This window comes from Pseudomonas fluorescens, assembly GCF_902497855.1.
In the GTDB taxonomy this organism is placed as follows: Bacteria; Pseudomonadota; Gammaproteobacteria; order Pseudomonadales; family Pseudomonadaceae; genus Aquipseudomonas; species Aquipseudomonas fluorescens_BI.
Genome location: NZ_CABVHU010000012.1, coordinates 113,739 through 169,558, shown reverse-complemented (window position 1 = coordinate 169,558; position 55,820 = coordinate 113,739). Strand labels below are relative to the sequence as shown.

The 55,820-nt window shown below is 60.8% G+C and carries 56 protein-coding genes and 1 pseudogene (1 of these 57 only partly in view); 44 read left to right on the top strand and 13 right to left on the bottom strand.

The window, feature by feature from the left end; translation table 11 throughout:
* Positions 1-302: 302 nt before the first annotated feature.
* Positions 303-881 carry a Maf family protein gene (locus tag F8N96_RS23220; RefSeq protein ID WP_150799799.1) on the bottom strand — a complete coding sequence of 193 codons (579 nt, stop codon included), beginning with the start codon at positions 879-881 and terminating at the stop codon, positions 303-305.
* A 105-nt stretch (positions 882-986) separates the two neighbouring features.
* On the opposite strand from F8N96_RS23220, the gene F8N96_RS23215 reads away from it, so the two are divergent.
* From F8N96_RS23215 to F8N96_RS23115, 21 genes are all read left to right on the top strand, one after another.
* Positions 987-1,514, top strand: a complete 528-nt coding sequence (locus F8N96_RS23215; RefSeq protein ID WP_004371317.1) for a YceD family protein — start codon at positions 987-989, stop codon at positions 1,512-1,514.
* 13 nt (positions 1,515-1,527) lie between these two features.
* A complete protein-coding gene (gene rpmF, locus F8N96_RS23210; RefSeq protein ID WP_004371305.1) occupies positions 1,528-1,710 on the top strand; it encodes a 50S ribosomal protein L32 in 183 nt (60 codons plus the stop codon).
* A 3-nt stretch (positions 1,711-1,713) separates the two neighbouring features.
* Positions 1,714-2,724 carry a phosphate acyltransferase PlsX gene (gene plsX, locus F8N96_RS23205; RefSeq protein WP_150799798.1) on the top strand — a complete coding sequence of 337 codons (1,011 nt, stop codon included), beginning with the start codon at positions 1,714-1,716 and terminating at the stop codon, positions 2,722-2,724.
* Between the two features lie 125 nt (positions 2,725-2,849).
* Entirely contained in the window at positions 2,850-3,788 is a 939-nt protein-coding gene (gene fabD / locus F8N96_RS23200) for an ACP S-malonyltransferase (protein ID WP_150799797.1), read from the top strand.
* 16 nt (positions 3,789-3,804) lie between these two features.
* Complete coding sequence (gene fabG / locus F8N96_RS23195) at positions 3,805-4,548, top strand: 3-oxoacyl-ACP reductase FabG (protein ID WP_150799796.1); 744 nt, start codon at positions 3,805-3,807, stop codon at positions 4,546-4,548.
* A 191-nt stretch (positions 4,549-4,739) separates the two neighbouring features.
* Positions 4,740-4,976 (top strand): acyl carrier protein, encoded by a 237-nt coding sequence (gene acpP, locus F8N96_RS23190; RefSeq protein WP_003175607.1) that lies wholly within the window; start codon positions 4,740-4,742, stop codon positions 4,974-4,976.
* Positions 4,977-5,084: 108 nt separating this feature from the next.
* Positions 5,085-6,329, top strand: coding sequence for a beta-ketoacyl-ACP synthase II (fabF, locus tag F8N96_RS23185; protein WP_150799795.1), 1,245 nt, complete (start codon positions 5,085-5,087; stop codon positions 6,327-6,329).
* Positions 6,329-7,144 carry an aminodeoxychorismate lyase gene (gene pabC / locus F8N96_RS23180; protein WP_150799794.1) on the top strand — a complete coding sequence of 272 codons (816 nt, stop codon included), beginning with the start codon at positions 6,329-6,331 and terminating at the stop codon, positions 7,142-7,144. The genes fabF and pabC overlap by 1 nt, the downstream gene beginning before the upstream one ends.
* Positions 7,145-7,147: 3 nt before the next feature.
* The gene (mltG, locus tag F8N96_RS23175) at positions 7,148-8,425 is read left to right on the top strand and encodes an endolytic transglycosylase MltG (RefSeq protein ID WP_150799793.1); all 1,278 of its coding nucleotides are present in this window, start codon (positions 7,148-7,150) and stop codon (positions 8,423-8,425) included.
* 19 nt (positions 8,426-8,444) lie between these two features.
* Positions 8,445-9,077, top strand: coding sequence for a dTMP kinase (gene tmk, locus F8N96_RS23170; protein WP_150799792.1), 633 nt, complete (start codon positions 8,445-8,447; stop codon positions 9,075-9,077).
* Positions 9,070-10,056 (top strand): DNA polymerase III subunit delta', encoded by a 987-nt coding sequence (locus F8N96_RS23165; protein WP_150799791.1) that lies wholly within the window; start codon positions 9,070-9,072, stop codon positions 10,054-10,056. The genes tmk and F8N96_RS23165 overlap by 8 nt, the downstream gene beginning before the upstream one ends.
* A gap of 42 nt (positions 10,057-10,098) precedes the next feature.
* Positions 10,099-10,455: a PilZ domain-containing protein gene (locus F8N96_RS23160; RefSeq protein ID WP_150799790.1), complete on the top strand. Its 357-nt coding sequence runs from the start codon at positions 10,099-10,101 to the stop codon at positions 10,453-10,455.
* A gap of 14 nt (positions 10,456-10,469) precedes the next feature.
* Positions 10,470-11,258 carry a TatD family hydrolase gene (locus F8N96_RS23155; protein ID WP_150799789.1) on the top strand — a complete coding sequence of 263 codons (789 nt, stop codon included), beginning with the start codon at positions 10,470-10,472 and terminating at the stop codon, positions 11,256-11,258.
* Positions 11,259-11,644: 386 nt separating this feature from the next.
* Positions 11,645-12,283, top strand: a complete 639-nt coding sequence (locus tag F8N96_RS23150) for a TetR/AcrR family transcriptional regulator (RefSeq protein ID WP_008152317.1) — start codon at positions 11,645-11,647, stop codon at positions 12,281-12,283.
* A 140-nt stretch (positions 12,284-12,423) separates the two neighbouring features.
* Positions 12,424-13,392: a GTP 3',8-cyclase MoaA gene (locus F8N96_RS23145; protein ID WP_150799788.1), complete on the top strand. Its 969-nt coding sequence runs from the start codon at positions 12,424-12,426 to the stop codon at positions 13,390-13,392.
* 113 nt (positions 13,393-13,505) lie between these two features.
* Positions 13,506-14,111: a DUF4823 domain-containing protein gene (locus F8N96_RS23140; RefSeq protein WP_150799787.1), complete on the top strand. Its 606-nt coding sequence runs from the start codon at positions 13,506-13,508 to the stop codon at positions 14,109-14,111.
* A gap of 17 nt (positions 14,112-14,128) precedes the next feature.
* Complete coding sequence (locus tag F8N96_RS23135; RefSeq protein ID WP_150799786.1) at positions 14,129-14,689, top strand: DUF1285 domain-containing protein; 561 nt, start codon at positions 14,129-14,131, stop codon at positions 14,687-14,689.
* Positions 14,690-14,965: 276 nt separating this feature from the next.
* Positions 14,966-15,679 (top strand): GntR family transcriptional regulator, encoded by a 714-nt coding sequence (locus F8N96_RS23130; RefSeq protein ID WP_150799785.1) that lies wholly within the window; start codon positions 14,966-14,968, stop codon positions 15,677-15,679.
* The gene (locus tag F8N96_RS23125; RefSeq protein WP_150799784.1) at positions 15,676-16,674 is read left to right on the top strand and encodes an ADP-ribosylglycohydrolase family protein; all 999 of its coding nucleotides are present in this window, start codon (positions 15,676-15,678) and stop codon (positions 16,672-16,674) included. The genes F8N96_RS23130 and F8N96_RS23125 overlap by 4 nt, the downstream gene beginning before the upstream one ends.
* A 236-nt stretch (positions 16,675-16,910) precedes the next feature.
* Positions 16,911-18,377 carry a purine-cytosine permease family protein gene (locus tag F8N96_RS23120; RefSeq protein ID WP_150799783.1) on the top strand — a complete coding sequence of 489 codons (1,467 nt, stop codon included), beginning with the start codon at positions 16,911-16,913 and terminating at the stop codon, positions 18,375-18,377.
* Positions 18,370-19,299, top strand: a complete 930-nt coding sequence (locus F8N96_RS23115) for a PfkB family carbohydrate kinase (RefSeq protein WP_150799782.1) — start codon at positions 18,370-18,372, stop codon at positions 19,297-19,299. The genes F8N96_RS23120 and F8N96_RS23115 overlap by 8 nt, the downstream gene beginning before the upstream one ends.
* A 132-nt stretch (positions 19,300-19,431) precedes the next feature.
* Here F8N96_RS23115 and F8N96_RS23110 read toward each other — a convergent pair whose 3' ends face one another.
* From F8N96_RS23110 to F8N96_RS23100, 3 genes are all read right to left on the bottom strand, one after another.
* Positions 19,432-19,812 (bottom strand): Rho termination factor N-terminal domain-containing protein, encoded by a 381-nt coding sequence (locus F8N96_RS23110; RefSeq protein WP_150799781.1) that lies wholly within the window; start codon positions 19,810-19,812, stop codon positions 19,432-19,434.
* A 73-nt stretch (positions 19,813-19,885) separates the two neighbouring features.
* Positions 19,886-20,140: a hypothetical protein gene (locus F8N96_RS23105; protein ID WP_150799780.1), complete on the bottom strand. Its 255-nt coding sequence runs from the start codon at positions 20,138-20,140 to the stop codon at positions 19,886-19,888.
* 44 nt (positions 20,141-20,184) lie between these two features.
* Positions 20,185-20,523 (bottom strand): hypothetical protein, encoded by a 339-nt coding sequence (locus tag F8N96_RS23100; protein WP_150799779.1) that lies wholly within the window; start codon positions 20,521-20,523, stop codon positions 20,185-20,187.
* A gap of 198 nt (positions 20,524-20,721) precedes the next feature.
* On the opposite strand from F8N96_RS23100, the gene F8N96_RS23095 reads away from it, so the two are divergent.
* The 6 genes from F8N96_RS23095 (at position 20,722) to F8N96_RS23065 (ending at position 26,596) form a co-directional block, all read left to right on the top strand.
* Complete coding sequence (locus F8N96_RS23095; RefSeq protein ID WP_150799778.1) at positions 20,722-21,204, top strand: GNAT family N-acetyltransferase; 483 nt, start codon at positions 20,722-20,724, stop codon at positions 21,202-21,204.
* A gap of 225 nt (positions 21,205-21,429) precedes the next feature.
* On the top strand, positions 21,430-22,422 hold the full coding sequence (locus tag F8N96_RS23090; RefSeq protein WP_150799777.1) for a 2-dehydro-3-deoxygalactonokinase: 993 nt from the start codon (positions 21,430-21,432) through the stop codon (positions 22,420-22,422).
* Between the two features lie 19 nt (positions 22,423-22,441).
* On the top strand, positions 22,442-23,062 hold the full coding sequence (locus F8N96_RS23085; protein ID WP_150765672.1) for a 2-dehydro-3-deoxy-6-phosphogalactonate aldolase: 621 nt from the start codon (positions 22,442-22,444) through the stop codon (positions 23,060-23,062).
* A gap of 44 nt (positions 23,063-23,106) precedes the next feature.
* Positions 23,107-24,255: a galactonate dehydratase gene (gene dgoD / locus F8N96_RS23080; RefSeq protein WP_150765671.1), complete on the top strand. Its 1,149-nt coding sequence runs from the start codon at positions 23,107-23,109 to the stop codon at positions 24,253-24,255.
* Positions 24,256-24,421: 166 nt separating this feature from the next.
* Positions 24,422-25,732: an MFS transporter gene (locus tag F8N96_RS23070; protein WP_150799775.1), complete on the top strand. Its 1,311-nt coding sequence runs from the start codon at positions 24,422-24,424 to the stop codon at positions 25,730-25,732.
* A gap of 60 nt (positions 25,733-25,792) precedes the next feature.
* Entirely contained in the window at positions 25,793-26,596 is an 804-nt protein-coding gene (locus F8N96_RS23065) for an IclR family transcriptional regulator (protein WP_150799774.1), read from the top strand.
* On the opposite strand, the gene F8N96_RS23060 is transcribed toward F8N96_RS23065, so the two are convergent.
* Positions 26,593-27,645 (bottom strand): NAD(P)-dependent alcohol dehydrogenase, encoded by a 1,053-nt coding sequence (locus tag F8N96_RS23060; RefSeq protein WP_150799773.1) that lies wholly within the window; start codon positions 27,643-27,645, stop codon positions 26,593-26,595. The two genes, F8N96_RS23065 and F8N96_RS23060, sit on opposite strands and share 4 nt — an antisense overlap.
* A gap of 192 nt (positions 27,646-27,837) precedes the next feature.
* Between F8N96_RS23060 and F8N96_RS23055 the strand changes: the two genes are divergently transcribed.
* Positions 27,838-28,728: an AraC family transcriptional regulator gene (locus F8N96_RS23055; RefSeq protein WP_150799772.1), complete on the top strand. Its 891-nt coding sequence runs from the start codon at positions 27,838-27,840 to the stop codon at positions 28,726-28,728.
* Positions 28,729-29,006: 278 nt separating this feature from the next.
* On the opposite strand, the gene F8N96_RS23050 is transcribed toward F8N96_RS23055, so the two are convergent.
* Positions 29,007-30,671: an electron transfer flavoprotein-ubiquinone oxidoreductase gene (locus F8N96_RS23050; protein WP_150799771.1), complete on the bottom strand. Its 1,665-nt coding sequence runs from the start codon at positions 30,669-30,671 to the stop codon at positions 29,007-29,009.
* Positions 30,672-31,219: 548 nt separating this feature from the next.
* On the opposite strand from F8N96_RS23050, the gene F8N96_RS23045 reads away from it, so the two are divergent.
* Together F8N96_RS23045 and F8N96_RS23040 are read left to right on the top strand one after the other, a co-directional pair.
* Positions 31,220-31,969: an electron transfer flavoprotein subunit beta/FixA family protein gene (locus tag F8N96_RS23045; RefSeq protein ID WP_150799770.1), complete on the top strand. Its 750-nt coding sequence runs from the start codon at positions 31,220-31,222 to the stop codon at positions 31,967-31,969.
* Positions 31,970-31,971: 2 nt separating this feature from the next.
* Entirely contained in the window at positions 31,972-32,901 is a 930-nt protein-coding gene (locus tag F8N96_RS23040) for an electron transfer flavoprotein subunit alpha/FixB family protein (RefSeq protein WP_150799769.1), read from the top strand.
* A gap of 10 nt (positions 32,902-32,911) precedes the next feature.
* Here F8N96_RS23040 and F8N96_RS23035 read toward each other — a convergent pair whose 3' ends face one another.
* Positions 32,912-33,163, bottom strand: a complete 252-nt coding sequence (locus F8N96_RS23035; RefSeq protein ID WP_224794122.1) for a hypothetical protein — start codon at positions 33,161-33,163, stop codon at positions 32,912-32,914.
* A 51-nt stretch (positions 33,164-33,214) separates the two neighbouring features.
* Here F8N96_RS23035 and F8N96_RS23030 point away from each other — a divergent pair, with 51 nt between their 5' ends.
* The 8 genes from F8N96_RS23030 to F8N96_RS22995 all read left to right on the top strand — a co-directional run bounded on the left by F8N96_RS23030 (position 33,215) and on the right by F8N96_RS22995 (position 41,128).
* Positions 33,215-34,030, top strand: a complete 816-nt coding sequence (locus F8N96_RS23030; protein WP_150799768.1) for a substrate-binding periplasmic protein — start codon at positions 33,215-33,217, stop codon at positions 34,028-34,030.
* Positions 34,031-34,039: 9 nt separating this feature from the next.
* Entirely contained in the window at positions 34,040-34,396 is a 357-nt protein-coding gene (locus F8N96_RS23025; RefSeq protein WP_150799767.1) for a DUF4398 domain-containing protein, read from the top strand.
* On the top strand, positions 34,393-35,205 hold the full coding sequence (locus F8N96_RS23020) for an OmpA family protein (protein ID WP_150799766.1): 813 nt from the start codon (positions 34,393-34,395) through the stop codon (positions 35,203-35,205). Before F8N96_RS23025 ends, F8N96_RS23020 begins: the two co-directional genes overlap by 4 nt.
* Before the next feature lie 325 nt (positions 35,206-35,530).
* Entirely contained in the window at positions 35,531-36,970 is a 1,440-nt protein-coding gene (locus F8N96_RS23015) for a PLP-dependent aminotransferase family protein (RefSeq protein ID WP_064676444.1), read from the top strand.
* Positions 36,971-37,047: 77 nt separating this feature from the next.
* Positions 37,048-37,521 (top strand): translation initiation factor 2, encoded by a 474-nt coding sequence (locus F8N96_RS23010; protein ID WP_150799765.1) that lies wholly within the window; start codon positions 37,048-37,050, stop codon positions 37,519-37,521.
* A gap of 162 nt (positions 37,522-37,683) precedes the next feature.
* The gene (locus F8N96_RS23005; protein WP_150799764.1) at positions 37,684-37,938 is read left to right on the top strand and encodes a YkgJ family cysteine cluster protein; all 255 of its coding nucleotides are present in this window, start codon (positions 37,684-37,686) and stop codon (positions 37,936-37,938) included.
* Between the two features lie 41 nt (positions 37,939-37,979).
* A complete protein-coding gene (locus F8N96_RS23000) occupies positions 37,980-38,585 on the top strand; it encodes an START domain-containing protein (protein WP_150799763.1) in 606 nt (201 codons plus the stop codon).
* 431 nt (positions 38,586-39,016) lie between these two features.
* A complete protein-coding gene (locus F8N96_RS22995) occupies positions 39,017-41,128 on the top strand; it encodes an LTA synthase family protein (RefSeq protein ID WP_150799762.1) in 2,112 nt (703 codons plus the stop codon).
* A gap of 45 nt (positions 41,129-41,173) precedes the next feature.
* Here the strand turns inward: F8N96_RS22995 and F8N96_RS22990 are convergent, their stop codons facing one another.
* On the bottom strand, positions 41,174-41,332 hold the full coding sequence (locus tag F8N96_RS22990; RefSeq protein WP_178084746.1) for a DUF3309 family protein: 159 nt from the start codon (positions 41,330-41,332) through the stop codon (positions 41,174-41,176).
* A gap of 279 nt (positions 41,333-41,611) precedes the next feature.
* Here F8N96_RS22990 and F8N96_RS22985 point away from each other — a divergent pair, with 279 nt between their 5' ends.
* The 3 genes from F8N96_RS22985 (at position 41,612) to csrA (ending at position 43,170) form a co-directional block, all read left to right on the top strand.
* Positions 41,612-42,427 carry an SDR family oxidoreductase gene (locus F8N96_RS22985; protein WP_150799761.1) on the top strand — a complete coding sequence of 272 codons (816 nt, stop codon included), beginning with the start codon at positions 41,612-41,614 and terminating at the stop codon, positions 42,425-42,427.
* 64 nt (positions 42,428-42,491) lie between these two features.
* A complete protein-coding gene (locus tag F8N96_RS22980) occupies positions 42,492-42,824 on the top strand; it encodes a YnfA family protein (RefSeq protein WP_150799760.1) in 333 nt (110 codons plus the stop codon).
* A gap of 154 nt (positions 42,825-42,978) precedes the next feature.
* The gene (gene csrA, locus F8N96_RS22975) at positions 42,979-43,170 is read left to right on the top strand and encodes a carbon storage regulator CsrA (RefSeq protein WP_150799759.1); all 192 of its coding nucleotides are present in this window, start codon (positions 42,979-42,981) and stop codon (positions 43,168-43,170) included.
* A 5-nt stretch (positions 43,171-43,175) separates the two neighbouring features.
* Here the strand turns inward: csrA and F8N96_RS22970 are convergent, their stop codons facing one another.
* From F8N96_RS22970 to F8N96_RS22955, 4 genes are all read right to left on the bottom strand, one after another.
* Positions 43,176-43,403 (bottom strand): YheU family protein, encoded by a 228-nt coding sequence (locus F8N96_RS22970; RefSeq protein WP_003199186.1) that lies wholly within the window; start codon positions 43,401-43,403, stop codon positions 43,176-43,178.
* Between the two features lie 128 nt (positions 43,404-43,531).
* A complete protein-coding gene (locus tag F8N96_RS22965) occupies positions 43,532-44,722 on the bottom strand; it encodes an osmoprotectant NAGGN system M42 family peptidase (RefSeq protein WP_150799758.1) in 1,191 nt (396 codons plus the stop codon).
* 145 nt (positions 44,723-44,867) lie between these two features.
* Positions 44,868-46,613 (bottom strand): N-acetylglutaminylglutamine synthetase, encoded by a 1,746-nt coding sequence (ngg, locus tag F8N96_RS22960; RefSeq protein ID WP_150799757.1) that lies wholly within the window; start codon positions 46,611-46,613, stop codon positions 44,868-44,870.
* A 3-nt stretch (positions 46,614-46,616) separates the two neighbouring features.
* The gene (locus F8N96_RS22955) at positions 46,617-48,389 is read right to left on the bottom strand and encodes an N-acetylglutaminylglutamine amidotransferase (protein WP_150799756.1); all 1,773 of its coding nucleotides are present in this window, start codon (positions 48,387-48,389) and stop codon (positions 46,617-46,619) included.
* Between the two features lie 294 nt (positions 48,390-48,683).
* On the opposite strand from F8N96_RS22955, the pseudogene F8N96_RS35895 reads away from it, so the two are divergent.
* Together F8N96_RS35895 and F8N96_RS22950 are read left to right on the top strand one after the other, a co-directional pair.
* A pseudogene (locus tag F8N96_RS35895) lies at positions 48,684-49,634 on the top strand (dermonecrotic toxin domain-containing protein); the annotation flags it as partial.
* 282 nt (positions 49,635-49,916) lie between these two features.
* Positions 49,917-53,483 carry an NEL-type E3 ubiquitin ligase domain-containing protein gene (locus F8N96_RS22950; RefSeq protein ID WP_224794119.1) on the top strand — a complete coding sequence of 1,189 codons (3,567 nt, stop codon included), beginning with the start codon at positions 49,917-49,919 and terminating at the stop codon, positions 53,481-53,483.
* Here F8N96_RS22950 and mnmC read toward each other — a convergent pair.
* Complete coding sequence (mnmC, locus tag F8N96_RS22945; protein WP_150799754.1) at positions 53,470-55,470, bottom strand: bifunctional tRNA (5-methylaminomethyl-2-thiouridine)(34)-methyltransferase MnmD/FAD-dependent 5-carboxymethylaminomethyl-2-thiouridine(34) oxidoreductase MnmC; 2,001 nt, start codon at positions 55,468-55,470, stop codon at positions 53,470-53,472. The genes F8N96_RS22950 and mnmC overlap by 14 nt on opposite strands.
* A gap of 184 nt (positions 55,471-55,654) precedes the next feature.
* On the opposite strand from mnmC, the gene pap reads away from it, so the two are divergent.
* Positions 55,655-55,820 carry the 5' portion of a polyphosphate:AMP phosphotransferase gene (gene pap, locus F8N96_RS22940; protein ID WP_150799753.1) on the top strand. The gene runs 1,349 nt beyond the window's last position, so the window shows 166 of its 1,515 coding nt (coding positions 1-166); it begins with the start codon at positions 55,655-55,657; the stop codon falls past the right edge of the window.

Here is a 55,820-nt window from a genome sequence, read left to right as displayed (position 1 = left end):
TTTTTTGGTGCTCGGTCTGGGGGTAACCCCGCCATTTGGATCCTGCACCGATTAACTGTAGGAGCTGGCTTGTCGGATCGCCGCACAGCAGCGAAGGCGGTGGGTCAGTCGACACATTTATCGCCTGGACGGACGCCTTCGCTGGCAAGCCAGCTCCTACAGGGGTTAGGCGTGTACCGATTGATTGTGGGAAACGCCGAACCGTCTGTAGGAGCCGGCTTGCTGGCGAAGGCGGTTTCATTGGCGCTGCATGGCTTGAGGTCGCTTTCGCTGGCAAGCCAGCTCCTACAGGGGGTGGTGTCTCAGGGGATTTGCACGCCTTCGGCCAGCAGCATGTCGATCAGCCGAATCAACGGCAGGCCGATCAGGCTGGTGGCGTCAGGGCCTTCGGTGCTTTGAAACAGGCTCACCCCCAGCCCTTCGGCCTTGAAGCTGCCAGCGCAGTCGTAGGGCTGCTCGGCGCGCAGGTAGCGTTCGATGCGCGCGATGTCGAGTGTGCGCATATGGACGGTAAACGGCACGCAATCGACCTGGCAGTCGCCCGTCTGGCTGTTGAACAGGGCCAGGCCGGTCAGGAAGGTGACACTGGCGCCGCTTGCGGCCAGAAGCTGCTCCCGGGCCTTGTCGAACGTATGGGGCTTGCCGATGATCCGGTCGCCCAGTACCGCGACCTGGTCCGAACCGATAATCAAATGGGCAGGATGGCTGTCGGCCAGTGCGCGGGCCTTGGCCTCGGCCAGGCGCTTGACCAGCTCGATGGCGGACTCCGGCGGGCGATGGCTTTCGTCGATGTCCGGCGAGCTGCAGGTAAACGGCAGCTGCAGGCGGGCCAGCAACTCTCGGCGATAAACCGAGCTTGAAGCGAGTAATAAAGGCAGCATGCGCATCTCCAAAGGGGAGGTGCGAATTCTAGCGAGGTGACCAAGTGACGGACAGGGCTGAATTTCCTTTGACATGCCCGGGGGCATCCCTATAATGCTGCGCCTATGTTGAATGACCCGATTCCACCTCACGTTGACCCGCGCAAATTGGCTGACCGTGGCACCACCCTTCAAGGTGAACTGCTGCTGGCCGATTTGGAGAGACTCTGCGACCCGCTTTCCGACACTGTCGGTACGGTGCAGGCTAAATTCGTTTTTGAACGAGATGAACGTAAGTCTGTGGTCATCCACAGCTTTATCGACACCGAAGTCAAAATGGTTTGCCAGCGTTGTCTTGAGCTGGTCACCCTGCCGATCCATAGCGAATGCAGTTACGCTGTGGTGAAGGAGGGTGCGAATACCCAGTCGTTACCGAAAGGTTATGACGTGCTGGAACTGGGCGAAGATCCATTGGATCTGCAGTCACTGATCGAGGAGGAGCTTCTGCTCGCCTTGCCCATTGTGCCTGCTCATCATCCGGAAGAATGCCAGCAGCCGGCGGGTCTCGATGAGCCCGAACCGAGCGAGGACGAGGTAACGCGGTCCAACCCGTTCAGTGTATTGGCGCAGTTAAAGCGTGACCCAAACGTTTAGGAGTTAATCAATTATGGCTGTTCAGCAGAACAAAAAATCCCGCTCTGCCCGTGACATGCGTCGTTCGCACGACGCCCTGACGGCAAGCACTCTGTCTGTAGAAAAAACCACCGGTGAAGTTCACCTGCGTCACCACGTATCGCCAGAAGGCGTATACCGTGGCCGTAAAGTGATCGACAAGGGCGCTGACGAGTAATCCTTGTCCGCTCAAGTCATCGCGATTGACGCAATGGGCGGGGACTTCGGTCCCCGCAGCATTGTTCAGGCCAGTCTTGCTTGTCTGAATGCCACGCCCTCGTTGCACCTGACCCTTGTCGGTCAACCCTCACTCCTTGAAGAATTGATCGCCAGCCAATCGGCTGTGGATCGCGCGCGCCTGTCGATTGCACCGGCGAGCGAAGTCATCACCATGGACGAAAAGCCGGCGCAGGCCTTGCGCGGCAAGCCTGATTCGTCGATGCGCGTGGCGCTGGAGCTGTTGCGCGACGGCAAGGTCCAGGCCTGCGTCAGTGCCGGCAACACCGGTGCGCTGATGGCCTTGTCGCGATTTGTGCTCAAGACCCTGCCGGGCATCGATCGGCCGGCCATGGTCGCGGCGATCCCTACGCAGAAGGGGTACTGCCAGTTACTCGACCTGGGCGCCAACGTCGATTGCAGCGCCGAACACCTGTTGCAGTTTGCGGTGATGGGATCGGTCGCGGCAGAAACCCTGGGTATCGTTCGTCCTCGGGTTGCGTTGCTGAACATCGGCACCGAAGACATCAAGGGCAATCAGCAGGTCAAGCTGGCAGCGACCTTGTTGCAGAGCGCCCGGGGTATCAACTACATCGGTTTCGTCGAAGGTGACGGTCTGTACCGCGGCGAGGCTGATGTGGTGGTGTGTGACGGGTTTGTCGGCAACATCCTGCTAAAATCCAGCGAAGGCCTGGCGACCATGATTGCCGGGCGCATCGAAGCCCTGTTCAGAAAAAACTTTGCATCAAAAGTAGTCGGCGCAATGGCGCTGCCGCTGATGAAACGGCTGCAAGCCGACCTGGCGCCTGCGCGGCATAATGGCGCCAGCTTCCTCGGGTTGCAGGGGATCGTCGTAAAAAGCCACGGCTCGGCCGGGGTCCAGGGCTTTCAGAGTGCCATTGCCCGGGCGTTGATCGAGATCCAGGAAAACCTGCCGGAACGGATTCACGGTCGTCTGGAGGATTTGTTGCTTTAGGCGTTTTCGGCGGACAATGCTTAAATGTGACCGCTCAGTTCAATTGGCCATCCAATTGTCAGTTTTCTTGCGTCCCAGGGCGGGACGTCAATTCTTCGGCGACAAGATCATTAGGGGCTTGTTACATGTCTGCTTCCCTCGCATTCGTCTTTCCGGGACAGGGTTCGCAGTCCCTCGGCATGCTGGCCGAGTTGGGCGCGCAACATCCGCTTGTCCTCGACACTTTCAAAGAAGCTTCCGATGCCCTGGGTTACGACCTGTGGGCACTGACCCAGCAGGGGCCGGAAGAACAACTCAATCAAACCGATAAAACCCAGCCGGCCATTTTGACCGCCTCGATCGCCTTGTGGCGCCTGTGGCTGGCTGAAGGCGGTGCGCGGCCGGCTTATGTCGCCGGCCACAGCCTGGGCGAGTACAGTGCCCTGGTGGCCGCAGGCAGCCTGAGCCTGGGCGACGCGGTGAAGCTGGTTGAGCGCCGCGGTCAACTGATGCAGGAAGCCGTTCCGGCCGGGCAGGGCGGCATGGCCGCGATCCTCGGCCTGGAAGACGCCGACGTGCTGGCGGCCTGTGCCGAAGCGGCGCAAGGCGAGGTGGTCAGCGCCGTCAATTTCAATTCCCCGGGCCAGGTGGTCATCGCCGGTGCCAAGGCGGCGGTCGAGCGCGCCATCGAAGGCTGCAAGGCCCGTGGCGCCAAGCGCGCCATGCCATTGCCGGTCAGCGTGCCGTCGCACTGCGAGCTGATGCGTCCGGCAGCCGAGCGTTTCGCCGACTCGATCGCTGCGATCGACTGGCAGGCACCACAGATTCCAGTGGTACAAAACGTCAGCGCCAACGTGCCGGCGGATCTGGAAACCCTCAAGCGCGATCTGCTTGAGCAGCTCTACAAGCCTGTACGCTGGGTCGAGTCGGTCCAGGCGCTGGCCGCCAGGGGCGCGACCCAACTGGTCGAATGCGGCCCCGGCAAAGTGCTGGCCGGCCTGAACAAGCGCTGCGCCGAAGGCGTGTCGACATCCAACCTCAATACCCCAGATGCTTTCGCTGCCGCCCGTGCAGCGTTGGCCTGAATCAGGAGAAGCTTGCATGAGTCTGCAAGGTAAAGTTGCACTGGTCACCGGTGCGAGCCGCGGTATCGGCCAGGCTATCGCCCTGGAACTGGGTCGTCAGGGCGCCATCGTTATCGGCACCGCGACCTCCGCTGCGGGGGCCGAGCGCATCGCCGCTACCCTGAAGGAAAACGGTATTCAAGGCACTGGCCTGGAACTCAATGTCACCAGCGATGAATCCGTCGCCGCTGTGCTGGCGAGCATCCAGGAGCAGTTCGGTGCACCGGCGATCCTGGTCAACAATGCCGGTATCACCCGCGATAATCTGATGATGCGGATGAAAGATGACGAATGGCATGACGTCGTCGATACCAATCTGAACAGTCTGTTCCGCCTGTCCAAGGGCGTTTTGCGCGGCATGACCAAGGCCCGTTGGGGACGAATTATCAGTATTGGTTCGGTTGTGGGTGCCATGGGCAACGCAGGCCAAGTAAACTACGCAGCCGCCAAGGCAGGTCTGGAAGGTTTCAGCCGTGCACTGGCGCGTGAAGTCGGTTCGCGTTCGATTACGGTAAACTCGGTGGCCCCAGGGTTCATCGACACCGATATGACCCGCGAATTGCCCGAAGCACAGCGTGAAGCCTTGCAGACGCAGATTCCGCTGGGTCGTCTGGGACAAGCTCAAGAGATCGCGTCTGTGGTCGCTTTTCTTGCATCCGACGGTGCGGCTTACGTGACTGGGGCTACAATCCCGGTGAACGGCGGGATGTACATGAGTTAAATGTGACGGATAGCTTCAAAAAAATGTCATACGAGCTGTCTAAAATCCGTTATAAAGCTGCAATCTATTTATAGGCAGAGGGCCACCGGGTCTGAGGAGTGAAGCTTTCAGTTGAAAAACTGAAAAGTCTTTCTATACACTTACCCACTGGCCAGCTGCCTGAATTTGTCCATTAGGAGTGAAAACAAGGTATGAGCACCATCGAAGAGCGCGTCAAGAAAATCGTTGCCGAGCAACTGGGCGTTAAAGAAGAAGAAGTGGTCAACACTGCTTCCTTCGTTGAAGACCTGGGTGCTGACTCCCTTGACACCGTTGAGCTGGTGATGGCTCTGGAAGAGGAATTCGAGACCGAAATCCCTGACGAAGAAGCCGAGAAGATCACTACTGTACAAGCTGCAATCGACTACGTTACCAGCCACCAGGCGTAACAGTTTGTAATCGTTGCTTGCTGTCATGGAAAAACCGCACTGCCATCACGGCGTGCGGTTTTTTCTTTAGGCCTGATGCAAAGTCGTCATTTGAAAAAGGAGAGTGCTGTGTCGCGTAGACGCGTCGTAGTCACCGGTATGGGTATGTTGTCGCCACTGGGCACGGATGTGCCGAGCAGTTGGCAGGGCATTCTGGCTGGCCGCAGTGGCATTGGTCTGATCGAACACACCGACCTTTCTGCCTATTCCACCCGTTTTGGCGGCTCGGTAAAGGGCTTCAATGTCGAGGAATACCTGTCGGTCAAGGAAGCACGCAAGCTTGACCTGTTCATTCAGTACGGTCTGGCCGCAGGTTTTCAGGCTGTTCGCAACGCTGGTCTGGAAGTCACCGACGCCAACCGCGAGCGTATCGGCGTGGCCATGGGCTCGGGTATTGGCGGTCTGACCAATATCGAAGAAACCAGCCGCACCCTGCACGAATCCGGCCCGCGACGGATTTCTCCGTTTTTCGTGCCTGGCTCGATCATCAATATGATTTCCGGGTTCCTGTCGATCCACCTGGGTGCACAGGGGCCCAACTACGCCATCGCCACGGCGTGTACCACCGGTACGCACTGCATCGGCATGGCGGCACGCAACATCATGTACGACGAAGCCGACGTGATGATTGCCGGCGGCGCCGAGATGGCGGCCTGCGGCCTGGGCATGGGCGGCTTTGGTGCCTCCCGTGCACTGTCGACCCGCAACGACGAGCCGACCCGCGCCAGCCGGCCATGGGACAAGGGCCGCGATGGCTTCGTGTTGTCCGATGGCGCCGGTGCGCTGGTGCTCGAAGAGCTGGAGCACGCCAAGGCGCGTGGCGCGACCATCTACGCCGAGCTGATCGGTTTCGGCACCAGTGGCGACGCCTTCCACATGACGTCGCCGCCGGCCGACGGTGCTGGCGCCGCTCGCTGCATCACCAACGCCTTGCGCGACGCGAAGATCAACAGCGATCAGGTCCAGTACATCAACGCCCATGGCACCTCGACCTCGGCCGGCGATCTTGCCGAAGCCTGTGCGATCAAGTCGGTGTTCGGTGATCACGCCTACAAGCTGGCGGTCAGTTCGACCAAGTCCATGACCGGTCACCTGCTGGGTGCGGCGGGCGCGGTCGAAGCGATCTTCAGTGTGCTGGCGATCAACAGCCAGGTGGCGCCGCCGACCATCAACCTCGATGAGCCGGACGAAGGCTGCGATCTGGATTTCGTGCCACACACCGCGCGCAATATGGAGATCGATGTGGTGCTGTCCAACTCCTTCGGGTTTGGCGGCACCAACGGCTCGCTGGTGTTCCGTCGGTTTGCCGACTGATGGACAGCTGGGTCGACGGTCAGCCGGCTGACGCTCTGTCGCTGAAGGATCGCGGCCTGGCTTACGGCGATGGTCTGTTCGAGACCATTGCCGTGCACAACGGCGCTCCGGTGCTGCTGGACCGGCATCTGGTGCGCTTGGTCAAGGGTTGCCAGCGCTTGGCGATCAACCTCGACCACAGTGCGCTGTGCACTGAGTTGGCGAGCTATGCCCAAGCGCTGGGGGAAGGCGTGCTCAAGCTGATCGTCACCCGTGGCGACGGCCTGCGCGGTTACGCACCGGATCCTTCGGCGCAGGCACGGCGCATTATGCAAGGCACCCCCCCCGCAGCGTACCCCGTGGCGAATGCGGAGCAGGGCGTGCGTCTGTTCGCCTGCTCGACGCGCCTGTCCAGGCAGCCCCTGCTCGCCGGGCTCAAACATCTGAATCGTCTTGAACAGGTCATCGCCCGTTCCGAGTGGCAAGACACCGAGCACGCGGAAGGTCTGATGCTTGACCAGGCCGGTCGTGTGATCGAAGGTGTGTTCAGCAACCTGTTCCTGGTGCGCGACGGGGTACTGATCACCGCCGATCTCAAGCGCTGTGGCGTGGCCGGCGTGATGCGTGCGGAATTATTGTTTCAAGCCGAGTCGTCGGGCATCCCCACGCAAATCACCGACATCAGCCTCGACCAGCTGCAATGGGCCGATGAAGTCTTTGTCTGCAACAGTGTGTATGGCGTTTGGCCGGTGCGCGCCTATGCAGCACTGAGCTGGCCGGTTGGGCCACTCACCCGTAAACTCCAAACCATTGCCCGCCTGCTACTGGATGCTTGATTCGTGAGACGTAAATTCTTGCTGCTGCTGGAAACCGGATTGGTTCTGGCGGGGCTGTGTCTGGGCGCTTCCGCCTGGAAAATCCATTCGGCGCTGCAACAGCCGCTGAATATCACCCGGGAAGAACTGCTGGAGGTGCCCAAGGGCACCACGCCGACCCGTACCCTTTATCGACTCGAAGCCGACGGCGTGATCAAGGACGCTTTCTGGCTGCGCGTTTACTGGCGTTTCAATCTCGCCCGGCAACCCTTGCACAAGGGCGAATACCGCATGCAGCCCGGCATGACCGTCGAAGGGCTGATCGAGTTGTGGAAGCGCGGGGACATCGTCCAGTACAGCCTGACCCTGGTCGAAGGGTGGAATTTCCACCAGGTCCGCGCAGCCTTGGCCAAAGCGGAAAAACTCGAACAGACCCTCGACGGTTTGAGCGATAACCAGGTCATGGAGAAACTCGGTCACAACGGGATTTTTCCCGAAGGCCGGTTCTTCCCCGACACCTATCGCTACGTGCGTGGCATGACCGACGTCGAGCTGCTGAAGAAAGCCTACGACCGCCTCGACGAAGTCCTCGCCAAGGAATGGGGGCAGCGCTCGGCCGACCTGCCGTACAAAGAACCCTATCAGGCGCTGATCATGGCGTCGCTGGTGGAAAAGGAAACCGGTGTGCCCCAGGAGCGCGGGCAGATCGCCGGCGTGTTTGTGCGGCGCATGGAAATGGGCATGCTGTTGCAGACCGATCCGACCGTGATCTACGGCCTCGGTGACCGTTACAACGGCAAATTGACCCGTGCCCATCTCCGGGAAGCGACCCCTTACAACACCTATATGATTTCCGGCCTGCCGCCGACGCCGATTGCGATGGTCGGGCGCGAAGCGATCCATGCCGCGCTCAATCCGGTGGCGGGCAACAGCCTCTATTTCGTTGCCCGGGGTGATGGCAGTCACGTGTTCTCCGATGATCTGGACGCCCACAACAACGCGGTGCGCGAGTTCCAGCTCAAGCGCCGCGCCGACTACCGCTCCAGCCCGGGACCTGCGACCGCGCCGGATGCGCTGGACGAGCAGATGCCGATTCCGGCCGCTTCGCCCAACATCGCCCCTGAGGCTTTGGAGCCAGTGCCGCCGCCAGCGCCTGCTCAAATGGCGTCACCCGACTCACCAGCGCCTGTCGATGAGCCGCCACAGGCGCCGTCACCCGCGCCGGCGCAACCACCCGCGGAAGAACCCGCTGCCGCACCCGTGCCCGAACCGGATGCGACCGCCCCGCAAAGCCCGCAATGACTCTGATTAAGGACTGCCTGTGACTGGCTTGTTTATTACCCTGGAAGGGCCGGAAGGCGCCGGCAAGAGCACCAACCGCGACTACCTGGCCGAGCGCCTGCGCGCCGCCGGTGTCGAGGTGGTGCTGACCCGCGAGCCGGGTGGCACGCCGTTGGCCGAGCGGATCCGCGAGGTGCTGCTGGCACCCGTCGACGAAGTCATGAACCCCGACACCGAATTGCTGTTGGTGTTCGCCGCGCGAGCCCAGCATCTGGCCGAGGTGATTCGCCCGGCGCTGGCCCGCGGCGCCGTGGTCCTGTGTGACCGCTTTACCGATTCGACCTACGCCTATCAGGGCGGCGGCCGTGGATTGTCGCTGGAACGCATCGCCGCCCTGGAAACCTTTGTCCAGGGCGACCTGCGCCCGGACCTGACGCTGATTTTCGATCTGCCGGTTGAAGTGGGCCTTGCCCGCGCCAGTGCTCGCGGTCGCCTGGACCGCTTCGAACTCGAAGGTCGGGCATTTTTCGATGCCGTGCGCAGTGCCTTTCTCAAGCGTGCCGAAGCGGACCCGGCACGCTATGTGCGGGTCGATGCCGCCCAGCCGCTGGCACAGGTCCAGCTGTCGCTGGATACCTTGCTCCCGCGCCTGCTGGAGTTGACCCGTGGCTGAAGCCTATCCGTGGCAGGACAGCCTCTGGCAGCAGTTGGCCGGGCGCAAGCAGCATGCCCACGCCTATCTGCTGCATGGCCCGGCCGGGATCGGCAAGCGCGCGCTGGCCGAGCGCTTGATGGCCAGTTTGCTGTGCCAGCGTCCGACCGCGCAGGACGCTTGCGGCGAATGCAAATCCTGCCTGTTGCTCAAGGCCGGCAGCCACCCCGACAACTACATCCTGGAACCGGAAGAAGCCGACAAGGCGATCAAGGTCGATCAGGTTCGCGAACTGGTCGGTTTCGTGGTCCAGACCGCGCAGATGGGTGGACGCAAGGTGGTGTTGATCGAGCCGGCCGAGTCGATGAACGTCAACGCCGCCAATGCCTTGCTCAAAAGTCTTGAAGAGCCGTCCGGTGATACCGTGTTGCTGCTGGTCAGCCACCAGACCAGTCGTTTGTTGCCGACCATCAAGAGCCGCTGCCAGCAGCAGGCGTGTCCGCTGCCCAGCGAGGCGATGAGCCTGGCGTGGCTGGCGAAGACCCTGCCGGACTGTTCGCCCGAAGAGCGCGTCGAGTTGCTGACGCTTGCCGCCGGGTCGCCATTGGCCGCGGTCAAGTTGCAGGCCCGGGGTGTGCGTGAACAGCGGGCGCTGGTGGTCGATGGCGTGAAGAAATTGCTCAAGCAGCAACAGTCGCCGACCCAGCTGGCCGAAGAATGGAAAACCATACCGCAGCTGCAGTTGTTCGACTGGTTCTGCGACTGGTCGAGCCTGATCCTGCGCTATCAGTTGACCCAGGATGAAGAAGGTCTGGGCCTGACGGACATGCGCAAGGTCATTCAATACCTGGCGCAGAAATCCGCGCAGCACAAAGTGCTTGCCATTCAGGACTGGATTCTCGCCCAGCGTCAGAAAGTGATGAACAAAGCCAACCTGAATCCGGCGCTGTTGCTGGAGGCGCTGTTGGTGCAATGGGCGTCCTTGCCTGGCCAGAAGTGACCGTTCGCGCCTAGACTCTGAACATCAGCCGTGGAGATCCGCATGAATGAAGCCGTCAATCCGGGGCCGCGCAACGGCATTTTGTCCCTGACGATCAAGGACAAGTCCGTGCTGTATGCGGCTTACATGCCGTTCATCAAGAACGGCGGCCTGTTTATCCCGACCAACAAAAGCTACAAGTTGGGCGATGAGGTCTTCATGCTGCTGAACCTTATGGATGAGCCGGAAAAAATCCCGGTCGCCGGCAAAGTCACCTGGATCACCCCCAAAGGCGCCCAGGGCAACCGGGCCGCGGGGGTCGGCGTCCAATTCAATGACGGCGACGATACCGCGCGCAGTCGAATCGAAACCTATCTGGCCGGAGCTCTCAAGTCCGACCGTCCTACCCATACGATGTAAGTTGCAGCCCTTTTATGCTCGTAGATTCCCATTGTCACCTTGATCGCCTCGACCTCGCCGCCCACGACGGTTCTCTGGATGCTGCGCTCGATGCCGCCCGTCAGCGCGGGGTCGGTCACTTTCTGTGTATCGGCGTCAGCGTCGACAACGCCGCCGACGTCAAAGCCCTGGCCGAGCGCTATGACGACGTCGACTGCTCGGTGGGTGTGCATCCGCTGGATGTGCAACCCGGTGCGGCGCCGGCGCTGGACTGGTTGCTGCAGGAACTGAATCACCCGCGCGTGGTGGCGATCGGAGAAACCGGCCTGGATTATCACTACGAACCGGAAGCGGCCAAGTTGCAGCAGGAATCGTTTCGTCTGCACCTGCAAGCGGCGCAGCAGACGGGCAAACCGGTGATCATTCACACCCGTGGCGCCCGTGCCGACACCTTGAGTCTGTTGCGTGAAGCGGCGCTGTCTCAGGCGGGCGTCCTGCATTGCTTCACTGAAGACTGGGACATGGCGAAGGCTGCGCTGGACATGGGTTATTACATTTCCCTTTCCGGGATTGTCACGTTCCGCAATGCGGATGCATTGCGCGACGTGGCGAGCAAGGTTCCGGCCGATCGCTTGCTGGTGGAGACGGACTCACCGTACCTGGCGCCGATCCCTTATCGCGGCAAGCCGAACCTGCCGCAGTATGTGCGGGAAGTGGCAGAGTTTCTGGCGATGTTGCGCGGTGAGCCCTATGAGCGGTTTGCCGAGCAGACTACGCAGAACTTCAAGCGGTTATTCCCGTTGGCGCATGTGAAATCGGTTTAGGTTTCAATGCCGCCTTCGCGAGCCGCCTCGCGCCCGCAAGGGTAAATCGCAGGCAAAAAAAACCCGGGTTCTGGGGGGTGAATCCGGGTTAAGACCATTAGGAGTAAAACAAAGGCACGCGGTCCGTTGGTACCTATATCGGCGCGACACTTGGGGGAGATGCCCCGCCGACAGTTGAAGTATTGATCAGTATTGCGCTGAGTCCAGTTTGGCAGGGCGGGTTTTTAAACAATTTTGGAATACGCCCGCTTCGGAAGGGTTCTCATCAACTCCAAAACTGCGTGAAATCATCATGAAACACAGATATGGTCGGATGATCCGTGCATTTTGGTGCAAGTTAGGCATAATACGCGGCTTCGAATTTTGACCCCTACAGACCTTTTCTTATGCATAAAGAACCTCGTAAGGTCCGTGAGTTTCGTCGCCGCGAGCAAGAAATTCTCGATACCGCGCTCAAGCTGTTCCTCGACCAGGGTGAAGACAGTGTCACCGTCGAGATGATCGCTGATGCCGTCGGTATCGGCAAAGGCACGATCTACAAGCACTTCAAGTCCAAGGCGGAGATCTATCTGCGCCTGATGCTCGATTACGAGCGCGATCTGAACGAGCTGTTGCATTCGGCCGATGTCGACAAGGACAAGGAGGCGCTGTCCCGGGCCTATTTCGAATTCCGCATGCGCGACCCGCAACGCTATCGGTTGTTCGACCGCCTGGAAGAAAAAGTGGTCAAGGGCAACCAGGTGCCGGAGATGGTCGAGGAACTGCACAAGATCCGTGCCTCGAACTTCGAACGCCTGACCCTGCTGATCAAGGGCCGGATCAGCGAAGGCAAACTCGAAGACGTGCCGCCTTACTTCCATTACTGCGCGTCCTGGGCGCTGGTGCACGGTGCCGTTGCGCTGTATCACTCGCCGTTCTGGAGCAATGTGCTGGAAGATCAGGAAGGCTTCTTCCAGTTCCTGATGGACATCGGCGTGCGCATGGGCAACAAACGCAAGCGCGATACCGACACTCCGAGCAGCTGAGCCATTCAGCAGCCTGATTGCGCCATGATTTAGCTACATGGCGCAGTACCTCAGGAATATACTCAGGCATAGGACTTGCTAAAACTTGATTTGTGAGTCAAGTTTTAGCAAGTCCGAACTTCCTTTTGCCGGAGTGATCCATGATCGTTGATCGTCAAGGCAGGCGTTTTCGCAACCTGCGTATCAGCCTGACTTCAGCCTGCAATTATGCTTGCACCTATTGCGTGCCCAATGGCAAGCGGCTGGTGGCTGCGCAGGATGAGCTGTCAGCCGAAGCGATGGCACGGGGCGTGGCCTATCTGATTGAAGCCGCAGGGATCGAGCGCTTGCGCATTACCGGCGGCGAGCCGCTGGTCAGCCCTAAACTCGAAGCCTTCATGACGGCTGTCGGGCAGATGGGCCTCGAAGACATCAGCCTGACCACCAATGGCCAGCTCCTGGCCAAGAAGCTGCCGCTGCTGGTGGACGCCGGCATTCGCCGCATCAACGTTTCCCTCGACACCCTGGATGCCAGTGCATTCCGCAGCATTGCCCGCGGCGGCGATCTGGCGACGGTACTCGACGGCATGGACCAGGCCAGCGCCGCCGGGATGAAAATCAAGGTCAACATGGTGCCGCTGCGCGGACAGAACCTCGATCAAGTGATGCCGCTGCTCGATTACTGCCTGGAGCGCGGCTACGAGTTGCGTTTCATCGAGCTGATGCGCATGGGCCACCTGGCCAGCGATTCCAATGCCTTCCTGCAGCAGTTCGTCAGCCTGCAGCAGTTGCTGAGCCTGATCGGCGAGCGCTACGAATACCTGCAGGCCGATGCGCCCGTCGACGCCACGGCAGTGCGTTACCAGATTCCGGGGCAGGGCCATTTCGGCGTGATCGCCAACGAAAGCGTGCCGTTCTGTCGGACCTGTTCGCGGTTGCGTCTGTCGTCGACCGGCTGGCTGCATGGCTGCCTGTCGTCGAGTAACCGGCACTATGTCGGTGATCTATTGGACAAGCCGCGTCATCAGGCATTGCCGGCGTTGCAGCGCTTGCTGGTGAAAGCCTTGGGCGACAAGCAGGAAGTGGCGTTCTCCGGTGGCGCGACCATCATGAAGATTATCGGCGGCTGATCCGCCTTCGCGGGCAAGTCGGATCGCCGCCCGCTCGCTCCTGCAGGACTGGCGCGGAAGCTGCATCCAACCCCCATTCGCCGGTTTTCCGTCACCGGCTTCTGGAGGGAAGGATGCGTAGCCTGGTTTTGCTGCTGGCCGTTTTGGTGCTCGGTGGCTGCATGAATGTCAGCGACCTGGCCGAAGGCACTCGCTACCACATGAGCGACGCGGGCCTGCTCGACCATAGCGACAGCCGCCGCGCCAATAATCTGCGCATTCAGCCCGACTCCTTCGTCTACATCGCCCAAGGCGCCTTCGCCCCCCCTGGCAGTGCCTATCCACGACCCAACGTGATCGCCGAAGTCGCCTTCGATGGCTTTATCGAATACTTTCCTATGGTACGCCGTGCCCGCGTTCCGGAAGGTCTCGACCAGGCCATGCGGGACGCCCGTGCCGCCGGTGCGCATTACCTGCTCTACACCCGCTTCGCCAAGGCTGACGACCGTATCGGCAACTCGGACGAATGGCTCGACCAGGAAGCCGTGGATCGACTCGGTATCGACAGTGGCGTCATTCAGATCATGTTGATCGAGACCAGCACCCAGTATTTGATTGATACTGCACGTATCAAGAGTCGTGGCGGTTTGCTGACGTTCCACGACACCAAGCCGGAAGACCTGATGGGCCCGCCGCTGGAGCAATATGCTCGCAGCTTGCTGGGACTCAGCGACCACTAATTCAAAAGGAGAACGCCATGAGTGGCCCGCAAAAAGCCAACGACCTGTTGGGGCAAATCCCCAAAACCAAAGGCTTGCCACCGGTCCACCTGTGGAATCCCGACTTCTGCGGCGACATCGACATGCGCATCGCCCGCGACGGCACCTGGTATTACCTGGGCACGCCGATCGGGCGCAAGCCGATGGTCAAGCTGTTCTCCACCATCATGCGCCGCGACGGCGATGACTACTTCCTCATCACCCCGGTCGAGAAAGTCGGCATCAAGGTCGACGATGCGCCTTTCGTGGCGATTGCCGTGGAGGTGGAAGGCGAGGGTGAAGCGCAGGTCTTGCGCTTTACCACCAATGTCGAGGAAACCGCCGAGGCCGGTGCCGAACACCCGATGCGCGTGGTGATCGACCCGGTGACGCAAGAGCCTGCGCCCTATGTACATGTGCGCACCAACCTCGAAGCCTTGATCCACCGCAATGTGTTCTACCAACTGGTGGAGCTGGCCGTGACCCGAGAGATCGACGGGCAGCGCTGGTTGGGTGTGTGGAGCGGTGGCAAATTCTTCCCCATCGGCCTCGAGCCTTAACACATAACCCTGTGGGAGCGGGCTTGCTCGCGAAAGCGGTCTGTCTGACATATACATGTTGGATGTGCCGGCGCTTTCGCGAGCAAGCCCGCTCCCACAGGTTATATGTCGTTCGCATAATCCAGGCACGGCACTTGACCTGTAGGAGTTGGCTTGCCAGCGAAGGCTGCGTCACTGACGTAACGCATAATCACTGATCTACGCTTGGACCCCCTCCCATCACCTTCCTGAAATATTCCTTGCCCGCCCCAACCCCTTTCGGTTATCACGTTGTACATGATTAGACAGGTACGATTTGACAAGAAACAACGGGTGGTCGACGAACTCATCCGGCGCATCGAAAGCGGCCTCATGGAGGACGGCTTTCATCTGCCGGGCGAGCATCAGTTGGCTCAGGAATTCAAAGTCAGCCGGGGCACGTTGCGCGAAGCCCTGGCCGAGTTGAAACGGCGCAACTACATCGCGACGCAAAGCGGGGTCGGCTCCATCGTCACGTTCGACGGGGTGATGCTCGATCAACGCAACGGCTGGGCCCAGGCCCTGGCCGACAGCGGGGCGCTGATCAATACCGAAGTGCTGCGGCTGGAGGCGGTGACCCGTCCTGACCTGCTGCCGCGTTTCGGCACCGACCAATTCATCACCCTCGACCGCCGACGTCGTTCCACCGACGGCAAGCTGGTCTCCCTCGAACGCTCACTGATGCCCGCCACCGGAGGCCTGGAAAGCCTGCCGCGGGTCGGCCTGATCGATAATTCCCTGACCATCACCCTGGCCGCCTATGGTTACATCGGTGATCGCGGCGATCAATGGATCGGTGCCGAACCCCTGAGCGCCGAAGACGCCGAATTGCTGGGCCGTGAGCCCGGTACGGTATTTCTCAAAGCCTTGCGCACTACCTATGACCGGCAAAACCGCTTCATGGAACAGGTCGAAAGCCTGCTCGATCCCGTGCACTTTCGACTGCACCTGCAATTTGGAAATACACAATGACTCTGCTTGACCGTGCCCTGGGCGCCTTTTATGGACTGGCCCTGGGCGATGCGTTGGGCATGCCCACGCAATCGCTGAGCCGCGCCGAGGTCAAGACGCGCTTCGGCGAAATCCGTGATTTGCAAGACGCCGGCCCGGATCAGCCGATCGCCGCGAACATGCCCAAGGGCTCGATCACCGACGACACCGAACAGGCGATTCTGGTCGGTCAGTTGTTGATCGATGGCGCGGGTCGGATCGAAGCGTCGCTGCTCGCGCAACGCCTGATCGAATGGGAAGCCGCGATGCAGGCCAAGGGCTCGCAGGATTTGCTCGGGCCGTCGACCAAGCGCGCGATCGAGATGATTCTCGCTGGCCATTCGGCGGAAGAGGCGGGGCGCTACGGCACCACCAATGGTGCGGCCATGCGCATCACGCCCGTCGGGATCGCGGCGGATGTCGCCGACCCTGAACCTTTCATCGATGCCGTGGTGCAGGCCTGTCAGGTCACCCACAACACCACGCTGGGCATTTCCAGTGCGGCGGCGGTGGCGGCGGTGGTCTCGGCCGGGATCAACGGCATGGACCTGGGCGAAGCCTTGAACCTTGGCCAGCAGATTGCCCTGCAAGCGGAAGGGCATGGCCACTGGGTCGCGGGCGGACGCATCGCTTCGCGCATCAGTTGGGCACGGACCCTCAGTGTCGACAGCGACAGGGCGATGCTCGCCGATTTGCTGTATGACGTGATCGGCACCTCGGTGGCCTCGCAGGAGTCGGTGGTGGTGTCGTTTGCCCTGGCCCAGCAAGTGGCCATTGGCGAAATGAACGCCTTCGAAGCGCTGTGCATGGCGGCGAGTCTGGGGGGTGACACTGATACCATCGCCGCGATCCTCGGGGCGATGCTCGGGGCCTGCCTGGGGTTGGAGATCTGGCCGGCGGCGATGATCGAGAAGGTCAAGGCCGTCAACCATCTGGAGCTGGAACCTCTGGTGCAAGGGCTGTTGGCCTTGCGCTGACAGGGCTGGCGCTTTCGCGAGCAGGCTCGCTCCCACAAGGGAGTGCAAACCTTAAGGTATACGCGGTCCTGTGGGAGCGAGCCTGTCGGATCGCCGCACCGTCGCGAAGGGCGCGCCGCGCGCTCAAATTTTTTCACCGCAATGGAACGCACGAATACGGCCAGGACCGCCGGGATGTTGTTTCGTCTTCCGACATTGCCCACAACCACAACAAAGGCAACAGGAGTATTTTTTTCATGCGTTCATCGACCGCCGGGCCAAGCGCCGGGCAACTGGAAACCCGGGGCATCGAACCGGTGCCGGAGGCGGAGTGCAACGGACATCCGCTGCAACTGTTCTGGGTCTGGTTCGCCGCCAACATTTCCATCCTCGGCCTGCCGCTGGGTGCGACTCTCGTGGCGTTTCGCGGCCTGGCGATCTGGCAGGCGGTCATCGTCGCGATCCTCGGCGCCGCCGGTTCGTTTGCGGTGGTCGGCATCATCTCCATCGCCGGCCGTCGGGGCCGGGCACCGAGCCTGACCCTGTCGCGAGCGATCTTCGGCGTACGCGGCAATATCGGCCCGACCCTGGTCTCGCTGATGTCGCGCCTGGGCTGGGAAACCGTCAACACCACCACAGCCGCCTTCGTGCTGCTGTCGTTGTGCTCGATCCTGTTCGGCTCGCCGGTGGAAGCCAAAAACGCACCGCTGCTGACGCTGGTGTTCATCGCGATTTTCGTGCTGCTGACGTTGTCGGTCTCCGGCCTCGGCCATGCCACGTTGCTGGTGATCCAGAAGTGGGCGACCTATGTATTCGGTGCGCTGAACATTCTGGTGGGCGGTTTCCTTTGCGCCACCATCGACTGGAGCGCCGTGTTCAACGCCACGCCGGCACCGCTGAGCGCCATGATCATCGGCATCGGCACCATGGCCGCCGGCACCGGCATCGGTTGGGCCAACGCCGGTGCCGATATGTCGCGCTACCAGCACCGCAGCGTCAAGGCCGTGCGCCTGGTGGCGTCGGCGGCGTTCGGTGCGGGGATCCCGCTGGTACTGCTGATCACCCTCGGCGGGCTGCTGTCGGTGGGCAACAACGACCTGGCCTCGGCCACCGACCCGATCGTCGCGATCCGCGACATGCTGCCGACCTGGATGGCCGTGCCGTACCTGATCACTGCGTTCGGCGGGCTGCTGCTGTCGAACAACCTGTCGGTGTACTCCGCCGGCTTGACCACCTTGACCCTCGGCCTGAAGGTCAAGCGCGTCTACGCCGTGGTGGTCGACATCGTCGCGATCTTCGCCGGTTCGATCTACTTCATGCTGATTGCGGACAGCTTCTACGGTCCGTTCATTACCTTCATTTCGTTGCTGGCAGTGCCAATCACGGCGTGGGTCGGGATCTTCGTGATCGACCTGATTCACCGTCACTACTACAGCCCCAAGGACCTGCTGGACGTCAGCCCGGGCAGCGCCTACTGGTACCACGGCGGCGTCGAGTGGCGTGCGTTCGGCGCGTGGGCATTGGCGATCGTGCTGGGTTTCAGCTTCACCACCATCGGCACGACGGCAGAAAACGTTTGGTTCAAGGGCGTCCTGTCCGATTCGTGGCTGGGACATAACGGCCTCGGCTGGATCGTGACCTTCGTGGTCGCCGGTGGCATTTACGCGGTACTCGGTGGGGCGAAGGATCGTCGCGCCGCGCGGGTCGAGAATGCTCATGCCTAGATTGCTGCACACCGGCCAGGTCATCATCGACCTGGTCATGGCCGTGGATAAACTGCCCCAGCCGGGCGGGGACGTGCTGGCGCAATCGGCCCGTTTCGAAGCCGGTGGCGGCTTCAATGTGATGGCTGCCGCCCAGCGTAACGGGTTGCCGGTGATTTACCTGGGGCGCCACGGCACCGGACGTTTCGGCGATCTGGCCCGTGAGGCCATGAACGCGGAAGGGATCCGCATCGGCATCGCTGGCCGCGCCGAGCGCGATACCGGACTGTGCGTTGCGGTGACGGACGCGTCGGCCGAGCGCAGTTTCATTTCCTATATCGGTGCCGAGGGCGAGTTGACCGCCGAGGACCTGGCGAGTGTGCTGGCCGAAGCGGGCGACTATGTCTACGTCAGTGGCTACAGCCTGTTGCATCGCGGCAAGGCGCAGGCGCTGGTGGATTGGGTGCTGGCGTTGCCGGGCGGGATCAAGGTGGTGTTCGATCCGGGCCCATTGGTGGATTCGCCGGATGCGCCGTTGATGCAGGCCTTGCTGCCGCGCATTGATCTGTGGACCAGCAACGGTGTCGAGGCGCTGGGATTTACCGGGGCACCGGACATCGGCGAGGCATTGAACCGGTTGGCTGAGCATTTGCCGGCCGAGGTGCTGACGGTGGTCCGCGATGGGCCGCAGGGATGCTGGGTCAGCCGGCGCGGCGAGCACCGGCATGTGCCGGGGTTCAAGGTCGAGGCGGTGGACAGCAATGGTGCCGGGGACGCGCATGCCGGGGTGTTTGTGGCCGGATTGGCGCAGGGGTTGTCGGCGGTTGAGGCGGCGCGGCGGGCGAATGCGGCTGCGGCATTGGCGGTGACCCGGTGGGGGCCGGCGACTTCGCCTGGAGCGGCAGAGGTGGATGCATTCATCAGCAAGTCCTCCGGCGCCTGATCTACCGCTTTCGCGAGCAGGCTCGCTCCCACAGGGTTCTGTGTCGACCATCCAAAACTGGTCAGACGCAGATCCACTGTGGGAGCGAGCCTGCTCGCGAAGGGGCCCTTGAATTCCACACAAACCAGGGCGTCAACCCGCCTTGCGCAACGCCTCGATCAACTCCTGCTTACGCATGCTCGACCTCCCCGGAATTTTCTTCTCCGAGGCTTCCTTCCTCAAACTATCCACAGTCTGGGTATCGCGCGAAGCCTTGCTGTTGCGCGAATGACCTTCACGAGTGGCCACTGCGCGTCGGGATGATTCCTTGCGATCTTCGGACTTGGCACTCGCCGGTTTCTTGCGTCCCGCCCCCCCTTTGCGCTCACCACCTCCCGACTGCTTGTTGACCGTCGCCCAGGCGCGAGCTTCTGCTTCATCTTTGGAGACACCTTTGTTCTCGTAGCTGTCTTCGATGTGCTCGGCTTTGCGCTTTTGTTCGGCGGTGTATTTGTCTTTACTTCCACGAGGCATGGGATTTCTCCTGCTGCTTGCAGAGTCTGTCAAACGGTTGCAGCCGCGCACGGCTGCAACCTGATTCGTCTTGTCAGGCGTCCAGCTTGCGCGCTGCTTCAACCCCGGCAGCACTGAGTTTTATCGGCAAGTTCAACGAATGCTCACCGTCCTCGTTGCAGACCACATGACCATGCTGAATCAATCCGCGGTCCTGCAGCGTGGCGAGGGCGCTGGCCACGACTTTCTCTCCCCGGTAATTGTCCAGGACCTCCTTGCCCAGCCCACTCGGGTGGGCGTGCAACAGGCGGGTCAGGACTTCTTTTTCAAGGTTTTTGTCGACGTTCATGCTTACCTCTTTATGCAGGTGGATAAGTCGCTCGCGTGGGCGAACTATTGGCTGGCACCGCCTTCGGAACCGGAACCACCGGTGGTGGTTTTCGAGCCGATGCCGGTGTCGGCGTTATCGGGTGTCCGGGTGTCCGGCTGGTTCATGCCACCTTGACGGCCCGCGTCGTTGCCCTGAATCCGAGGGTCGGTGCCGGTGGAGGGCGGCAGGCTGCTGTCGACGCCCGTGCCATTGGTGTTCATGGCGGGCGCGCTTTGGATTGCGGGTGCTTTCGAGCCTTCGACCGGGTTGGTCGGGCCGGTGCCGGAGGCAGTGTTGGCTGCGAAGGCGGCAGAGGACATCAGGATGGCGAGAGCGAGGGCGGACAACCTGGACGTGAGCATGCGGGTGTCTCCATTTTCTATTGAGAGTCCTTACTTGATATTGGTCCGCCGTCGATCCGGATTGGTGCCTGATGAACGACGAACGGTTCAGGCCTGCCGTCGCGCCGATCAAGTCTCCTGGCCAAAGGGATTTTCTAATGTGACGAGCGTCGCTTGTGGACTTAGTATGGCGTTTTCACTTTTGACGAAGGCACGTCCATGACCATTGAGATCCGCCCGGCGACCCCCAGCGATGCACCGCAAATCCTCGCGTTCATCACTGAGCTGGCCGACTATGAACGTGCCCGCCACGAAGTCATCGCCAGCGTCGCCGACATCGAGCGCAGCCTGTTCAGCGAAGGCGCCACGGCCCATGGTCTGATCTGCCTGCGCGACGGTTCGCCGATCGGCTTCGCGGTGTTCTTTTTCAGTTATTCCACCTGGCTTGGCAGCAACTGCCTGTACCTCGAAGACCTCTACATCACCCCGCAACAGCGCGGTGGTGGCGCGGGCAAGACCTTGCTGCGCCATCTGGCAAAAATCGCCTGCGCCAATGATTGCGGGCGGTTCGAGTGGAGCGTGCTGGACTGGAATAAACAGGCGATCGAATTCTATAAATCCCTCGGCGCGCAGCCGCAGGAGGAGTGGGTGCGGTATCGGATGGATGGGGCGGTGTTGCGGGATTTTGCACAGGGTAACTGAACACACGCGCCACGCTTAAAAGATCGCAGCCTTCGGCAGCTCCTGCAGATGCGGTGTACGTCGCGAAATCGCGCCCGAACACGATCCCTGTAAGAGCTGCTGACGGCTGCGATCTTTTTTTGTCTATTCCCATTATATGGGATGTGTATTTATATATTGAGATTTCTTCCTGTCCGGGTTTATAGTCCAGCTCACTCACTGCCAAAAAACAAAACAGGTGAATCGATGCTGGCGCAATTGATCGCGCTCGATTGGGGGACAACCTCATTACGTGCTTACAAACTGGGCCAGGATGGCCAAGTGCTCGAACAGCGCTCGCTGTCGTCGGGCATCATGCAGCTGCCCACAACGCCACGAATCGTCGCCGGCCGGGAATGCACCGATGGGTTTGAACTGGCCTTCGATGAGGCCTGCGGTGACTGGCTCGACGCGCAGCCCGATGTGCCGGTGATTGCCTGTGGCATGGTCGGCAGCGCACAGGGCTGGCGCGAAGCGGCCTATCGCGATACCCCGGCAAACGTCGCCAGTCTCGGCTCCTCCCTGCATACCCTGCGCAGTACTCGCGGAGTCGACGTGCACATCGTGCCGGGCGTTATCCAGCGCTCACCTTTACCCAATGTGATGCGCGGCGAAGAAACCCAGGTGCTGGGCGTGCTGCAAAACCTGCCATTGGATGGCGGCGACGATCTATTGATCGGCCTGCCGGGCAGTCATTCGAAATGGGTGCAAGTCGCCGACGGCTGCATCGTGCATTTCGATACCTTCATGACCGGTGAAATCTTCGCCGTGCTCAGCGAACACAGCATTCTCGGACGCACCCAGCAACGCGGTGCGCCTTTCGATGGCGCCGCCTTCGATCGCGGGGTGCAAGTGGCCTTGTCGGTGGATGGCGAGATCGGTCCGCTGTCGACCTTGTTCAGTGCCCGCAGCCTTGGGCTGACCGGCGAGCTGAGCGCTGGCGCGCAACCGGATTACCTTTCCGGCCTGCTGATCGGCCATGAGTTGGCGGCCTTGGCCAGCGTGCAGCGCCGGCGCCGCAACAGTGTGGAGCTGCCCTCGATCATCCTCATCGGCAACGCCCAACTGTGTACCCGCTATAGCCGGGCGCTCGACGCCTGTGGTTTCGCCCGGGTGGCCCTGGCCGAGCAGGCCACCGAACGCGGGTTGTGGCAGTTGGCGCGTGCCGCCGGACTGATCACCGCAAACCCATCCCGTTAAACCTGACTGGAGGTCTGACATGCTTAAACAAGCACTGGCGCAAAACGGTCTGATCGCGATCCTGCGAGGCCTGCGTCCACAGGAGGCGGCCGCCATCGGCGAAGTCCTTTATGCCGCCGGATTTCGCGTGATCGAAGTGCCGCTCAATTCCCCTGAACCGTACGACAGCATCCGCATCCTGCGCAGCACCTTGCCTGCCGATTGCCTGATCGGCGCGGGCACGGTGCTGACGCCGGAGCAGGTCGGGCAAGTGAAGGCGGCGGGCGGCCAGGTGATCGTCATGCCCCACAGCGATCCCAAGGTGTTGCGCGCGGCGAAGGCGGCGGGGTTGTTCCTGTCGCCGGGTGTGGCGACGCCGACCGAAGCCTTTGCCGCATTGGCCGAAGGGGCGGACGTGCTGAAGATGTTCCCGGCCGAGCAGATGGGGCCCGCCGTCGTCAAAGCCTGGCTCGCCGTACTGCCTGCCGGAACGATTCTGGCGCCGGTCGGCGGTATCACTCCGGACAACATGCAGGTGTTTATCGACGCGGGTGTCAAAGGCTTTGGCCTCGGTTCCGGGTTGTTCAAACCGGGCATGACGCCTGAGGACGTGGCGGTGAATGCCAAGGCCTATGTCGCGGCCTGGAAAGCCCTTCGCTAAGACTGTCTGGCGCTGCGAGCGCTGCATCCAATAAGAGAGACAACATGAAAATCACCAAACTCACCACCTTCATCGTTCCGCCGCGCTGGTGCTTCCTCAAGGTCGAGACCGACCAGGGCGTCACCGGTTGGGGCGAGCCTGTGGTCGAAGGCCGCGCCCATACGGTCGCTGCTGCCGTCGAAGAATTGTCCGACTACCTGATCGGCAAAGACCCACGCAACATCGAAGATATCTGGACCGTGCTCTACCGCGGCGGCTTCTACCGTGGCGGCGCGATCCACATGAGCGCGCTGGCCGGTATCGACCAGGCGTTGTGGGACATCAAGGGTAAAGCCCTGGGGGTGTCGGTCAGTGATTTGCTGGGCGGCCAGGTGCGCGACAAGATCCGCGTTTATTCATGGATCGGCGGCGACCGTCCGGCGGACACCGCGCGCGCGGCGAAAGAAGCGGTCGAACGTGGTTTCACCGCGGTGAAAATGAACGGCACCGAAGAGCTGCAATTCCTCGATTCCTTCGAGAAGGTCGACCTGGCCCTGGCCAACGTCGCCGCCGTGCGCGACGCGGTGGGCCCGAACGTCGGCATCGGCGTCGACTTCCATGGCCGGGTGCACAAGCCCATGGCCAAGGTGCTGATGAAGGAGCTCGATCCGTACAAACTGATGTTCATCGAAGAGCCGGTGCTCAGCGAAAACTACGAGGCGCTGAAGGAACTGGCGCCGCTGACCAGTACGCCGATTGCCCTGGGTGAGCGGCTGTTCTCGCGCTGGGATTTCAAGCGCGTGCTCAGCGAAGGCTACGTCGACATCATCCAGCCCGATGCCTCCCACGCCGGCGGCATTACCGAAACCCGCAAGATCGCCAACATGGCCGAAGCCTACGACGTGGCGCTGGCGCTGCATTGCCCGCTGGGCCCGATTGCGTTGGCGGCATGCCTGCAACTGGACGCGGTTTGCTACAACGCGTTCATCCAGGAACAGAGCCTGGGCATCCACTATAACGAGAGCAACGACCTGCTGGATTACGTCAAGGATCCGCGGGTGTTCGACTACGACAAAGGGTTCGTCAAGATCCCCAACGGCCCGGGCCTGGGGATCGAGATCAACGAGGAATACGTGATCGAACGCGCGGCGGTCGGCCACCGCTGGCGCAACCCGATCTGGCGCCATGCCGATGGCAGTTTTGCCGAGTGGTGATGCCCGTACGGTGATCGTTCCCACGCTCTGCGTGGGAACGCCGCCATGGACGCTCCGCGTCTGCTGTTGAAGCTGTGACGCAGAGCGTCACGGGATTAATTCCCACGCAGAGCGTGGGAACGATCATTGACTACGACCTCAACAAACATAAAAAGAGGCACCCCCCATGCAACCGCAAACCCTCACCGGGCAGGCGTCGTTGGTGACGCCCAGTCGCAAGCGTTTTTTCATCATGGTCCTGCTGTTCATCACCGTGGTGATCAACTACCTGGACCGCAGCAACCTGTCGATTGCCGCCCCGGCACTCACCAGCGAACTGGGGATCGATCCGATCCATGTCGGGCTGATCTTCTCTGCGTTCGGCTGGACCTACGCCGCCATGCAGATCCCCGGCGGCTGGCTGGTGGATCGCGTCCCGCCGCGGATTCTCTACAGCGTCGCGCTGCTGCTGTGGTCCATCGCCACGGTAATGCTCGGCTTCGCTGCCAGCTTCATCGCGCTGTTCGTCTTGCGCATGGCGGTCGGTGCGCTGGAAGCGCCTGCTTATCCGATCAACAGCCGAGTGGTCACCACCTGGTTCCCCGAACGCGAGCGCGCCACCGCCATCGGTTTCTATACCTCCGGGCAGTTTGTCGGCCTGGCCTTCCTCACCCCGGTACTGGCCTGGTTGCAGCACCGATACGGCTGGCACATGGTGTTTGTCAGCACCGGTGCGGTGGGCATTCTCTGGGCGGTGATCTGGTACGCGGTGTATCGCGAACCACGGGATTTCAAGGGCGCCAACGAGGCTGAAATCGAGCTGATCCGCGAGGGCGGCGGGCTGGTGGATATCCAGGCCGAGACGGCGAAAGCCAAGGCGAAATTCAGCTGGATCGACCTCGGCATCGTCCTGAGCAAGCGCAAGCTCTGGGGCATCTACCTCGGCCAGTTCTGCCTCAACTCGACGCTGTGGTTTTTTCTGACGTGGTTCCCGACCTACCTGGTGAAATATCGCGGCATGGACTTCATCAAGTCCGGCCTGTTGGCGTCGTTACCGTTTCTCGCCGCCTTCGTCGGCGTGTTGTGTTCGGGGTTCTTCTCCGACTGGTTGATCCGGCGCGGCTACACGGTGGGTTTTGCCCGCAAGTTGCCGATCATCGGCGGCCTGCTGATTTCCACCTCGATCATCGGCGCCAACTTCGTCGAGTCGACACCGCTGGTGATTGCCTTCCTCGCGCTGGCGTTTTTCGGTAACGGGCTGGCCTCGATCACCTGGTCTCTGGTGTCGACCCTGGCCCCGGCGCGTTTGCTGGGGCTGACCGGCGGGGTGTTCAACTTTATCGGCAACCTGTCGGCCATCACCACGCCCATCGTCATCGGTTTCCTCGCCACCGGTGATTCGTTCGCTCCGGCGATTACCTATATCTCGGTGCTGGCATTGATTGGCGCGCTTTCCTACATCTTGCTGGTGGGCAAGGTCGAGCGTATCAAGTTGTAGTTGCAGCCGTCGGGCGACCATAATGCCGCCCGTTCACTCGCTCAACGGTAAAGGCTGGATATGCAGGAAGACGCCCCGAAAATCGCCAAGGACGCCGCGCCGACCGGCACCCAGACACTGCTTCGTGGCCTGGGGGTGGTCCAGGCGGTGGCCAGTGGCGCCCGCGATCTCAAGGAAATCGCTCGGCTCATCGGCACTACGCGCAGCACCACCCATCGTCTGGCCAGCTGTCTGGTGGACGAGCGTTACCTGCGGGTGGTGCCGCAAATCGGCTATCTGTTGGGGCCCAAGCTGATCGAACTGGGTTTCCAGGCGCGCGAAGAACTGCCCTTGGTGACCCTGGCCGGGCCGTACCTGGATGAGCTGTCGGCATTGACCGGCGACACTATTCACCTGGCGATTCGTGAAGGCGACGAGGTGCTCTATCTGCACAAGAATCCGGGGCGCAACGGCCCGGAAATGCGTTCGCGGGTGGGGCATCGCATGCCGTTGGCGCGTACCGGGATCGGCAAGGCGCTGATGCTGGATGATACGCAGGAAGAATGGCAGCGGCTGTACGAAGTCAGCCTGCCGGCAGGTGGGAAAAATCAGTTCTGGCCGCAGCACCCCGAGCAGTCCTGGGCGCAGTTTCAGCAGCGCATGCTCGAGTATGTCGCGGGCGGCTACGCCTTCGACCTGGAAGACAACGAACCGTCGATTCGCTGTGTGGCGGCACCGATCCGCGATGCCAGCAAGCGCATCGTTGCCGGGATCAGTATCGCCAGTACCGTGCCCTATATGCCGCTGGAAAAAATGGCCGAGCTGATCCCCCTGATCAAAGGGGTTACAGCCCGGCTATCGGCGGAGTTAGGCCTGAAGGTTTAGATCTTCAATGTCGCCATGTCGATCACGAAGCGGTACTTCACATCACCGGCGATCATGCGGCTGTAAGCCTCGTTGATCTGGCGGATGTCGAGCATTTCGATGTCGCACGTGATGCTGTGCTCGGCGCAGAAATCCAGCACTTCCTGGGTTTGGGCAATGCCACCGATCAGCGAGCCGGCCAAGACGCGACGGCTCATCACCAGTTTGCCCGCATGCACCGGCGGCTCGACCGGTTCGATCAAGCCCACCAGAATGTGCACGCCGTCGAAACGCAGGGTGTCGAGGTAGGGATTGAGGTCGTGCTGCACCGGAATGGTGTCCAGCAGGAAGTCGAAATGACCGGCCGCGGCCTGCATCTGTTCGGTATCGGTGGACACGATCACGTGGTCCGCGCCCTGGCGGCGAGCTTCTTCGCCCTTGCTCGCCGAGCGGGTGAACAGCGTCACTTCGGCGCCCATGGCCTTGGCGAACTTGATGCCCATGTGGCCGAGGCCGCCCATGCCGAGAATGCCGACCTTGTCGCCAGCCTTCACCCCGTAGTGCTTGAGCGGCGAGTAGGTGGTGATGCCCGCGCAGAGGATCGGCGCGGCGCTGGCCGGGTCGAGTGTTGCCGGGATGCGCACGACGAAGTGTTCGCTGACCACGATGCTGTCGGAATAGCCGCCCATGGTGTTGCTGCCATCGATCCGGTCCGGGGTGGCATAGGTCATGGTCGGACCTTCGAGGCAGTATTGCTCGAGATTCGACTGGCAGGCTTCGCAGCTGCGGCAGGAATCGACCATGCAGCCGACGCCGACCAGGTCGCCGACCTTGTGTCGGGTGACGTTCGCACCGATGGCGGTCACTTTGCCGACGATCTCGTGGCCGGGCATCAGCGGATAAACGGCAATACCCCACTCGTTGCGTGCCTGGTGGATGTCGGAATGGCAGACGCCACAGTAGAGAATATCGATGGCAACGTCGTCGGCCCGAGGGCTGCGGCGCTCGAATTTCACGGGGGCGAGGGGAGTGGTGGCCGATTGGGCGGCATAGCCGATGGCGGTGTACATGAGGAACCTCGCAAAAGCGGTGACAGGTGAGGCGGCGCATTTTGAGCGCCGGGCCTGCCACCGGCCATGGCGATTCCTCCGGGTGTCATGCCTGATCCTCCGGCAAGTGCTGCGGCTGAGTCCCATTGGCCATCAGACCTGCGATGATGCTTTCATCCCGATTTCCGTGACTTTTTCCGTGAAGAGCTGCCCATGCTGTTGACCCGTCATCTCGATGCCAACGCCACCCTGGTTTCATTGATCCAGCCGCTGACCACTCGCGATGGTTTCGCGCCCACCCCATTGCCGGGTGTTCAGGTTCTGCGCGCCAGTTGTGATGTGGCCCGTGGTCCGCAGATCTACGAGCCGAGCCTGGTCATCATCGCCCAGGGCAGCAAACTGGCGTATCTGGGGCCGCGTACGCTGGAGTACGGCGCCGGGCATTATCTGATCCAGGCCTTGCCGGTGCCGTTCGAGTGCGAGACATTTTCGGCGCCAGATGGCCCGATGCTGGGCGTTTCCATCGCGATCGACCGGGTGTTGCTTGGCGAATTGGTATTGGCCATGGGGTTGGTGGCGGGACGCACGATTGCGGCGCAGACGCCGGAGTCCATGACCTCGGCGGTGCTCGACGATGCGATGCGCGGGTGTGTCGAGCGGCTGTTGCGTTGCCTGCACGATCCGCTGGAATGCCAGGTGATGGGACAGGCCCGATTGCGCGAGTTGTTGTTCGTCGCCTTGCGCGGGCCGCAAGCCGATGTGTTGCGGGCGCTGGTCGAGCAGCAGGGGCAGTTCGCCCGGATCGCGGCGTCGCTCAGTCATCTGCACGCCCATTACACCGAGCCGTTGAACGTCGAAACCCTGGCCGGTTGCGCGAACATGAGCGCGTCGACCTTTCACGAGCATTTCAAGCGCAGCACCTTGTTGTCACCGGTGCAGTATTTGAAGCGTTTGCGTTTGCTCAGGGCCCAGCAGTTGTTACTGGGCGAGGGGTTGGGCGTGGCGCAGGTGGCGCATCGGGTGGGGTATCAGAGCACGTCGCAGTTCAGTCGTGAGTACAAGCGCTACTTCGAGCGCAATCCCGGCGACGAACGCGCGGCCTGATCCACCGAAGATCCCTCCTACCCACCGCAAATCCCCCTGTAGGAGCCGGCTTGCCGGCGAATGCGGTGTATCAGCCTGCATTCCATGCGTCTGACCCACCGTAAATCCCCTGTAGGAGCCGGCTTGCCGGCGAAGGCGGTGTATCAGCCAGCATCCATGTGTCTGACACACCGCCTTCGCCGGCAAGCCGGCTCCTACAAGGGTTTTGTGGTGTGGCATGGATTGCAGGCAACAAAAAGGCCCCCGTTCCGGGAGCCTTTATTGTTCAACGATACGACTTACATGTTCGGATAAGTCGGTCCGCCGGAGCCTTCCGGCGCCACCCAGGTGATGTTCTGTGCGGGGTCCTTGATGTCGCAGGTCTTGCAGTGCACGCAGTTCTGGGCGTTGATCTGGAAGCGCTTCTCGCCGTCTTCTTTGGTCACCACTTCATACACGCCGGCCGGGCAGTAACGCTGGGCAGGCTCATCGTACAGCGGCAGGTTCTTGGCGATCGGGATGCTCGGATCGGTCAGCTTCAGGTGGCAGGGCTGTTCTTCTTCATGGTTGGTGCCGGAGATGAACACTGAGCTCAATTTGTCGAAGCTGAGCTTGCCGTCCGGTTTCGGGTAGTCGATCTTCTTGCAGTCGGCCGCCAGTTTCAGGCACGCGTAGTCGGGCTTGGTGTCGTGCAGGGTGAACGGCAGTTTGCCGCCGAAGATGTTCTGGTCGAGCCAGTTGAAGCCACCGCCGACGATCGCGCCGAACTTGTGGATCGCCGGGCCGAAGTTGCGGCTGGCGAACAGTTCTTCGTGCAGCCAACTGTTCTTGAAGGCGTCAACGTAGGTGGTCAGCTCTTCGGTGCCGTCTTTTTCAGCAAACAGTGCGTCAGCCACGGATTCAGCGGCGAGCATGCCGGACTTCATCGCAGTGTGGCTGCCTTTGATCTTGGCGAAGTTCAGGGTGCCGAGGTCGCAACCGATCAATGCGCCGCCTTTGAACACCATTTTCGGCAGCGAGTTCAGGCCGCCCTTGCTGATGGCGCGGGCGCCGTAGCTGATGCGCTTGCCGCCTTCCAGGTACTGCTTGAGCACCGGGTGATGCTTGAGACGCTGGAATTCGTCGAAGGGCGACAGGAAGGTGTTGCTGTAGGACAGGTCGACGATCAGGCCGACCACCACCTGGTTGTTTTCCAGGTGATAGAGGAAGGAGCCGCCGGTGTTCTCGGTGCCCATGATGTCCAGCGGCCAACCGGCGGTGTGGACCACCAGGCCTGGCTGATGCTTGGCCGGATCGACTTCCCAGATCTCTTTCAGGCCGATGCCGTAGTGCTGGGCGTCGGCCTCGCTGTCGAGGTTGAAGCGCTTGATCAGTTGCTTGCCGATGTGGCCACGGCAACCTTCGGCGAACAGCGTGTACTTGCCGCGCAGTTCCATGCCCGGGGTGTACAGGCCTTCTTTCGGGTGACCTTCGCGGTCGACGCCCAGGTCGCCGGTGATGATCCCGCGCACCACGCCGTTCTCATCGAACAATGCTTCCTGCGCGGCGAAACCGGGGTAGATTTCCACGCCCAGGTTCTCGGCCTGCTGGGCCAGCCAGCGGCACAGGTTGCCCAGGGAGATGATGTAGTTGCCTTCGTTGTGCATGGTCTTGGGCACAAAGAAGTCAGGGATTTTCTGCGCGCTGTCGGCGTTCTTGAGCACGAAGATGTCATCGCGGGCCACCGGGGTGTTCAGCGGTGCGCCGAGTGCTTTCCAGTCCGGGAACAATTCGTTCAGGGCGCGGGGTTCGAAGATCGCGCCGGAAAGAATGTGTGCGCCGACTTCGGAGCCTTTTTCGACCACGCAGACGCTGATGTCCTTACCGGCTTCAGCAGCCTTCTGCTTCAAGCGGCAGGCGGCGGAAAGACCCGCGGGGCCGGCACCGACGATGACGACGTCGAATTCCATGTATTCGCGTTCCACAGGTTATCTCCTACTCAAGGCTCAACAGTTTTTTTTCTAATTGGAGGTTTGGTGTCGCATCCATGAATGCCTGCTCGATGCAGGAAAAGGACAATCGATAACCCACCTTTCTCTCTAAGGTGGCGCATTATATCTACACCACTCTCAGCGTCCAATACAAACGTTTGTTTGAATCGGCGCAAAGCCAGAGAAATCACAGCCACGCGGCTTATGAATGGCCCATTTGGCGTATTGACCGGAATAGGTGTTCCGGTCAATATACGGGCGGTTTTGCGCTCGCCGTAGGCTGACTATTGGTTTCAAGAGCACCTCTAAAGACAGGGCGATGGCCGTGCAAGGTGAAGCGTTGCGACTCCAGGGGCGCAGTTTACACGCCGCGTTAATGAATGACTCGTCAGTCACCACTGATCAACGGTCATCCACCTCGTGAGCAAGGTTCACCCGATTACACCTGCCAGCGTTTTTAGAGGTGCCCTTGCGCCGATGAGCATCAAACCGCCAGGTTCGCCTAGGCGACTTTCTTTTCACCGGAGAGTAACGAGGAATCCATGAAGGTTCTTGTAGCTGTCAAACGCGTTGTGGATTACAACGTGAAAGTTCGCGTCAAGGCGGACAATTCCGGCGTCGACCTCGCCAACGTCAAGATGTCGATGAACCCGTTCTGCGAAATCGCAGTGGAAGAAGCCGTACGCCTGAAAGAAAAAGGCGTTGCGACTGAAATCGTCGTCGTCTCCATCGGCCCGACCACCGCTCAAGAGCAACTGCGCACCGCGCTGGCTCTGGGTGCCGATCGCGCCATCCTCGTCGAATCCGCCGAAGATCTGACTTCCCTGGCCGTTGCCAAGTTGTTGAAAGCTGTTGTCGACAAGGAACAGCCGCAGCTGGTGATCCTTGGCAAGCAAGCCATCGACAGCGACAACAACCAGACTGGCCAGATGCTCGCAGCATTGAGCGGCTATGGTCAGGGCACGTTCGCATCGAAAGTCGAGATCAGCGGCGACACGGTTGCCGTGACTCGCGAAGTCGACGGCGGCGCGCAGACGGTTTCCCTGAAACTGCCGGCCATCGTCACCACCGATCTGCGTTTGAACGAGCCGCGTTACGCGTCCCTGCCAAACATCATGAAAGCCAAGAAGAAGCCTCTCGAAGTGCTGACTCCGGACGCTTTGGGCGTTTCCACCGCCTCCACCAACAAGACCGTGAAAGTCGAAGCGCCAGCTGCACGCAGCGCGGGTATCAAGGTCAAGTCGGTGGCTGAACTGGTCGAGAAACTGAAAAACGAAGCGAAGGTAATCTAATCATGACTATCTTGGTAATCGCTGAACACGACAACAAAGTAGTGGCCCCAGCCACGCTGAACACCGTGGCCGCTGCTGTCAAAATCGGCGGCGACGTGCACGTACTGGTTGCAGGCCAAGGCGTTGGCGCGGTGGCTGAAGCCGCTGCGAAAATCGCCGGCGTAGCAAAAGTGCTGGTGGCCGACAACGCCGCCTACGCTCACCAGTTGCCGGAAAACGTCGCTCCTCTGGTAGCAGAGCTGGGCGCTGGCTACAGCCACATCCTGGCTGCCGCGACCTCCAACGGCAAAAACATCCTGCCGCGCGTTGCCGCCCAGCTGGACGTTGACCAGATCTCCGAGATCATCTCGGTAGAAAGCGCCGATACCTTCAAGCGCCCGATCTACGCCGGTAACGCCATTGCTACCGTTCAGTCCAACGCTGCAGTGAAAGTCATCACCGTGCGTGCTACCGGTTTCGACCCGGTGGCTGCTGAAGGTGGTTCGGCATCGGTTGAAGCCGTTGCGGCTGCCCACGACGCTGGCATTTCCAGCTTCGTTGGCGAAGAACTGGCCAAGTCCGATCGTCCGGAACTGACCGCTGCCAAGATCGTCGTTTCGGGCGGTCGCGGCATGCAGAACGGCGACAACTTCAAACACCTGTACGCCCTGGCCGACAAGCTGGGCGCTGCCGTCGGCGCTTCCCGCGCTGCGGTCGACGCAGGTTTCGTACCCAACGACATGCAGGTCGGTCAGACCGGCAAGATCGTTGCTCCACAGCTGTACATCGCGGTCGGTATCTCCGGCGCGATCCAGCACCTGGCCGGCATGAAAGACTCCAAAGTGATCGTTGCGATCAACAAGGACGAAGAAGCGCCGATCTTCCAGGTGGCCGATTATGGCCTGGTGGCGGATCTGTTCGAAGCGATCCCTGAGCTGGAGAAGCTGGTTTAATCCAGCGGCTTCACTTATAAAGAGCCCGACCTTTTGGTCGGGCTTTTTTTTGCTTTTTATGATCGTTCCCACGCTCTGCGTGGGAACGCCGCCATGGACGCTCTGCGTCCGCTGTTGAAGCTGTGACGCGGAGCGTCACGGGATGCATTCCCACGCCGAGCGTGGGAACGATCTTTAGTGCTTCTGTAGGAGCGAGCTTGCTCGCGATGGATTCGAGTGCGCCGCGTTTATGCAGAATGAACGCGTCATCGTTAAAGACCATCGCGAGCAAGCTTGCTCCTACAGTTCGTGCAACCAAGTGGAGTGTGTTGCCATGAATCTGCGTCTTGTATGGAGCTTGCTGGGATTGGCGTTGTTGCCGACGCTGACGGTTGCCGCGGGCAAGTGCGAACGCCTGGTAGTCACCGGCAGCCCGGACGCGCCCCCTTACCTGTGGCAAGACCCGCAGCACCCCAAACACCTGATCGGCGCCAGTGCCGATCTGTTGCAGCAGGTGGCGGGGGAGTTGGGGATCAAGGTCGACCTGCTGTACGCCGGCAAACGCGCCCAGGCCCTGGACGAAGTGCGCAGCGGGCGCATGGACATGCTGGCCGATGCGCCGTTGACGGTCAGCGGGCTTGAATCCCTGGATTACATTCATCCGCCGTTGCTGGAAAACGACTATCTGGTCTGGACCCGAAAGGACTCGGCACTGGTCTATAACGAAGTGCAGGACCTTCACGGTCATCCCGGCGCCTTGTCGGAAAAGGCGCGCTTGACCCCGGCATTCGGCACCTTCGCCGAACAGCATTTGACCCTCGCGCGCACGGCCAACCTGACCCAGAGCTTTCAGAAATTGCTGTTGGGCGAGGTGGAATTTGTCCTCGCCGGCCGCTACTCGGGCATGGCCGCCGTACAGGCATTAAGCATGGTCAACGACCTGGTCGCGCGCGCCCGGCCCGTCGACAAACCCGGTCTGTTCCTCGCGGTCTCCCATAACTCCGCCTGCAACGATCCGTGGTTACGCGGACAGCTGGCTAAAAAGATGACAGAATTGCTCGCGTCCGGACTGGCGCAAGCCGCATTGCAGCGCAATGTCGAGCGCTGGAAGCTGCAGCAGCAACGACCCGCCAGTACCCCAAAACAGTAGGGATTTTTAGTGAGTATTCGACCTCTTTTCGCTGCCCTGGCCGTTCTGGCTCTGGCGGGTTGTGCAGCCGATCCGGCGCCGAATGAACAAATACGCCTGACCGAACAGGCGCTTGTACAAGCAAAAGCCGTGGGTGCCACCGCCGACGACGTGCCTGAGTTGAAACTGGCCGAAGAAAAATTCAACCGTGCCCAGGGCGACATGGCCGATCAGTCCTATCGACATGCGCGCATGCGGGCCGAACAGGCCGAGCTGGACGCGCGCCTGGCCGAAGCCCGGGTCCTGACCCGCAAGAGTGAAGAACAGTTGAACGTGCTCAATACCCGTATCACCCGCTTGCGCAAGCAACTGGGAGATGCCCAATGAGCCTCGATAGCAAAGTACTCGGCGGTTTGCTCCTGATAGCCTGCGCCGGCCTTCAGGGTTGTGCCGGTCAGCACAGCGAGGCCGCGTTGCAGCAGGCGGGCGTGGATTTCCAGAAGGTCAAGGAAGACTCCAACGTACTGCGGATCGCGCCCAAGGACGTGATCCGCGCCGGTGAGTCCCTGGCCCGCGCCGATCGCCTGTCCAGTTACTGGGGCAGCGGATCCGACGTGCAGCATTACGCTTATCTGAGCCAGCGCTACAGCGAAATCGCCCGTGAGCACACCAACCAGGTGCTCAACGAAGAGCGCGCGGCGAAGCTCGAACTGGAGCGTCAGCGTCTGCAACTGGCCCTGCGCGAATCCAAATTGCTCAGCGTGCAACAGCAGGGCAAGTGGCTTGAAGAGCAGATTCTCGCGCTGGCCACCACCCAGACCGACCGTGGCTTGGTGATGACCCTGGGCGACGTGCTGTTCGATACCGGCGAAGCGGAGTTGAAAAGTTCGGCCAACCGCGTGGTGTTGAAGATCGTGCAGTTCCTGCAGCTCAACCCCAAGCGCGTCGTGCGCATCGAAGGCTACGCCGACAGTACCGGCGGCAAGCAGGAAAACCTCAAGCTGTCCCGCGACCGTGCGCAATCGGTGGCGAACGTACTGATGGACCTGGGAATTGACGACAAGCGCATCCAGGTCGAAGGCTACGGCGACGAATACCCGGTGGACGCAAATGCCTCGGAACGGGGGCGCGCGCAGAACCGTCGGGTGGAAATTGTGTTCTCCGATGAAAATGGCCAGCTTGGCGCTACCCGCTAATCAGTAATCCGGTAGGAGCCCGCTTGCTGGCGAAGGCGTCCGCATGAGCGCTTCAAGGCTCAAGGCCGCCTTCGCTGCGGTGCGGCGATCCGACAAGCCAGCTCCTACACCAGCACCTGCACAGTGCCCACAACCCGGTCTGCCTGCCAGTGCCGGGTTTTTTTGCGCCTGACAATCGTTCGCGCCATGCCAATAAAGCAGTACAGATTTTGCTGACACTGCACTGTACTGTCGACTATTGTGGCAACTGTCCCCGTACACTTCTAAACTGTTCCGGTATTGTTTCACACAAGAATAAAATGCCCGTGAAATCGAGTGCTGCGTCATGACCAATCTCTTGCTTTACCAACGTATTGCTCAACAACTGGCCGAAGACATCCGCCGGGGTGTCTATCAACCGGGGGAGCGCGTGCCTTCGGTACGCAAGATGAGCTCGCAGCTCAACGTCAGCCATGCGACGGTGTTGCAGGCCTACGCCAATCTCGAGGATCAGGGGCTGATCCGTGCCCGGCCGCAATCTGGCTACTACGTGCACCAGACCCCCGCGCTGACCGCGCCGACGCCGGACATCGCCAGGGTCGAGCGTCCCGGCCTGGTCACCCGCAGCAGCATCATTCAACAAGTGCTGGTCGAATCCCGCCGCGAGGGAGTGTTTCCCTTGGGCGCAGCGGTACCGAGCGTCGATTATCTACCGGTAAGGGCGCTGCACCAGCAATTGGCCAAAGTCACCCGTTTCCATAGTCCGCGGGCGTTCAGCTACATGTTCAGCCCCGGCTTCGAACCCTTGCGGCGCCAAGTGGCGATTCGCATGCGCGATGCTGGCGTGGTGGTCGATCCCTCGGAAGTGGTCATCACCCACGGCTGCGTCGATGCCTTGCAGATGTCCCTGCGCGTCCTGACCCGGCCGGGCGACTTGATCGCCGCCGAGTCGCCGACCTACTACGGTTTGCTGCAGCTGGCTGACCTGCTGGGCCTCAAGGTCATCGAGATTCCCAGCGATCCGGCGACCGGCATGAGCCTCGAAGCCCTGCAACTGGCGGCCAACCAGTGGTCGATCAAGGCGCTGGTGCTGACCACTCGTCTGAGCAATCCGCTGGGCGGCACCATGCCCGAAGAGCGCCAGAAGCAACTGCTGCGACTGGCCTCGGATTTCGATATCCAGGTTGTCGAGGACGATATCTATGGCGAACTGATGTTCGAGCAGGGCCGCACCAAAGCGCTCAAGGCCTACGACCGGCTGGATCGGGTGATCTATTGCTCGAGCTTCTCCAAAACCCTGTCGCCGGGCGTGCGGATCGGCTGGATGATCGCCGGCAAGTACCAGCAGGAAATCCAGCGCCTGCAGACCTTCAGCACCCATTCGGCCTGCAGCGTCACCCAGATGGGCATTGCCGCGTATCTGGAGAACGGTGGTTACGACCGGCATTTGCGCTACATCCGCCAGGAGTACCGCAAGAACCTCAGCGCCTTCCAGTTGGCGGTGCAACAGCATTTTCCGGAAGGCACGCAGATGACCCGACCGACCGGCGGCTTCATTCTGTGGGTCAGTTTGCCGGGAAGGGTCAATACTCAGGAACTGCATGTGCGCGCCTTGCAACAGGGCATCAGCATCGCGCCAGGGCTGATTTTCAGTAACACCGAACAGTTCAATCACTGCATTCGGCTGAACTGCGGCATCCCCTGGAACCGGGAAGCCGAGCGTGCATTGATGACCCTGGGCATGCTCGCCACCCAGCTCTGCCAGGAGATGGCCGGCGGTTTTTGACGGGGGGACAGGCTGTGCTTGTCTTGTTGCGTGCAACAGGCCAGCATATGACTCCTGCCGTTTGCGCCGTTGGGTCCATGAAAGCGATTTTCCCTGCCGTGTGGCTTTCGATATGCCTGCTGATGACTGTTCAGGCAGAAGGCATCATGGCAGCTCCCGTCCAGGAAAAACCGGCAGCCAACGCCCCCTCGAAACAACCGGCACCGACCAAAAAAGCCGCAGCGGTCAAAAAGAAAGCGGCCAAGGTGAAAAAACGCGCGCCAATTGCTGCCAAGTCCAAACCCGCCAGCGAAGTGGTGAAGACCAAACTTCCTTCGGCCCACCTGGATTTGAGCCTGCCCGAGGAGATGGCCGAGGAACTGAAACCCATCGGTTCGGTACCCTTGCCACGGCGCGACCCCGTATTGCCGCAAATGTTCGGCGACAAGGCCGGCAGCTCACCGTTCCAGCTCAACGGAAGGCTGATCAGTAACGAAATGCAGTTGCAACTGCGTAACGAAGAGCGCCGGGAAGTCGAAGGCGCTGCGCTGGAATTCGAATTCAAACGGTAATTGCCGCCATCTGTGACCCGTTGGCCAGACACTTTGTCGGAGACTGGTCAGTCACGTTCGTTTGAGCGAAAAAACCGGATCCAGGTAATTTAAAACGACCGTTTTAGCGGTTACCCTGTGCCTCGTCTTTAACCCATCGCCCGTCGCGAGGAGCTCGTCGTCATGAAATGCCGTGAAGGCTGTGGCGCCTGTTGCATTGCCCCGTCCATCAGTTCAGCGATTCCCGGCATGCCCAATGGCAAGGCCGCGGGAGAACGCTGCGTTCAACTCTCTTCAGAAAACCTGTGCAGTATTTTCGGCAAGGCGGAACGTCCCGCCGTGTGTTCGGCATTTGCAGCCGATGTCGAAGTGTGCGGAAGCAGCAGTGAGGAAGCGATCAAGTTGCTGGGATGGTGGGAGCAAATGACGGCGGCGTGATGGGGTCAACGAACGGAACTTCAACAATAAGGAATAAGATTATGGGTTCGCTGCATCGTATGGCTGTGCTCTGTGGGTTGACGGTTGTGCTGGCTACATCGGTCGCCCAGGCCGAAGACTGGAAAGTCGCCAAGAACGAAAACGGGATCAAGATCTCTCTCAGTGAAGTGGCTGGCTCCGATTACAAGGCTTACCAGGGCGTCACCCTGATGAAGACCACCATTGCCAAACTGCGTGCATTGCAGGAAGACCTGCCAGGCACTTGCGCCTGGATTCATGAATGCAAGAGCCTGAAGTTGCTCAAGCACGAAGGCAATCAGAGCTGGACCTACACCCAGTTCAATACGCCCTGGCCGGTTACCCCGCGTGACTCGGTGATGCATGTCACCACCGTCGAGGGCGCCGATGGCAGCCTGACCCGCAAACTCGAAGGCGTTCCAAAGTACCTTCCTGAAGAAAAAGGCTTTGTGCGGGTCACCAAGGTCGACGGTTTCTGGAAGTTCGTGCCCAAGGGCGACCAGGTCGAAGTGATTTATCAGGTGCACACAGAGCCGGGCGGCAGCATTCCGTCGATGGTGGCCAACAAGTTTGTGGTCGATGCACCGTTCAATACCTTGAAAGCCCTGAAAGAACGCGCCGAGAAGTAGCAACAGGCTTGTCGGATTGCCGCACCGCAGCGAAGGCGCCCTGACAGCGCCGACCTGCTCTTGCGGATGTACCTCGATCCCCTGTAGGAGCTGGCTTGCCAGCGAAGAGGCCCTTCCAGTCGACATCATTGTTGTCTGAAAGGACGCCTTCGCCAGCAAGCTGGCTCCTACAAGGTTGCGCCATGCCTGATCCCCTGTAGGCGCAGCGGCCACTATTTTGTATCCAGATATACGTTGCACAAAATTTTCACAAAGCCTCCAAGACAATTCGCCCCGCGCCGCGCATACCGGTCAGTAATCAATGGCAATGCCGCGGACGATCGTGCAACATTTGCGCACCGCGCAAGCCCCGGGGCCGAGAACCTGGCCAACAGAGGGCAAGGCGCCGCTGTATTTTTGAAACTTCAACTTCCAATGGGTCCTAAAACGACATGGCAAACCCGGACGCCCTGAGTCAGCAGCGAGCTTCTAGTCGCCTGCTGCAACCGACCGTCAAATCGCATCTGGCCTACACGCTGCTGTGTGCCCTGGTCATGATGGTCATGTTCACCCTGCTGCGCGTCGCGCTGCTGGTCTACAACCGCGAGATGATGCTCGACACGCCGGCCTCGACCTTTTTCGAAGCGTTCACCAACGGTCTGCGTTTCGACCTGCGACTGGTGGTCTACTTCAGCGTTCCGCTGGTGCTGGCGCTGTTCAGTGCCCGGGCCATGGCTGCCCGCGGGTTCTTCCGTCTCTGGCTGACCGTCGTCTCGAGCATTGCATTGTTCCTCGGCCTGATGGAGATGGACTTCTACCGCGAGTTCCACCAGCGCCTCAACGGCCTGGTCTTCCAGTACATCAAGGAAGACCCGAAAACCGTGGCCAGCATGCTCTGGTACGGTTTTCCCGTGGTTCGCTACCTGCTGGCCTGGGTCGTGGGCACCGTGATCCTGACCCTGGCGTTCAAGGGCGCCGACCGGGCCACCCGTCCCCGCGGCCCATTCAGCGGCGGCAGTGTCAGCACACGCCAGATCGCCCCATGGTACTCTCGCATCGCGGTGTTCGTGGTCTGCCTGCTGGTCTGCGTAATCGCTGCCCGTGGCACCCTGCGTCAGGGCCCGCCGATGCGTTGGGGTGACGTCTACACCACCGACTCCAACTTCGCCAACCAGCTGGGTCTCAACGGTACATTGTCGCTGGTCGCCGCGGCCAAGAGCCGGATGTCCGAAGACCGCGACAACATCTGGAAAGCCACGCTGCCGCAGCCGCAGGCCCAGCAAATCGTGCGTGACCTGCTGGTGATGCCGGATGACAAGCTGGTGGATGCCGAGACTGCCGCCGTGCGTCGCGATTACACGCCCCCGGCCGACAAGACCCTGCCGATCAAGAACGTCGTCGTGATCCTGATGGAAAGCATGGCCGGTCACTCAGTGGGCGCGTTGGGTGCCCCAGGCAATATCACGCCATACCTCGACAAGCTGTCGAAGGAAGGCCTGCTGTTCGACCGTTTCTTCTCCAACGGCACCCATACCCACCAGGGTATGTTCGCCACCATGGCCTGCTTCCCGAACCTGCCGGGTTTCGAATACCTGATGCAAACGCCTGAGGGCAGCCACAAGTTGTCCGGCCTGCCGCAATTGCTCAGCGCCCGTGACTACGACGACGTGTACGTCTACAACGGTGACTTCGCCTGGGATAACCAGTCGGGTTTCTTCAGCAACCAGGGCATGACCAACTTCATTGGTCGTAACGACTTCGTCAATCCGGTGTTCTCCGATCCGACCTGGGGTGTGTCCGACCAGGACATGTTCGACCGTGGTCTGGTCGAGCTCAAGGCGCGGGAAAACGGCAAGCCGTTCTATGCACTGCTGCAAACCCTGTCCAACCACACGCCATACGCCTTGCCGAGTCCCTTGCCGGTCGAGCGCGTTACCGATCGCGGTAGCCTGAACGAGCATTTGACCGCCATGCGCTACTCGGACTGGGCGCTGGGCCAGTTCTTTGAAAAGGCCCGCAAGGAGCCGTATTTCAAGGAGACGCTGTTTGTCGTCGTGGGTGACCACGGGTTTGGCAACGAGCGTCAGATCACCGAAATGGACCTGGGCCGCTTCAACGTGCCGATGCTGTTCATCGCCCCGGGCATCCAGGAAAAATTCGGCCAGCGTGACCACACCGTGGGCACCCAGATCGACATCGTGCCGACCATCATGGGCCGGATCGGTGGCGAAGTGCGCCATCAGTGCTGGGGGCGTGACCTGCTCAACCTTCCCGAAGGCGATACCGGTTTTGGTGTGATCAAGCCGTCGGGCAGCGAGCAGACCACGGCCATTATCACGGCCGACCAGATTCTGGTGCTGCCGAAGGACAAGGACATGGCGCCGAAGATGTACCGCTATGAATTCGGTGCTACGCCGCACGCCGAGGTCATTGCGGATGCGCCGCGAACGGCGGAGCTGAAACTCAAGCTCGAAGCGTTCCTGCAAACGGCAACCAAGAGCCTGATCGACAACACCGCCGGTGTGGTCGACGGCAAGCCGGACGGAATAGTCGAAGCGAAATAAAAAAGAGGCCCTGAAAAGGGCCTCTTTTTTTTGTCTGTTAAACCTTTATATCTTGCCCAGCAACAGCAGGATCAACAGCACCACCAACACCACGCCGATGATACCCGACGGCCCATAACCCCAACTTCTGGAGTGCGGGAAGACCGGTAAACCACCTACCAGCAGGAGGATCAGGATAATGATCAGAATTGTGCCCATGTTTATTTCCTTGTTGGAAGTGTTCTGGAACTACCTGGCGTTTAACGCTCAGCCGTGATGCTATAAACCAGGCTGCTTAACAAATCCGACTGTTGCACTTGAAGGAAAATTCCAAGTTTTTTTAATGTTTTTCGAAGATAGGCTTATTTCGTTTTTACTCCATTATCGGGTTGCGGGCACTTCCACGGTTTGCCTGAGCCATTCAGCAATCTGATGGAGTGTGGGTCGGGCAATGTCCTTCGCTACACTCGACACATCTTCCCCGGAACAACAAGGCTGTTTGCTATGCAAAATCGCATGATGATCACTGGCGCAGGCTCAGGCTTAGGTCGCGAAATCGCGCTGCGCTGGGCGCGTGAAGGCTGGCAACTGGCCTTGTCGGATGTCAGCGAGCCCGGTCTGCAAGAAACCCTGAAACAGGTTCGCGAAGCCGGCGGCGACGGTTTCATCCAGCGTTGCGATGTACGCGATTACAGCCAGTTGACTGCCTTCGCCCAAGCCTGCGAAGAGAAGCTGGGCGGCATCGATGTCATCGTCAACAACGCCGGCGTTGCTTCGGGCGGGTTCTTCAGTGAGCTGTCCCTGGAGGACTGGGACTGGCAGATAGCAATCAATCTGATGGGGGTCGTCAAGGGCTGCAAGGCCTTCCTGCCACTGCTGGAAAAAAGCAAAGGCAAGATCATCAACATCGCATCGATGGCCGCGCTGATGCAAGGCCCGGCCATGAGCAACTACAACGTCGCCAAGGCGGGCGTGGTGGCCTTGTCCGAAAGCCTGCTGATCGAACTGGCGCAGCAGGAAGTCGGCGTGCATGTGGTGTGCCCTTCATTTTTCCAGACCAACCTGCTTGATTCCTTCCGGGGCCCGACGCCGGCCATGAAGGCCCAGGTTGGCAAGTTGCTGGAAAGCTCGCCGATCAGCGCCGCCGACATTGCCGACTACATCTATCAACAGGTCGGCGCCGGTGAATTCATGATTCTGCCCCATGAGCAGGGTCGCATGGCCTGGGCGCTCAAGCAGAAGAACCCACAACTGCTCTACGACGAAATGACGGTCATGGCCGACAAGATGCGCGCCAAGGCCAGGCAAACCGCAGGCTGAACTTGCCCCTGGGCATCACCGTCGCTAGGGTGGCCGCAACCGGCCATCCTCACGAGACGTTTGCATGCTTAATTACCTGTGGTTTTTCCTTGCCGCGCTGTTTGAAATCGCCGGCTGCTTCGCCTTCTGGGTGTGGCTGCGCCAGGGCAAGAGTGCCTGGTGGATAGTGCCGGCGTTGCTCAGCCTGACGCTGTTTGCATTGCTGCTGACCCGTATCGAAGCGACCTATGCCGGTCGCGCCTATGCCGCTTACGGTGGCATCTACATCATTGCGTCGATTGGTTGGCTGGCGGTGGTCGAGCGGATTCGTCCGTTGAGTTCGGACTGGGTCGGCGTGGCGCTGTGCGTGATCGGAGCGAGTGTCATCCTGTTCGGGCCGCGCTTTTACGCATCCTGACAGATCAGTCCTACAGCGCCGCTGATTTGTCAGGCCTTTCCTACGCCGGCTTGCTGCTTGCGTTGTAGGGAAGGACTGATTTACCGCCGTCGCATTGAACACCCGCCGTGGGCCGGGCATCTTCAGGGTCACCTCATCCTGAAGGACCAATACCATGCTTGTACTCAGTCGCGTTGTGGGCGAATTGATATCTATCGGTGACGACATTTCCGTGCGAATAGTGGGGGTCAACGGCGGCACGGTGCGCTTCGGCGTCGAAGCGCCGCAGAACGTCGAAGTGCACCGGTCCGAGGTCTACGAACGCATCCAGCTCAAACTGCCGAAGAAGAAAAAACAGGCGCGCTGAAGGTCTCAGTCGAACAGATGCTTGGGCACGTCGTGCTTGAGCATCAACTGGCATTGCTCGCTTTCCGGGTCGAAGACAATCAGTGCCTGCCCCTTGGTCAAGGCCTGGCGTACACGCAGCACGCGGGTTTCGAGCGGGGTGTCATCACCGTTGTCGGTACCGTCACGGGTGACGAAATCCTCGATCAGGCGGGTAAGGGTGTCGACTTCAAGTTGGTCATGGGGGATCAGCATGGGCACCTCGGCTAAACAATGGCGGGATGCTACGGCGAATGATCGATTGCGGCTAGCCTGGGCTTCATGTGTTGCCTGATCCACCGCTTAAGGCGGTAGATCAGGCACCCAATGTCTTAAGGCAAAAATCAGCTCTCCGACCGCTGCCCCACCAGGCTATCCACCGACGGCACCCGGGTATCGCTTTCCATCTGCGTGTCATGTTCGATCTGGTGACTGAACCTGTCCAGCGACCCCTTCGCAGGCTGGGCATCGCTGGCGAACACTGGCGGGCTGAGGATATAGGCACCCAGCAACCGACTGAGCGCGGCGAGGCTGTCGATGTGGGTGCGTTCGTAGCCGTGGGTGGCGTCGCAGCCGAAGGCGAGCAGGGCGGTGCGGATGTCATGGCCGGCGGTCACTGCCGAGTGCGCATCGCTGAAGTAATAACGGAACAGGTCGCGGCGCACCGGCAACTCATTGTCACTGGCCAGGCGCAGCAGGTGGCGCGACAGGTGATAGTCATAAGGCCCGCCGGAATCCTGCATCGCCACGCTCACGGCGTGCTCGCTGGAATGCTGGCCCGGCGCGACCGGCGCGATGTCGATGCCGACGAATTCGCTGACATCCCAGGGCAGCGCCGCCGCCGCGCCGCTGCCGGTTTCTTCGGTGATGGTGAACAGCGGATGACAGTCGATCATCAGCTCTTCGCCGCTGTCGACGATGGCTTTCAGCGCTGCCAGCAGTGCAGCAACACCGGCCTTGTCGTCGAGGTGACGGGCGCTGATGTGCCCGCTTTCAGTGAACTCCGGCAACGGGTCGAAGGCGACGAAATCGCCGACGCTGATCCCCAGGGAGTCGCAATCGGCACGGGTGGCGCAATAGGCGTCCAGACGCAACTCGATGTGATCCCAACTGATCGGCATTTCATCCACGGCGGTATTGAAGGCGTGCCCGGAAGCCATCAGCGGCAATACGCTGCCGCGGATCACCCCGTTATCGGTAAACAGGCTGACCCGGCTGCCCTCGGCAAACCGGCTGGACCAGCAACCGACCGGGGCCAGGGTCAGGCGGCCGTTGTCCTTGATCGCGCGAACCGCGGCGCCGATGGTATCCAGGTGCGCGGACACTGCCCGGTCCGGGCTGTTCCTCTTGCCCTTGAGCGTGGCTCGGATGGTCCCGCGCCGGGTCATTTCAAAGGGGATGCCAAGCTCTTCAAGGCGTTCGGCGACGTAGCGCACGATGGTGTCGGTGAACCCGGTCGGGCTGGGAATGGCGAGCATTTCCAGCAGGACTTTTTGCAGGTAGTTGAGGTCTGGTTCGGGAATTTTGCTGGTCATGGGAACTCCTGATGAGTTGAGCGCTGATCGTTCCCACGCTTCGCGTGGGAATGCAGCCAGGGACGCTCTGCGTCCCACAAGCGGACGCGGAGCGTCCGGTGAGGCATTCCCACGCAGAGCGTGGGAACGATCGTGAGGGGGAGCGTCAGGCCGCCGGCTGACTATGGGGAAACAACAAATCCACAAACCGCTCCGCCGTAGGCTGCGGCTCATGGTTGGCCAGGCCGGCGCGCTCGTTGGCTTCGATAAACACATACTCCGGCTGATCGGCCGCGGGCACCATCAGGTCGAGTCCGACCATCGGAATATCCAGCGCCCGCGCCGCACGCACTGCCGCATCGACCAGGGTGGGATGCAGGATCGCCGTGACATCCTCAAGCATGCCGCCGGTATGCAGATTCGCCGTGCGCCGTACGAACAGATGCTCGCCCGCCGGCAGAATGCTCTCGTAGTCGTAGCCTGCGGCCTGCAGGGTGCGCTCGGTCTCATGGTCCAGCGGGATTTTGCTTTCACCACTGGTGGCCGCCTGGCGCCGTCGACTCTGGGCTTCGATCAGCGCACCGATGGCATGCTGACCGTCACCCACCACTTCCGCCGGTCGGCGGATCGCGGCGGCGACCACTTCGAATCCGATCACCACGATCCGCAGGTCGAGCCCTTCGTGGAAGCTTTCCAGCAGCACGCGGCTGTCGAACTGGCGGGCCGCCTCGATGGCTTGCTGGACCTCTTCGATGGTCCGCAAATCCACCGCGACCCCTTGACCCTGCTCGCCGTCCAGGGGTTTGACCACCACCCGTTCGTGCTCATCGAGAAACGCCAGATTGTCGTCCGCGTTACCCGCCAGCTGTTGCGCCGGCAGGTTCAGGCCGGCCTTTTTCAACGCCTTGTGGGTCAGGCTCTTGTCCTGGCACAGCGTCATGCTGATGGCACTGGTCAGGTCGCTCAAGGATTCACGGCAACGCACCCGACGGCTGCCATGGATCAGGGTGAACAGGCCGGCCTCGGCATCATCGACCTGCACGTCGATGCCGCGCCGATGCGCTTCCTCGACGATGATCCGCGCATACGGATTGAACTCGGCTTCGGGGCCCGGGCCAAGGAACAGCGGTTGATTGATGCTGTTCTTGCGCTTGATGGCGAAGGTCGACAGGTTGCGAAAACCCAGCTTGGCGTAAAGACTTTTCGCCTGGCGGTTGTCGTGCAGCACTGACAGGTCCAGGTAACTCAAGCCGCGGCTCATGAAATGCTCGATCAAGTGCCGCACCAGTACTTCACCGACACCCGGTCGCGAACATTGCGGGTCGACGGCCAGGCACCAGAGGCTGCTGCCGTTTTCCGGGTCGTTGAACGCTTTGTGATGATCAAGGCCCATGACGCTGCCGATGATCGCGCCGCTGTCCTCATCTTCGGCCAGCCAGAATACCGGTCCGCCCTGGTGACGGGGGGTCAGCAGACTCGGGTCGATCGGCAGCATGCCGCGCAGCTGATACAGCCGATTGATCGCCGCCCAGTCCGCATCGCTCTGGGCCCGGCGAATGCGAAAACCGCGAAACACCCGGGTGGACTGCCGATAATCGCTGAACCACAGACGCAAGGTGTCGGACGGGTCGAGAAACAGTTGTGCCGGCTCCAATCCCAGCACTTGCTGGGGCGCCGCGACGTAGAGCGCAATGTCGCGCTCGCCCGGCTGTTCGTTGAGCAACTCCTGGGCGAGGCTTGCCGGGTCGGCAAAGGTGTGGCCGATCAACAACCGGCCCCAGCCGCAATGCACGGCGATCGGCGCCGCACCCAATTCGCTGCCGTCTTCGGCCAGGCGCGCCTGCAAGCGTTCGTAGGAGGGCGCCTGACCGCGCAACAGGCGTTGGCTATAAGCCGTGGCATGGGGTTTCATCGATCAGATTCCTTGTTCACTGAGCCACAGGTTCAGGGCCGCCAATTGCCACAGCTTGGAGCCGCGCAACGGGGTCAACTGTCCTTGCGGATCGGTTAGCAGGCGATCGAGCATCTGCGGCTTGAACAGGCCGCGATCCTGGCTGGGATCGAGCAGCAGTTCACGCACCCAGTTCAGCGTGTCGCCCTGCAAGTGCTTCAGGCCAGGGACCGGGAAATAACCTTTTTTGCGGTCGATTACTTCACTGGGAATCACCAGCCGCGCCGCTTCCTTCAAGACTTGCTTGCCGCCGTCCGGCAATTTGAATTTGCCCGGCACCCGGGCCGACAATTCCACCAGGCGGTAGTCGAGGAACGGCGTGCGCGCTTCCAGGCCCCAGGCCATGGTCATGTTGTCGACGCGTTTGACCGGGTCGTCCACCAGCATCACCGTGCTGTCCAGGCGCAAGGCCTTGTCCACCGCTGCATCAGCGCCGGGCTGGGCGAAATGTTCTTTGACGAAGTCACCCGCAGCGTCATTGGCGGTCAACCATTTCGGCTGCACGGTGGCGGCGTAGTCGTCGTAGCTGCGGTCGAAAAACGCATCGCGATAGGCGGCGTATGGATCGGCGGCGCCGTCGACTTGCGGATACCAGTGGTAACCGGCAAACAGTTCGTCTGCGCCCTGGCCGCTCTGCACCACCTTGCAGTGCTTGGCCACTTCCCTGGACAACAGGTAGAAGGCGATGCAGTCGTGGCTGACCATCGGCTCGCTCATCGCACGGAACGCTGCGGGCAGTTGCTCGATGATCTCTTTTTCGTCGATGCGCAGTTGATGGTGCTGCGTGTTGTAGTGCTTGGCGATCAGGTCCGAATACTGGAACTCGTCGCCGCGCTCGCCGCCGGCATCCTGGAAACCGATGGAAAAGGTCGACAGGTTTTCCACGCCGACTTCCCGCAACAGCCCGACCAGCATGCTCGAATCGACACCGCCGGACAGCAGCACGCCGACATCGACCGCCGCCCGTTGACGGATCGCCACCGCATCGCGGGTGCTGTCGAGCACCCGGTCGCGCCAGTCTTCGAGGGTCAGGTCCATCTCGTCGGCGTGGGGGCCGTAAGGCAGGGTCCACCAGGTTTTCTGCTCGGTGGTACCGTCCGCTTCGATGCGCATCCAGGTCGCCGGTGGCAGTTTTTCGATGCCCGCCAGCAAGGTGCGCGGCGCCGGGACCACGGCGTGGAAGTTCAGATAATGGTTGAGCGCCACCGGATCGAGGATCGGGTTGATGTCGCCGCCCTTGAGCAACGCCGGCAGGGACGAGGCGAAGCGCAGGCGTTGGCCGGTGCGCGACAGGTACAGCGGCTTCACGCCCAGACGGTCACGGGCGATGAACAGGCGTTTGGCATCGCGCTCCCAGATGGCGAAGGCGAACATGCCATTGAGCTTGGGCAGCAATGCTTCGCCCCAGGCGTGATAGCCCTTGAGCAGCACTTCGGTGTCACCGCCGGAATAGAAGGCGTAGCCCAGGCTTTCCAGCTCGGTTCGCAGTTCCGGGTAGTTGTAGATGGCGCCGTTGAAGGCCAAGGACAAGCCCAGTTGGTTGTCGACCATCGGCTGCGCCGAGCCGTCCGACAGGTCCATGATTTTCAGGCGCCGATGGCCCAGGGCTATCGGCCCTTGGGCCTGGAAGCCCCATGCGTCAGGGCCGCGAGGGGCCAGGTGATGGGTGATTCGTTCAACGGCTGCAAGGTCCGCAGGTTGATGATCAAAGCGTAACTCGCCAGCTAATCCGCACATAAAGTCCTTACCGGTTTTTCCGTTGGGGAGGGTCAAGCGATACCACGCAAAAAATGCGGGTACTCAGAAACTGACCCGTGTGATTACCGGTAGTTTTAGATCGATAAGTTATAAGAGGGAGTTCCCGGACGAATGGCGGATAACAGAACCGTGAATCGGAGTGGTGGTAAATAGTGCTGCGATCCATAGGAGTAGTTGTTCGGATACCCTGAAATCCGACCCGATATCCGAATTATCATTTGCTTTTCCAACGCACCAGAATGGACGCATCTGAATGCAATAAGGATATTGCTCATGTCATCTACACCCAAGGTAACGCCTTCGGTCGTGCCATTTACGCCCGCGCAGCGCACCGAAGCGTTGGTGGAACATACCGCTGACCTGGACAAGGCGCAGGTTCTGCAGCAGTCCATGCCCGACTGGTTGGCCGGCGCCGATCTGACTGTCGTCCAGGCTTTGAAAGCATCGTTCGAACAGCGCGAACTGACCTACGCCAAGGCCGCAGCGGTACTCGAAGCGCTCAAGCCGCTGGATGTGTTCTGCAAGGAACAGCTCACCCGCGTGCTCAAGGAGAAATGGACGGTCGATTTCGATGTTGAGCGCGACACCCTGGACATCATCAAGAAAACGATCCCGGCAACAGGACTGTTCCCGACCGACTACCGAGTAATGGAAACTGTTTCGTCTCGGAGCCTGCTGCACGCGGCCATGGAGAACTTCACCTCCGGCGAAGCTCAAAGTGGCGGTCTTCCTGAAGACTCATTGATTCGGATCGATGCGCAACCCCAGTCGGGTACTGCAATGACCCCGACGAAATTCGCGACGCTCTGTCGCAAACTCGACCTCGGCGCCCGCTATCAGCAACACATCGCCACGACGATGGCATTACCGAACGGGCCTGACGCCAATCGTGCCTCCGGCGCTGACATCCGGCGTTTGAAGTTGCTGGATTTGCAAGTCGCGGTACACATCGCTTACTTGAAAAAGCACATTGGTGCCGCTGTTTACCCGATGCTGCTGAGCGTGATCGCACAGGATCTCCCGGCAGCACAAACCAAGGACGCGGTTTTCGACGGCAAACCGGTGATCTGGCAAGGCTTGATGATTCATGACGCCTGCGTCTGTGGGGCGCTGATATTCACTAACGCCTCTATCGACACCGAGCCGCAAGCCAAGTGCGTGGTTTACCTGCCGAACGACCCCGGGCGGCCGTTGTATGAGTACGCCTCCCTGGATGACTTCAAGTCCTACCTTGCACTGCAGCTGCAAATCAAAAGCTACAGAACATTCTTCGCCGGCCAATTCCTTCCCGGCCATGATCAAACCGATTTTTTCAGCGCGTTTGACGAAGACAAGATCCTGGGCACGCTGACCGCTACGCCAGCGGCGTGCCTTGCCGATTTTTTCTTTGGCGCTTTTATCAGCAAAACCCAACGGGATGCGCGAGTCCTCGCGGTCCCGACCGCAGACGTCGATGAGGCTCAGCGGCAGAAAACCATTCAGAGATTGCTCGATGGAGGCCTGTTGTTGTTGAACGCTGCCTCATTTTTCGTGCCGGTGCTGGGTCAATTGATGGCCGCTGTCGCTGTCATCGACATCGTCAGCGAGGTGTATGAAGGGGTGGAGGACTGGACGCACGGCGAGCGGAACAAGGCGTTGTCGCATGTGCTCAATGTTGTCGAAAACGTTGCGCAGATGGCGGCATTTGCGGCGGGCGGCAAGCTGGCGTCGGCCGCCTTCCGTCGTGGTGTGAAAGAGCAGGCGGCGTTTTTTGACGGCTTCGAAGCGGTGACCCGCGCTGATGGCACGTCAAAACTGTGGAAACCCGACCTTCGACCCTATAAGCAGACCTCCCCATTGCCAGAAACGTTGCTGCCTGATGCGCAGGGGATCTACAAGGACGGCGAACACAGCTCAATCGTCATGGATGATGCGGCCTACCGCGTCTCCCACAATGTTGCGAAACAAGCGTGGCAGATAAAGCATCCCGTGCGCCAGGATGCATTCGAGCCTGCCATCGAGCAAAACGTCGAAGGTGGCTGGCGACATGTCCATGAGCATGCGCATGAATGGCCCGACAACGGATATGCATTGAAACGAACGGCGCCACGTTTGAGCAGTTTCTCCCATGACGAGCTGTCGCACGCGGCCGACATCACCGGGATCACGCCTGCCGAGCTGTACCGACTGCATGAAAGCAACCACAAGCTGCCGCAGCGGCTTAATGATTGTATCGAGCGCTTCAGGCTGAACCGGCGCATCACCGACCTGATCGCGGCAATGGAACGGGGAGAGACCGCGAATACGGATTTTGTACAAGAGCAACTGCATACACTGCCCCGGCTGCCCGGCTGGTCCGCAAAGCGCTTCATTGAAGTGCGCGATGAAAAAAATCTGGTCGTATCCCGCTTCCCGAAGACGGTGCCGCGTGGTGAGGACGTCAAGCCTGTGCAGGTGTCTCAGGCGCAGCTGAGCGCGGGACAGCTGCTTGATACCGTCATCGGTGGCCTCGACGCAAAAGAAGTCGCAGCGATCGTCGGTTCCACGACGACCGGGTCGAAGCCAGGGCTGCTGGCGACTAAAATCGCCGGCACCTTGAACAGTGATCGCCGGCCGCTGCTGGAGTGGCTCTATAAAACCTATGATGGCGAGGCGACCGGCGATGTGGCGACACTGCGTGAATACGCCGCCGACGTGCCCATCCGAGTGTGTCAGGAGCTGCTGGATAGCGCCTCCGGCAGGGACCGCAGTTTTCTTCGTGACCGCAGATTTCCGGGCATGGGGTTGGCGCAGCAGGTCGCGCAAGCGCAGTCCGCGATAAGGCTCGACCGTGCGCTGACGGGTTTGCATCTACCGCAACTGGCCAATGCCGACACCGATACCCTGGCCCTCAGGCTGATGGATCGGGTGCAAGGCTGGGACGACGGTTATCGGCTGGAACTGCGCCAGGGCTTACCCACCGGCACCTTGCTGGACAGTGTGGGTAAAGTCGATGCGCCGTTGAGCGGGGTGATCGTCAAGACGTCCACCGGCTATCAGGTCACCCGAGGCAGTGGCACTTTGCAAACCACTCAAACCAGCGAAACGCTCATGGCGTCGATATTCCATGCCTTGCCCGCAGCCCGGCGCACCCGCATGGGTCTCTCCGGAACCGCCACCGTCGATGTGCCCACGCTACGACAACGTCTGTCGGCGGCCGCCACCGGCAATCCGGAACGCACCGGTCGAGTGCTGCGGGATGAGCCCAGTGAAGCACCGGAACACCTTCGCAGCTGTGTCCAGGCAGACCCACCCGCTGTGGGTTCCCATGCCAAAGGCTTGATTCGCAAAGTCAAAAAGCTGTATCCGCTGTTCACTGCTGCCCAGGTTTCATCCTTGCTCGACGAAGCCGGCAGTACCGAAATGGCGCGGGTTAATCGAATCGAGGCGCTTGAACAACAGCTTAAGACACTGAGCGGGGTGCTGCGCACCTGGCGCGACGATGAGGCGCAAATGAAGAAGCTGGGGCCGCTCAACGATCTGCGTGTCAGCCGTCGCCAGGTGGCCAACGCCATCGAAAACTGCTGGCGTCGGGTATCACCCCCCGGATTGCCACACGGTCAGCCGGTGACCTCGCTCAAGCTGGAGCGCACCCCCGTGGGGCAGCTGCCGACACTGACCGAGGAGGATGTTGCCCATGTCCGCAGCCTTTCCATCAAGGACATGGAGGCCGGCGATGAGCTGGCGTACTTCCTCAAACCGTTCAAGGGGCTAGTCAGTCTGAAGCTGGACCGTAATCGGCTGACACGCTTGCCTGAAGTGCTGTCGCACATGCCCGACCTTCAGCACTTGAGTCTGAACGGCAATCAACTGGCGCTGACCGAACACACGTTGCGCAAGCTGGCCGACCTGCGCAATTTACGCACGCTTGAGCTCAGCGGCAATCGACTGGGGGCCACCCCCGATGTCAGCAAAATGTTCCATCTGCGCTCGTTGTTCCTGAGCGATACCTTCGCCACGGAATTGCCTGTGGGGCTTTCCCTATTGCCGAATCTGGACAAGGTGGACCTGAACGGCAACGAGATTCGGGAGTTGCCGGCCTGGCTGTTCGATGTCCCGAAACGATTCGCTCAAACGGTCAACCTGCGGCATAACCCGTTGTCCACGGCGAGCCAGGCAAAGCTGCAAGCCTACCGTGCCAGCACAGGCGTCGGTATGGGTTTCCTGAACAATGCGGCAGTGATCGATGATCAAGTAGCTCGAGACCTCTGGATGCCTCGAGCGGATGAGACAAGCTATGCCGGTCGCAATCGCACCTGGATCGCGTTGAAGAACGAACCCGGGTCGAAGGGTTTTTTTGAATTGCTGGCAGAGGTTGGACGCACGGCGGATAGCCGCTTTGTGCGCGAAGACATGACTCGCCGGGTCTGGCGTGTGATTGGGGCGATGCAGACCGACTCGGCGTTACGCGATCAGTTGCTGTCGCTGGCGGTGAAAGCCAATTGCGATGATGCTGCGGCGACGATTTTCAGTAATCTGGAGGTGGCAGTCGATATCGACACTGTGGTTCGCCAGTCCGTCAACACTCACGATCAGGCGGCTCGCTTGTTGAGCCTGGGACGACGTCTGTTCCGCCTGGATTACCTTGCCAAGGTCGCTCGGGAACGGGTCAAGGCCAATTCCAAGCTCGATCCGGTTGAAGTGGAATTAGCCTATCGCAGCGGCCTGGCGGAAAAACTCGACCTTGTCGGCCAGCCCCGCCATATGCGGTTTGCTTCGGCTAGCGGCGTAACCTCCGAAGACCTGGACGTTGCGTACGACCGGGTCATAGCCGCAGAAGCTTCCCCCGAACTTCTCGATTACATAAGCAACCGCACATTCTGGGGCGATTTTTTGCGCGAGCATCATGGTCAACAATTCAACGACCTTGTCGCGCCTTTCTACACGCGGTTGGAGACGGCGTTTGCTACCGAGGTCACGCTTGGCGCGCAATATCGCCCGCAGATCGATGGCATCGCGGCCGAGCAGCAGCAGGCTGAAAACGGCCTGTTGAAAAAGCTGACAGAGGAAGCCATCAAGGCCGAGGAGGCGAAGACCTGTTTTATCCTGGATTGAGCGGCTGGGCTTTACCTCGAATCAATCGACGCAAGGCGAAGCGATTGGGATGACAAGCCTCGGCCACGGCCCTGGGCAGTGGCAGGGGTTCATCATCGAGCCAGGCGGCCAGCAACTCGCCCGCCAGGGGGGCGGTAATCAACCCTCGCGAACCGTGGCCACTGTTGACATACAAGCCGTCCAGCCATGGGCAAGGGGTGTCCGGGATTTTGCGGGCATCCTTGCCCAAGGCACCGTAGGCGTCGGCAAACGCCTGCCCGTCAGCCAGCGGGCCGACAATGGGCAGGTAGTCCGGGCTGGTGCAGCGAAAAGCAGCACGGCCCTCGAGTATTTGCGGTTGCAGGGTGTCCGCGCCGAGTCGTGTCACCAGGTCGTGGGATATTTCTTCGAGCATCTTCAAGTTGCCGGCATGCTCGGCGACTGTCGGTGTAAGGTCATCGTTGCTGAAATCAAAACTGGCACCCAGGGTATGTTCGCCCAGCCGTGCCGGCGCGACGTAACCTTCGGCGCAGACCACCGTGTTCAGACTCCGGCTGGCGGCTGTTTGGGGCAGGCGGGTGATCTGCCCGCGAATGCGTTTGAGGGGCAGATCGCTGCTGTAGGTGAAACGCTTGATCTCGGCGGCCCCGGCCAGCACGGCTATGGGTGCCTCGGCCAATAATTTTTCGCCATCCCACGCTTGCCACTGGCCATTCGTTCGGCGCAGCTCAAGCACATCGTGATGCGTCAGGATCCGTATGTTCCGGTGCGCGGCTTGCCATTGGCACAGGGCTGGCGGATGCACCCAACCACCTTCGGGATAAAACAGGCCACCCCATTGCAGACCGATACCGGCGCGTGATTGCGCCTGGTCTTTATCCAGTGTGTGCAGCAAGTCCTCGGCAAACGCCGCCGCCAGTTGCGCCTGACGCTCGGCTTCCTTGGCGTTGAACGCCAGTTGCAGGACGCCACAACCGTCCCAGTCCACCCCACGCTGCAAATGCTCAAGCAAGCGTCGGGTGTAGCCAAAGCCGCTGACGATCAATTGCGACAACGCCGTGCCATGGGCCGAAAGCTTGAGATACAGCACGCCCTGGGGATTGCCCGACGCTTCCTGTGCCAGCGCATCGTGACGCTCCAGCAGACTGACGTGCCAACCCCGGGCAGCCAGGCTGGCGGCCGTCGCGCAACCGGCCAGGCCGGCGCCGATCACCAGCGCCCGACGCTCGCCGGTCAGCGGTGCCGGGCGGGCAAACCAGGGTTTGGCAACGGCGGGAGCCAGGGCGTGTTCAGGCCAGCCGAGGAAGGTGCCGCGCAGGATCTCCCATTTGTGGCCGATGCCTGGGGTGCGCTTCATCTTGAAGCCTGCGGCATTCAGCAACCGGCGCACCCACCCGGTGCTGGTGAAGGTGCTGAGGGTCGAGCCTGGCGCGGCCAGGCGCGCCAGCTCGGCGAACAGTTCGGCGGTCCACATGTCGGGGTTTTTCGCCGGGGCGAAGCCGTCGAGAAACCAGGCGTCGATCTGTGCATCCAGCTGCGGCAATTGCTCCAGGGCATCACCGATCAACAAGGTCAGGACGACCCGGCCGTTGTCCAGGATCAGCCGCTGGAAGCCTTGATGGATCGCCATATACTGCGCCAGCAGTTGCTCGGCAAAAGGTTTGAGCTCGGGCCACAAAGCTAGCGCCCGCTGCAGGTCCGGCAGGCTCAGCGGATACTTTTCGACACTCACGAAATGCAACCGCGCCCCCGCCACCGCGTGCTGTTCGAACAACTGCCAGGCGCAGAGAAAATTCAATCCGGTGCCGAAACCGGTCTCACCGATCACCAGCCTCCCGCCCACCGGCAACGCGGCGAAGCGTTCACGCAGATGGTTTTGCTCGAGGAAGACGTAACGGGTTTCATCAAGGCCCGACTTGTCCGAAAAATAGACATCGTCGAACACCCGCGAACGCGGGAGCCCTTGGTCGTCCCAGTCGAGCTGGGCGTGGGGCAATACAGGTTTCATGGCAGGCTCGGTAACGGCAAGGCGGCCATTCTAGCCGATCGCCGGGGTGGTGCCTGATCCATGGCACTGTGGCGAGCAAGCAAGCTCCCTCGCCACAGGTTTCATATCCGTCTCGAAAATGAATTTGTCCTGTGTTCAGGCGGTCAACCCGCTAGTCTTGCTCAATCCGGGAAGGGAGCCGTCCATGTTCGAATCTGCTGAAATCGGTCACGTCATCGACAAAGAAACCTACGACGCTGAAGTGCCAGCGCTGCGCCAGGCGTTGCTTGAGGCGCAGTTCGAACTGCAGCAGCAGAAGCGCTTTCCGGTGATCGTCCTGATCAACGGCATCGAAGGCGCGGGCAAGGGCG

Excerpts from the sequence above, each read along its gene's own strand:
- F8N96_RS23220 (WP_150799799.1), bottom strand. The coding sequence starts at position 881 with ATGCTGCCTTTATTACTCGCTTCAAGCTCGGTTTATCGCCGAGAGTTG.
- F8N96_RS23215 (WP_004371317.1), top strand. The coding sequence starts at position 987 with ATGTTGAATGACCCGATTCCACCTCACGTTGACCCGCGCAAATTGGCT.
- rpmF (WP_004371305.1), top strand. The coding sequence starts at position 1,528 with ATGGCTGTTCAGCAGAACAAAAAATCCCGCTCTGCCCGTGACATGCGT.
- fabD (WP_150799797.1), top strand. The coding sequence starts at position 2,850 with ATGTCTGCTTCCCTCGCATTCGTCTTTCCGGGACAGGGTTCGCAGTCC.
- fabG (WP_150799796.1), top strand. The coding sequence starts at position 3,805 with ATGAGTCTGCAAGGTAAAGTTGCACTGGTCACCGGTGCGAGCCGCGGT.
- acpP (WP_003175607.1), top strand. The coding sequence starts at position 4,740 with ATGAGCACCATCGAAGAGCGCGTCAAGAAAATCGTTGCCGAGCAACTG.
- pabC (WP_150799794.1), top strand. The coding sequence starts at position 6,329 with ATGGACAGCTGGGTCGACGGTCAGCCGGCTGACGCTCTGTCGCTGAAG.
- F8N96_RS23160 (WP_150799790.1), top strand. The coding sequence starts at position 10,099 with ATGAATGAAGCCGTCAATCCGGGGCCGCGCAACGGCATTTTGTCCCTG.
- F8N96_RS23155 (WP_150799789.1), top strand. The coding sequence starts at position 10,470 with ATGCTCGTAGATTCCCATTGTCACCTTGATCGCCTCGACCTCGCCGCC.
- F8N96_RS23150 (WP_008152317.1), top strand. The coding sequence starts at position 11,645 with ATGCATAAAGAACCTCGTAAGGTCCGTGAGTTTCGTCGCCGCGAGCAA.
- F8N96_RS23145 (WP_150799788.1), top strand. The coding sequence starts at position 12,424 with ATGATCGTTGATCGTCAAGGCAGGCGTTTTCGCAACCTGCGTATCAGC.
- F8N96_RS23140 (WP_150799787.1), top strand. The coding sequence starts at position 13,506 with ATGCGTAGCCTGGTTTTGCTGCTGGCCGTTTTGGTGCTCGGTGGCTGC.
- F8N96_RS23135 (WP_150799786.1), top strand. The coding sequence starts at position 14,129 with ATGAGTGGCCCGCAAAAAGCCAACGACCTGTTGGGGCAAATCCCCAAA.
- F8N96_RS23130 (WP_150799785.1), top strand. The coding sequence starts at position 14,966 with ATGATTAGACAGGTACGATTTGACAAGAAACAACGGGTGGTCGACGAA.
- F8N96_RS23125 (WP_150799784.1), top strand. The coding sequence starts at position 15,676 with ATGACTCTGCTTGACCGTGCCCTGGGCGCCTTTTATGGACTGGCCCTG.
- F8N96_RS23120 (WP_150799783.1), top strand. The coding sequence starts at position 16,911 with ATGCGTTCATCGACCGCCGGGCCAAGCGCCGGGCAACTGGAAACCCGG.
- F8N96_RS23115 (WP_150799782.1), top strand. The coding sequence starts at position 18,370 with ATGCCTAGATTGCTGCACACCGGCCAGGTCATCATCGACCTGGTCATG.
- F8N96_RS23110 (WP_150799781.1), bottom strand. The coding sequence starts at position 19,812 with ATGCCTCGTGGAAGTAAAGACAAATACACCGCCGAACAAAAGCGCAAA.
- F8N96_RS23105 (WP_150799780.1), bottom strand. The coding sequence starts at position 20,140 with ATGAACGTCGACAAAAACCTTGAAAAAGAAGTCCTGACCCGCCTGTTG.
- F8N96_RS23100 (WP_150799779.1), bottom strand. The coding sequence starts at position 20,523 with ATGCTCACGTCCAGGTTGTCCGCCCTCGCTCTCGCCATCCTGATGTCC.
- F8N96_RS23095 (WP_150799778.1), top strand. The coding sequence starts at position 20,722 with ATGACCATTGAGATCCGCCCGGCGACCCCCAGCGATGCACCGCAAATC.
- F8N96_RS23090 (WP_150799777.1), top strand. The coding sequence starts at position 21,430 with ATGCTGGCGCAATTGATCGCGCTCGATTGGGGGACAACCTCATTACGT.
- F8N96_RS23085 (WP_150765672.1), top strand. The coding sequence starts at position 22,442 with ATGCTTAAACAAGCACTGGCGCAAAACGGTCTGATCGCGATCCTGCGA.
- dgoD (WP_150765671.1), top strand. The coding sequence starts at position 23,107 with ATGAAAATCACCAAACTCACCACCTTCATCGTTCCGCCGCGCTGGTGC.
- F8N96_RS23070 (WP_150799775.1), top strand. The coding sequence starts at position 24,422 with ATGCAACCGCAAACCCTCACCGGGCAGGCGTCGTTGGTGACGCCCAGT.
- F8N96_RS23065 (WP_150799774.1), top strand. The coding sequence starts at position 25,793 with ATGCAGGAAGACGCCCCGAAAATCGCCAAGGACGCCGCGCCGACCGGC.
- F8N96_RS23060 (WP_150799773.1), bottom strand. The coding sequence starts at position 27,645 with ATGTACACCGCCATCGGCTATGCCGCCCAATCGGCCACCACTCCCCTC.
- F8N96_RS23055 (WP_150799772.1), top strand. The coding sequence starts at position 27,838 with ATGCTGTTGACCCGTCATCTCGATGCCAACGCCACCCTGGTTTCATTG.
- F8N96_RS23045 (WP_150799770.1), top strand. The coding sequence starts at position 31,220 with ATGAAGGTTCTTGTAGCTGTCAAACGCGTTGTGGATTACAACGTGAAA.
- F8N96_RS23040 (WP_150799769.1), top strand. The coding sequence starts at position 31,972 with ATGACTATCTTGGTAATCGCTGAACACGACAACAAAGTAGTGGCCCCA.
- F8N96_RS23035 (WP_224794122.1), bottom strand. The coding sequence starts at position 33,163 with ATGGTCTTTAACGATGACGCGTTCATTCTGCATAAACGCGGCGCACTC.
- F8N96_RS23030 (WP_150799768.1), top strand. The coding sequence starts at position 33,215 with ATGAATCTGCGTCTTGTATGGAGCTTGCTGGGATTGGCGTTGTTGCCG.
- F8N96_RS23020 (WP_150799766.1), top strand. The coding sequence starts at position 34,393 with ATGAGCCTCGATAGCAAAGTACTCGGCGGTTTGCTCCTGATAGCCTGC.
- F8N96_RS23015 (WP_064676444.1), top strand. The coding sequence starts at position 35,531 with ATGACCAATCTCTTGCTTTACCAACGTATTGCTCAACAACTGGCCGAA.
- F8N96_RS23010 (WP_150799765.1), top strand. The coding sequence starts at position 37,048 with ATGAAAGCGATTTTCCCTGCCGTGTGGCTTTCGATATGCCTGCTGATG.
- F8N96_RS23005 (WP_150799764.1), top strand. The coding sequence starts at position 37,684 with ATGAAATGCCGTGAAGGCTGTGGCGCCTGTTGCATTGCCCCGTCCATC.
- F8N96_RS23000 (WP_150799763.1), top strand. The coding sequence starts at position 37,980 with ATGGGTTCGCTGCATCGTATGGCTGTGCTCTGTGGGTTGACGGTTGTG.
- F8N96_RS22995 (WP_150799762.1), top strand. The coding sequence starts at position 39,017 with ATGGCAAACCCGGACGCCCTGAGTCAGCAGCGAGCTTCTAGTCGCCTG.
- F8N96_RS22985 (WP_150799761.1), top strand. The coding sequence starts at position 41,612 with ATGCAAAATCGCATGATGATCACTGGCGCAGGCTCAGGCTTAGGTCGC.
- F8N96_RS22980 (WP_150799760.1), top strand. The coding sequence starts at position 42,492 with ATGCTTAATTACCTGTGGTTTTTCCTTGCCGCGCTGTTTGAAATCGCC.
- csrA (WP_150799759.1), top strand. The coding sequence starts at position 42,979 with ATGCTTGTACTCAGTCGCGTTGTGGGCGAATTGATATCTATCGGTGAC.
- F8N96_RS22970 (WP_003199186.1), bottom strand. The coding sequence starts at position 43,403 with ATGCTGATCCCCCATGACCAACTTGAAGTCGACACCCTTACCCGCCTG.
- F8N96_RS22965 (WP_150799758.1), bottom strand. The coding sequence starts at position 44,722 with ATGACCAGCAAAATTCCCGAACCAGACCTCAACTACCTGCAAAAAGTC.
- ngg (WP_150799757.1), bottom strand. The coding sequence starts at position 46,613 with ATGAAACCCCATGCCACGGCTTATAGCCAACGCCTGTTGCGCGGTCAG.
- F8N96_RS22955 (WP_150799756.1), bottom strand. The coding sequence starts at position 48,389 with ATGTGCGGATTAGCTGGCGAGTTACGCTTTGATCATCAACCTGCGGAC.
- mnmC (WP_150799754.1), bottom strand. The coding sequence starts at position 55,470 with ATGAAACCTGTATTGCCCCACGCCCAGCTCGACTGGGACGACCAAGGG.